Source organism: Flavobacterium solisilvae (genome assembly GCF_012911605.1).
Taxonomy (GTDB): Bacteria; Bacteroidota; Bacteroidia; order Flavobacteriales; family Flavobacteriaceae; genus Flavobacterium; species Flavobacterium solisilvae.
In genome coordinates, this window is sequence record NZ_JAAMPT010000198.1 from 1 (window position 1) to 57,671 (window position 57,671).

Genomic DNA, 57,671 nt, shown 5'->3' on the forward strand with positions numbered 1-57,671 from the left:
CGACTACGTGTCAATGGGATGTAACAGGTACGCAACCAGTTCAACCAACATTGGCTTGTTATGAAACAGCTACATTCAATACGACTACGTGTCAATGGGATGTTACAGGTACACAACCAGTACAACCAACATTGGCTTGTTATGAAACGGCTACATTCAATACAACTACTTGTCAATGGGATGTTACAGGTACGCAAATCATTTATACAGTAAATGATATCGAAAGATGTAATGAAGCTCAAGAAGATCAAGTTGATTTAGAAACATTAATTAGTGAATATCCTGCTGGAGGAACATGGGATATGAATCAAGTTCCTGGTATATCTGGTACAGTATTTAATCCTTTTAATGTTACTTCTGGAAACTATACTGTAAGCTATATTTATGGAGATGACTGTAAACGAGTAGATATTAACTTAAGTGTAATTTCTGACTGTGCGGTATTAGCATGTGAAACTGTTGTTGTTCATAACGCTTTCACACCAAATGGTGATGGTGTAAACGAACATTTCCAAATCGACAACATTGACCAAGAATGTCATTTACCAAACAGAGTTGAAATCTACAACCGATGGGGTGTATTAGTTTTCGAAACTAATGATTACGACAATAACACGAGAAAATTCACTGGTATATCAGAGGGACGAGTAACTGTAGATAAAAATGCTGAATTACCAACTGGAACATATTTTTACATTATTCAATATAATGATGGTAACGGAAAAGTAATTTCAGAATCAAAATACTTATATTTAACACGATAAACCTACTAACACCTGAGGATTTTTTAAAAAGTCCTCAGGTTAAAAAAAGCAAAATATGAGAACAAAAATAATACACTTCGTTTTGATGTTAGTTTGTTATACCGGCTTTGCCCAGCAAGATGCCCAGTATACCCAATACATGTATAACACCATCAATGTAAACCCTGCTTATGCTGGATCACGTGGCGTGATGAGCATCTTTGGCTTACACCGTACCCAATGGGTTGGACTAAACGGCGCACCAACAACCAATGCGTTTTCGTTAAACACACCCATCAACAACAGTAAATTAGGACTTGGACTATCGGTAGTAAACGACCGAATAGGACCAACTTCAGATAACACCGTTTCGGCAGATATATCGTATACGATTAATACCTCAGAAACCTATAAATTGTCCTTTGGAATAAAAGCTTCGGGTAATTTTTTCAACTTAGATGTTAATAAATTAAACCCAGCCGATCCAGCCGATGATAACTTGCAACCGTTCAACAACGAGTTTTCGCCTAATTTTGGTGCTGGAGTTTATTTACATTCCGATAAACTATACTTTGGAGTATCGGTTCCTAATTTTATGGAAGACAAGAAATACAACGACAACGATTATGTAATATTCCAAGAACGCATGAACTTTTATGTAATTGGAGGATACGTATTTGATTTATCGCCAACCTTGAAATTCAAACCAGCCTTTTTGACCAAAGCTGTTCAAGGTTCGCCACTACAAGTAGATTTGTCAGGTAACTTTTTACTATTTGACAAATTAACTCTTGGTGCTGCTTACCGTTGGGATGCTGCTTTCAGTGGAATGGCAGGATTTCAAGTAACCGATGGCTTATTCATTGGTTATGGATACGATAGAGAAACGACCAACTTGAGACGATTTAACTCAGGTTCACACGAGGTTTTCCTTCGATTTGAATTGTTCAGCAAAGTAAATAAAATGGTATCACCTCGATTCTTCTAATACACGACAGTCATGAAAAATAAAATTATATACTTAGCATTTTTAGTAATAACCCTAACAAGTTATTCGCAATCAGGCAAAGAATCAAGAGCCAACAAAGACTACGACAAGTATGCTTATATCGACGCCATCAAAACCTATGAGCGACTTTATGAGAAAGGATACAAGTCAGACGAAATGTTGTTAAATCTAGGAAATGCCTATTATTTCAATGCCGATTTAGAAAAAGCAGGAAAATACTATGGCGAGTTGTATGCTTCCAATCCAGAGCAAGAACCAGAATTCTATTACCGTTATTCACAATCGCTTAGAGCAGTAAAAGACTATGCCAAAGCCGATGAAATGATGAACAAATTCAATGCTAAAAGTGGTAATGATGCTAGAGCACAGCTTTTTGACAAAAATAGAAACTATCTAGCTGAAATCAAGAAAAATTCTGGAAGATATAAAATAGAAAATGCTGGAATAAACTCAAAATACTCTGATTATGGTCCGTCATTTATGGACAAAAAAGTAGTATTCAGTTCTGCCAGAGATACTGGAAATTTCTCAAAAAGAATCCATACATGGACTGGAGAATATTTCACTAATTTATACAGTGCTGATTTAGCTGAAGATGGTTCTCTTGGAGAGGTTCAAAAATTTGGTAATAAACTTAATTCCAAATACCATGAAGCAACTCCTGTTTTTAGCAAAGATGGAAAAACAGTTTACTTTACAAGAAACAATTATCTAGACAAAAGAGGTTATGATGCCTCAAAAGTAACTTTATTAAAAATTTACAAAGCTACAGTCGATGAAAAAGGAAAATGGATAAATGTAACTCCATTACCATTCAATGGTGATAGCTACCAAACCGCTCATCCTGCTTTAAGTCCTGATGGCAAAACAATGTATTTTGCATCCGATATGCCAGGAGGATTTGGAAAATCAGACCTTTACAAAGTAACCATCAACGACGACGGAAGCTTTGGAACACCAGTAAATTTAGGTAAAACCATCAATACACAAGGAAGAGAAACCTATCCATTTGTAACCAATCAAAACGAATTGTACTTTTCATCAGATGCACATCCAGGATTAGGTGGATTAGATATTTTTGCGACACAAATTCCAGAAGACGGAAACTTCAAGAAGATTGTCAACATTGGAGAAGAAGCCAATAGTCCAAAAGACGACTTTGCTTTCATCATCAACACCGATACCAAACGAGGCTTTTTAAGTTCCAACCGCGATGGTGGCGAAGGAAACGACGACATCTACAAATTCCTTGAAACCAGAGAACTATTTATTGAACAAGCAATTTTTGGTGTCGTAACAGATGCTACATCTAAAGAAGTTTTACCAAATACAAAAATGACATTGCTGGACGAAAAATTCAACAAACTAGCCGAAACTACTACTGATAGCAAAGGTTATTATGAATTCTTAAAACTAGAACCAAATACAAAATACTACGTAAGAGTTGAAAAACCAGAATACAACACCAAAGAAGTTCCAGCCATAACTGGAAAACAAGAAGGTAAAACAGAAGTCAACATCGAGCTAGAAAAAACAGTTAAACCAGTACAACCAGGCGATGATTTAGCCAAAGCCTTTGGTATCAAAATCATTTATTTTGACCTAGATAAGTCTAACATTCGTCCTGATGCAGCCTTGGAATTAGCCAAAATACTAGACGTAATGGAACAATACCCAACGATGAAAATCGACGTTCGTTCTCATACCGATTGTAGACAAACTGCAAAATACAATATGGCTTTATCAGACAGAAGAGCAAAATCAACCATGGCATGGTTAGTAAGCAAAGGCATTGCCAAAGACCGATTAACCGGAAAAGGATATGGCGAGTCAAGATTGGTAAACGATTGTGGCTGTGAACCAACAAACGAATCAAGCTGTACCGAAGAGCAACATCAAGCTAACAGAAGAAGTGAGTTTATAATTACAGCTCTGTAATTACATTATATTCAACAAAAAAGCACTCAAATTTGAGTGCTTTTTTCGTTATATAAATCATTGTTAAATCAATACCATTTTCTTTTTTTGAAATAAAAAATCATTCCTAATAACAATAAAAACATAAATCCAAGAATATAAAAATAACCATATTTCCAATGTAACTCAGGCATGTTGTCGAAATTCATTCCATAAACTCCAACAATGAAAGTTAGTGGCATAAAGAAAACCGAAACTACCGTTAATGTTTTCATTACCTCATTCAGCTTTTGATTTTGGGACGAAAAATAAAAATTGGAAGCACTGTCAAGCGAAATTAGATCATACTCAATTTGCTCCAATAACTCCAAACATTTTTGATGTAATCGAGAGAAAAAACTATAATTCTCGTGCTCAATAGCATTAAAAACATTATCATCTTTGATACTTTTTATGGAATACAATGAATCACGAAGCGGAATAATCGAACGTTTTAGAAAATTAAAATTGTCTCTGTGTTGTTCAATTTGTTCCAAAACTTGTGGCTTTGTACTCGATTTTGACAAATTAATCAACTCTTCTACTCTATCTTCTTCATTTTCGATTGTAAAATAAAAATTCTCAATTACAGCATCAAGCAATAAGTATAAAAGATAATCAGCTTTTTTATCTCTAACAATACCTGAATGAGTTCTAATTCGCTCACGAATATGCGTAAAAAAATCACTTCTCTTTTCTTGGAACGAAACCAAAATACCATCTTTTAGTAAAAAACTAATCTGTTCAACACTAATATTATCCGTATTTTCAATTGGCAATAACGACTTAATATTAAAAAACAAAACATCATGATATTCATCCAACTTGGTCCTTTTTGTTGTATTTAATATATCACCTAACATAAAATGATCAACTTTCAAAAAATGACCAATTGACTTGATTAATTCTATATCGTTTAATCCATGAATATTTAACCAATTAACTTTTGTTTCATCAATACAATTATGGATTTGTGAAACATCAAACTCCGCAAACTCAGTTAAATCATCGGTATCATAAACAAACAACTGCATTTCTGACTTTACTTGTTTATGAATTCCCGTATATTCCAAAATTGTTGGCTTAACTTTTCTGCCTTTTTTATATTTTATTTTTCTCACGAATTCTAAATTTGTCTAAAATTAAGAATATTTATTTTTTTCAAAGTAATTTTACCAAAAATCATTTTATGCAAACACTAATAATCAACATAAAAGAATTACTGCAAGTTAGAGAAAATCATATTGACAAAGTTTCGGGCGATGAAATGGCGATTTTACCAACACTGAAAAACGCTTTTCTTTTATTGGAAAATGATTTGATAAAAGATTTTGGACTAATGGAAAACTGTCCGAAAATTAATATTGACAAAACTATTGATGCTACAGGAAAAATTGTTTTACCAACGTGGTGCGACAGTCATACTCATATTGTTTATGCAGGAAATCGCGAACAAGAATTTGTGGACAGAATAAATGGATTGTCATACGAAGAAATTGCTAATCGTGGCGGAGGAATTTTAAATTCGGCAAAAAAACTCAACGAAACTTCCGAAGAAGAAATTTATAACCAATCCAAAAAACGTTTGGAAGAAGTTATCAGTCAAGGAACAGGAGCAGTTGAAATCAAATCGGGTTATGGATTAACCGTTGATGGCGAATTGAAAATGCTTCGCGTTATTAAAAAATTAGCAAAAAATTATCCGATTACAATCAAATCAACTTTTCTTGGTGCGCATGCTTTTCCGAAGGAATACAAAGAAAATCATTCGGGATATATCGACTTAATCATTGATGAAATGCTTCCGAAAATAGCCGAAGAAAAATTGGCTGATTTCATCGATGCGTTCTTAGAAACAGGATATTTTTCGGTAGAAGAAACCGAAAGAATTATGGAAGCCGGAAAAAAATATGGTTTAATTTCAAAAATTCATGTCAATCAATTTACTGCAATCAATGGAATTGAAGCATGTGTAAAACACGACGCACTTTCGGTTGATCATCTTGAAATTGTAACCGATGAAGATATTGAAGCATTGAAAAACAGCAAAACCATTGCAGTTGCTTTGCCAAGTTGTTCCTATTTCATTAGTATTCCATATACGCCAGCAAGAAAAATGTTAAATGCTGGATTACCATTGGCTTTAGCTTCCGATTTTAATCCAGGAACAACACCATCGGGAAACATGAATTTTGTAGTGGCAACGGCTTGCATCAAAATGAAAATGACACCCGAAGAAGCTATTAATGCCGCCACAATAAATGGAGCTTATGCCATGGATATTTCTAAAACACATGGAAGTATTACCAAAGGGAAAAAAGCAAATTTGATTATCACAAAACCACTGAATTCATTTTATGAAATACCTTATTGTTTTGGTAGTAACCTGATTGAAAGTGTGATTATCAATGGAAAAAACATGATTTAAACGAATAACTATGCCATTAATTGATTACAGTTTTTTACAAAAAATCTTGCCAAAAGCGAAAATCAAAAAAGGATACAAAAAAGCCAAGCTATCGTATCTTTTCAGAATTCGCTGGGCAACGGCATTATTTTTCTTCGGAATGGGTTTTAGCTTTGCTACTTGGGCAAGCCGAATTCCGGATATTAAATCGATGTTGCATTTAAGTGAAGCCGATTTAGGTGCGCTTTTATTTGCTTTGCCTGTTGGTCAATTAATTGCGATGCCATTTTCGGGAAAAATAGTCACAAAATATGGTAGCAAACAAATTACCATCTTTGGACTTCTACTCTATTCCGCTTGCATGCCACTTTTAGGATTGGCAACTAGTAAAATAGAACTTGCATTAGCATTGTTACTCTTTGGCTTTTTTGGAAACTTTTGCAACATCGCTGTCAATACACAAGGCGTTTATACGCAACAATTATTTGAAAAACCAATTATGGGTTCGTTTCATGGTTCGTGGAGTTTAGCCGGATTTTGTGGCGCTTTGGTAGGTTTGATTATGGTATCATTTGAACTTAGCGTTTTAAACCATTTTATCATTGCCTTTGTAATGGTTAGTTTAATAGTTTTTACTAGTTATTCCTTTCTAATTAAAGCCAAAACAAAACAATCGGAAGAACAAACTAGCTATTCTTTTTTCAAAAATCCAAATATGAATTTGATTTGGTTAGGTGTAATCTGTTTTTGCTGTATGGCAAGCGAAGGAATTATGTTTGACTGGAGTGGCGTTTATTTTAAAGAAATTGTGAAAGCTCCAGGCGGATTGGTCGTTTTGGGATATACAACTTTCATGGTTAGTATGGCTTCTGGACGATTTTTAAGTGATATTCTTGTACATAAATATGGTGCCAAAAAAGTTTTAATCATCAGCGGCATTGTCATTTCTAGCGGATTATATTTAGCAGTACTTCTTCCCTATTTAGTTCCGTGTACCATTGCTTTTATGATGGTTGGATTTGGCGTTTCTAATGTAGTTCCGATTATTTTTAACGCCGCCGGAAACATCAAAAATGTACCACCGGGAATTGCTTTAACGATAGTAACGAGTATCAGTTTCTTAGGTTTTTTAATTGGTCCACCAATAATTGGTTTCATTGCCGAAATGACAAGTCTTCAATATTCTTTTGCTTTTATTGGAATTTTTGGCGTGTTTATTTCAATATTGGTCAGTAGATTGAAGGTTTTTAATAATTAGAAAATAGTTCACAAAAAAATCCCAAAAACTATTTTTTGGGATTTTTGCTTTTATGTTCTATTATCACAAACTCATTCTAAATTCCTCAATTACAGGATGTGCTTTACCATAATCTCTTTCTTGAATGAATAGTTCTACAGCTAAATCAGCATTGCCAAAACCGCCTAATCGAGCTGATTGAATGTTATCTTTTACAACCACATTCAAATCGATTGCTTCTAATTTTTCTTTTAATCCTAAAGCTAAAATTTCGCTTCCTGAAAATATTTTTATTAATCCCATTTTATTTTTTGTATAATGTATTGTTGTATGTTGCATTGTTGTTATTGAGATTCCTCCGGAATGACAAACTATGCTCAAAACTTGAAACTTGAAACATGAAACCTGTAACTTGTAACCAGAAACCTCTAAACTAAATTATTCTCCCATTTCAAAGAAAAGCGGTTCAATCATTATTTTATCGGCTAGAACTTCTACTCTTTCAGTAATTTGCGAGCAAAAGAACAAACGTTGTGTTTTTTCGACACTCATCGATAATCGTTGTACAATAGCATCGTGACGCAAACGGAAAATCTCATCTGCATCGTCAGTAACAAACATTTTGATAGTGTTCATGTTAAATCCGGCGGAAGAAAACATTGCATTAATTCGAGTTGGTGTTCCAACGATAATATCCATTCCGGCTGAAATCACGTTTTTATCATAATCAATGTCGCCTTTATCATGACAACCAATTACTCGTAAATCAGTATATTGCCCAAATTTCTGGAAAATTTCTACCATTTCAAGAACTTTTTCTTTGTCTAAAACAATCACTAAAGCTCGTGTGCTTTCGCCAACGGCTTTTTCCAATCGCTGAATTACGTTTATCGCAATAGTTGTCGATTTTCCGCTTCCGCCGGGCGATTGAATAACGGCATCAGCTCCACTTTTTATAGTAGAAAATGTTTCTTGTTGCATTTCATTGGCTTCGGTTAATCCGTTTTCAATGAGTGCTTTTTGGAGGTTTGGGTTTATTTTTTTTAAATTCATTTAAGGGAAAAGTTTTAAGGGAAAAGGGATTAGACTTATTGCTTTTGACTTATCCCTTATCTCATTATTATTTTGATGCAAATAACTTCACATCGGTTTCAGAGATTTCGTTTCCGCCAAGAATGATTAATCGTTCTACTACATTACGCAATTCACGGATATTTCCTGTCCAATCATATTCTTGTAACAATTTAATAGCTTGTTTTGAGAATGATTTACAGGCGTTTCCTTGTTCTTCGGCGATTTTTGTTGTGAAATGTTCTATTAATAAAGGAATATCATCACGTCTATCGTTCAATGCCGGAACTTTGATTAATATTACTGCCAATCGATGGTATAAATCTTCACGGAAACGTCCTTCGGCGATTTCTTTTTTCAAATCTTTATTGGTTGCTGCAATAACGCGAACATCTACTTTGATGTCCTTGTCAGCACCAACGCGTTGGATTAAATTTTCTTGTAACGCACGTAAAACTTTAGCTTGTGCTGCCAAACTCATATCGCCAATTTCGTCCAAGAAAATTGTTCCGCCATCGGCAGCTTCAAATTTTCCAGCGCGATCTTTAACGGCTGATGTAAACGCACCTTTTACGTGACCAAATAATTCGCTTTCTATTAATTCAGATGGAATGGCGGCACAGTTTACCTCTACGATTGGCGAATTGGAACGCTCACTTTTTTGATGTAACTGATGGGCAACCAATTCTTTTCCGGTTCCGTTTGGTCCAGTAATTAAAACTCGGGCATCGGTTTGGGCTACTTTTTCAATCATTAATTTAATTTGATTGATAGGTTCGCTTTCGCCAATGATTTCGTAGTTTTTGGAAACTTTTTTCTTTAGAATTTTGTTTTCCACTACGAGTTGTTTTTTGTCTAACGCATTGCGAACCGTATTTAACAATCGGTTTAAATCGGGTGGTTTTGAAATGTAATCAAAAGCACCAAGTCGCATGGTTTGAATGGCGGTTTCCATATCACCGTGACCGGAAATCATCACCATTGGGATTTCGGGTTTTATTTTTTTGACTTCTTCTAGTAGTTCGACACCATCCATTTTTGGCATTTTGATGTCGCACAACACTAAATCGTAGTCGTTGTTTTTTATCTTTTCTAAAGCTTGAACGCCATCTTCGGCTTCTTCTACTTGATACGTGCTACTTTCTTCAGAAAGGATTTTGGTTAAAACTCTTCTGATTGCTGCTTCGTCTTCAATGATTAATATTTTTGGCATATTTTTTTTGTTGTCGGTTGTCAGCTGTCAGTTGACTTTTGACGTTTATTTTGTTATCGATGTTTACTTTTTAGCCCTGATTGAAGCAAGTATCCTTTTTTTCAAACTCTATAAGAGTTTGAGAAAAGATACTGCGGAAAGCAGGAAAATGGTTTATTCTTGCTCAAACGATTCGCTCCTAAATCAGTTTTGACAAAAGTAGTATAAATTCACATTATTGGGTTGTTTTTTGTTGCATCAAAAATAGATTTTATACTTTTACGGCTTATAAACGAAATGTTATGTCTACTGCAAAAAAAGATTATAAAAGGATTACGACTAAGTCATTGATTGACATGAAGGTGAATGGCGAGAAGATATCGATGCTTACGGCGTATGATTTTACGATGGCTAAGATTGTTGACACGGCTGGTGTTGATGTGATTTTGGTTGGTGATTCGGCGAGTAATGTTATGGCTGGACACGAAACGACATTGCCGATTACGCTGGATCAAATGATTTATCATGCTTCGAGTGTGGTTCGCGCAATTGAGCGAGCTTTGGTTGTGGTGGATTTGCCTTTTGGAAGTTATCAAAGCGATCCAAAAGAAGCATTGCGTTCGGCTATCAGAATTATGAAAGAAAGCGGCGGACATGCTGTAAAACTGGAAGGCGGAAGCGAAATTAAGGAAAGTATTAAGCGTATTTTGAATGCCGGAATTCCGGTAATGGGACATTTGGGTTTAACTCCACAATCGATTTATAAATTTGGAACATACACGGTTCGTGCTAAAGAAGAAGCCGAAGCGGAACAGTTGATTGAAGATGCAAAATTGCTTGAAAAATTGGGTTGTTTTGCATTGGTTTTAGAAAAAATTCCGGCGGCTTTAGCCGAAAAAGTAGCGAAAACTATTTCTATTCCTGTTATTGGAATTGGTGCTGGTGGTGGCGTTGACGGACAAGTTTTGGTTATTCACGATATGCTTGGAATGAATAATGAGTTCAGTCCGAGATTTTTGCGTCGTTATTTGGATTTGTATGAGCAAATGACGAAAGCGATTGGAAATTATGTTGCTGATGTGAAATCGAAAGATTTTCCGAATTCTAGTGAACAGTATTAATAATGAATTTGTTTTTGTCGCCACGAATTACACAAATTTCCACAAATTAATTCGTGCTAATTTGTGTAATTTGTGGCATAAGATTTTAAATGAAAATAATTTCCACCAAAGATAATCTCCAAATTCTTCACGAAGACAATCACATTATTGTGGTTAATAAACGTGTTGGTGATATTGTTCAAGGCGATAAAACAGGTGACAAACCGCTTTCGGAAGTTGTAAAAGAATATATTAAGGAGAAATATAACAAACCTGGAGAAGTTTTTCTTGGCGTTGTACACCGATTAGACAGACCAACCACTGGAATTGTGGTTTTTGCTAGAACAAGCAAAGCTTTAGAACGGCTAAACGCTATGTTTAGCAATAGAGAAACACAAAAAACGTATTGGGCAGTTGTAAAAAATAAACCGCCAAAAACTTCGGATAATCTTGTTCACTTTTTGAAAAGAAATCCAAAAAACAACACTTCAAAAGCACATCTAAAAGAAGTTCCTGAAAGCAAAAAAGCAAGCTTGGATTATACCATAATCAAAGAATTGAACAATTATTTTGCGCTTGAAATCAATCTACATACCGGAAGACATCATCAAATAAGGTCGCAACTTCAAGCGATTGGTTGTCCTATAAGAGGCGATTTAAAATATGGTTTTGACCGCAGTAATCCTGATGGTGGCATTCACCTTCATGCGCGAAAATTAGTTTTTGTTCATCCTGTTTCCAAAGAAAATATCGAAATCATTGCTCCAACTCCTAACGATGTGATTTGGAATTCATTGTAAAAAATTAACATAAAATTAGGGTTTTAAGTTACAAACTTGTTATATTAGCACAACAAATCCAAAAAATTATGAAAAATTTATTTTTAACTGCCTTCTTATTGCTAGGACTTCACTCCTATTCTCAAGAACACTTTTCAGGAATTAGTACGTCAAAGCGTGTTGGAATTTTGAATGTAAACTTAAATCCCGCAGAATTAACCAATCTTCATAAAAAATTTGAGGTTAATATTGCTGGAATTAGTCTTGGTGTAACCAACAATAAAATTGGTTTTAGTGACATCAACTCGGATACTGATTTTGAAGAATTAATTTTTACGGGTTCAAGTCCAGTAAATGCTAGGATAAGTTCTGAAATTAGTCTTCCAGGTTTTGCTATGCGATGGAAAAAATGGGGTTTAGCCGTAACAGGAAAAGTAAATGCAAAATTTGATATGATTGATATTGATCCATCTATAGGAAATGCAATAACAAACAACAACTTAATTCTTAATACAACATTGCTAAACAGTCCAAACAATCAACGTTTAAGTGGAACTTCTTATGGCGAAATAGGCTTTTCGCTTGCTCGAACATTAGTTGATAAAGAAAAACATAAATTTAGCGCAGGTGTTACGTTGAAGCTTTTATTTCCTGGTTCGTATGCCAACTTTGGTTTGAGCAAATTAGATGGAGAAATTAATCAAGTTGGTGGAAACGCATTTTTAACAACCAATTCGCCAGCAAGTTTGAATATTGCTTATTCTGGAAGTTTAGCCAATAGTTTTACTAATTTTGATGATTATCAAGAATCACTTTTTGGTGGTTTAAATGGTTTTTCTGGCGATATTGGTGTAAATTATCAGTGGAAAAATGCCGATGGTTATAAATTAAACGCAGGTTTAGCCATTAGAAATATGGGAAGTATGACATTCAAAGACGATAATAATTTGTCAACGAATTACGAACTAATAATAGAACCAACTGTTCAAAATCCTCTTGGACTTGATTTAAGCATTTTTGAAGATGTAGAAAGTTTAAGCGAAGTGGAAGATATTTTAACCGATGCAGGTTATTTGTCACAACCCGAAGGCACAAAAGACTTCAAGGTAAAACTACCAACAGTGCTATCTACTTATGTTGATTTAAAACTGGTTCCAAAATTATATGTTACGGCATTTTTACAACAGAAATTAAACGAAGATTCTGGAAACGACCAAATTACTGCTGCCAACATTTTCAGCATAACACCAAGAATAAATTTAGGTTTCTTTGAAAGTTATATTCCAGTCACTTTCCACGAAATCTCGGGAACCAATGTTGGAATTGGATTTAGACTTGGCGGATTTTATCTAGGTACAAGTTCTATGATTACTGCTTTAATTAACGATAGTAAACAAGCTGATGCCTATCTTGGTTTCCGTTGGGGATTTTTGTAGAAAAAAACTTGGAAAATTTATATTAAAATCATATTTTGGCTGATGCAATTAGCCCTACAATATGATTTATAAAAATGATATACACTATAGAAAGAAAAAACTGCTAGAATTCTTAGTCAGTATTCAAAATCATGAAGACGAAATTGTTACCGCTTTAAAGTTAGATTTTAAAAAATCGGAGTTTGAAACTTATCTTACCGAGATTAATTTTGTGCTTTCTGAATTAAAGCTTACAATAAAAAGTATCCATAAATGGGCAAAACCAAAACTGGTTTTGCCTTCTTTTTTAAATTTTCCCTCAACCGATTATATTTATAAAGAACCTTTTGGAAAAGTTTTAATAATTTCTCCTTGGAATTATCCTTTCCAATTAGCAATTTGTCCTGCTATAGCAGCCATTGCAGCAGGTAATCAAGTGACTATAAAACCTTCAGAACTCACTAGAAATACTTCCAAAATAATTTCAAAAATAATTTCTGAAACATTTGACGAAAATCATGTAAAAGTTGTTGAAGGCGGAATTTCAGAAACCGAAAAATTACTTGCACAAAGATGGGATTACATTTTCTTTACAGGAAGTGTTGCTGTTGGAAAAATTATTGCCAAAGCTGCAGCAGAAAATTTAACTCCAGTAACATTAGAACTTGGTGGAAAAAATCCATGTATTATTGATGAAACTGCTAATCTAAAATTAGCCGCAAAACGAATTGTTTGGGGAAAATTTCTCAACGCAGGACAAACTTGCATTGCGCCAGATTATCTGTTAGTTCATGAAAGTGTTAAGTCAAGATTTGCAGATTATCTAAAAGAAGAAATTGTTTTAGCCTATTCTGAAAACATCGAAAAATCAGAAGATTATCCGAGAATTATAAACCAAAAAAACTGGAAACGACAACTCGATTTACTCGATGGCGAGAAAATTATTTTTGGTGGAAAATCAAATCCTACCGATTTTTATATTGAACCAACTCTAGTTGATGAACCAAAATTGGATAGCAAAATAATGGAAGGCGAAATTTTTGGACCAATTCTTCCAATTATAAGCTATAATTCTGAAAATGATATCGAAAAAATCATTTCTCGATATGAAAAACCACTTGCTTTTTACATTTTTTCTGGAAATAAAAAATTCATAAAAAAACAATTAATAACAAATTCATTTGGTGGAAGTTGCGTTAACGACACGATTGTTCACTTCACCAATCATCGTTTACCCTTTGGTGGCGTTGGTCATAGCGGCATTGGAAGTTATCATGGCAAACGAAGTTTTGATACTTTTTCTCATCACAAAGCGGTTGTTAAAAAAGCAACTTGGCTCGACATTCCTATTCGATATGCACCATACAAAGGAAAACTGAAAATTTTAAAGCAAATAGTTAAATGGATAAGCTAATTTAATTATTTTTGAGAAGTTCGATTAAAGTTGTTAAATAATCGACTATTAACCAATAAACAAATTGATTTGAACGATTTTTTCTCTCTTTCTAGTACGAGCAGTATAATCATAGTTTCGATTTTACTGGTTTTATTATATGTTTTTTATTTTTCGGCAAATAAAGTTTTGAAAGACAAATTAAATCTAAAATTTCAAAGCGAACTTGAACCTAAAGAACAACAATACACTTTGTATTTACTCTTTTTTGGGATTGCTGTTCCTATTATAGAAATCATTCTTCAAATTTTTCAGGTAAGAGCAAAAAGCCTTTTGGTTGTTAACTTAACGATAGGTTTAGTACTTGTTCTTTTCTATTTTCTTTGTACTAGAAATCGGTTTTTTATAAAGCATGTCAACATTGTTTTCATGATTTGTTACTATTCCTATTTTTCATATATCAGTTATAATGTTTTCTTTCAAAAATTTGAATTAGTATCTTATATCAGTTTGATTATTGCTTTTTTTCTATCGTTTTTTGTGTTAAAAAACATTCTAAACTATACACTTTTTGTAACGACAATTATCCTGCTTTTAATTTGTGCCTACAACTTTGAAATCATAGAAAGAGACTACATAATTATCCTTATTTGTGCACTAATCTTAACCTCAACAATACACTTAGCTCGATATTTAGCTTTAATCGACACAAAAAATAAATTTATTTTTACCAATTTGGTTGTAAATAATGGAAACTCAATCATTCTAACTGCTAATAGAAAAGGTGAAATATCCTATTGCAGCGATTCTATAAAAGGCATTTTGGGTTATGATGCTGATGAAGTGCTAGGCTTAGGCTATTGGAAGTTAACCGAAGATCCAGAATTTATTGGTGAAGCATACCATGATAATTTTGTTGACGAACGACTTTATGTTAGAAAATTAAAATGCAAAAATGGCGATTATAAATTCGTTCAATGGAAAGATAAAAAATATTCCGAAGATATCATTATTGGTATTGGACAAGATGTAACGGAACAAGTTATAGTTCAAAATCAGTATAGAAGTTTGATTGAAAGTGCCAATGACTTAATTTATGAAATTGATTACAAAGGAAATATTGTTTTTGTCAATCCATTTACAATCAAAGTTTTAGGATACAGTAAAGAAGAAGTTTTAGGAACTAATTACACCAACTTTATTAGAAAAGATTACATCGACTCTGTAAAAGAATTCTATGAACTAATTCCCAACAACACGAGTGATTACAATGATTTGGTTTTTCCTATTACAAAGAAAGATGGCGACACAATTTGGGTTGCTCAAAAAGTAACCGTTAAAAAAAGCGATGACGACCAAAAAATTGGTTTTACAGCTATTGCCAGAGATATTACCTTGATAAAAAATCTCGAAACAGAACATTTTTATCGGGCCGCCAAAATCAAAACTCACAATCAAGTCATTAAACAATTAACTTCCAAAAGTTATTCTAACAAAGATGGTTTTCATATTATTCTAAAAAATATTATTCAAACAGTTGCTACAAATTGTAACATTAGCCGAATAAGTTATTGGAGTTATATTCCAGAAGGTTTGCGTTGCGAAAGCATTTATTATCTTGATTCCAATAGATTTGAAAAACATTTTTTTATCGACAAAACTTTATTTCCTAAATATCTTGAATCATTAAACACAGGAGTACAAATTGTAGCTTCAGATGTTTACAACAATAAAATAACCGAAGAACTTTGTTATGATTATTTTCCAAAATACAATATAAAATCGTTACTCGATACACCAATTTTAATCAATGATAAGATTATTGGAATCCTTTGTTTTGAATCCGTTGATACAAAACGTGATTGGGATAACGAAGACATTAATTTTTCGCGTTCCATTGCCGATTTAATTGCGATTGCCATTGAATCTCAAATGCGAAATGAAGCCGAGAAAAAATTGACCTACAAAAGCGACATACTTTTTGAAATCAATAAAAGTACAGAGAAGTTTTTGCTTTCAAAAAATCAAGACGAAATCATTCTCGGAATTTTAAGTACCATTGGCGATGTAATCAATGCTTCAAGAGTTTCTTATTTTGAATGCAATAACGACGAGCAAACCATTTCGCAACGTTTTAGATGGTTATCAGAAATTAATGGTATTGCCGAGCCTAATCCAAAATTACAAAAGGTTCCAATGATTTTAATCAAAGAAATCATCAGTACGCTTTCACATAATAAATCAATCGCAGTTAATGTTAGAAAAGAAAAAAATCAAGAAACTAAAAAGTTTTTAGAACAATTAAATTCAAAATCAATTCTTTTTGTACCCATATTCGTAAAATCTAAATTTTATGGAATTTTAATATTTGATGATACTGTAAACGAAAGAGAATGGAGTTTTGATGAAATCTCATCATTAGAAATATTGGCAAAAAACATTTCTTATGCATTAGAAAGAAATATTAACGAAACCATTATTCAAGAAAACGAGGAAAAATTTAGATTACTTGCGGATAATATTCCAGGAGTAGTTTATCTTTCAAAAAACGATGAGCATTTTTCTAAAATCTATCTAAACGATCAAGTCGAAAAATTAACTGGTTACCCAAAATCTGATTTTCTTGAAGGCAAAAAATCCTTCTTAGATTTAGTTCATCCCGATGAAATAAACGACATCATAACCAATCAAAAAGAATTTATAAAAGAAGGAAAACCGTTTCATTTTACATATAGAATTATCAAAAAAAATGGTGAAATTGCTTGGATTGAAGAATTTGGTGATGCCATCCATAAAGACGGAGAAATTACCTCAATAGAAGGAATTTTTATTGATGTAACTGAAAGAAAACTAGCCGAAAATGCCATAAAGGACAAAGAATATGCTGAGGCTGCAAACAAAGCAAAATCAGAATTTTTGGCAAATATGAGTCATGAAATCCGAACTCCTTTAAATGGTATCATTGGTTTTACAGAACTTTTAATGAATACAGAACTAGAAAGTATTCAAAAAAAATATATGGATACCGTTAACCAATCAGCAAATTCGTTAATGGAAGTTATTAATAATATATTGGATTTCTCAAAAATTGAATCTGGAAAAATTGATTTAGTAATCGAAAAACACAAACCAGAAGACATTGCTAATCAAGTTATCGAATTAATTCAACACGAAGCAAACCGAAAAAATTTGGACCTTAATTTAATCATTGACAAAAATGTTCCAAAATACATTTGGATAGACTACATTCGATTAAAGCAAATTCTAATCAACCTGTTGAGTAATGCTGTAAAATTTACTGAAAAAGGAAGTATTACACTTGAAATTTCTAGAGAAAAAAACGAAAATAAAAAAATTGCAAAACTAAAATTCTTAGTAAAAGATACTGGAATTGGTATTAAAGCAAAAAATCAAACCAAAATTTTTGAAGCTTTTTCCCAAGAAGATGCATCTACAACAAAACGTTTTGGAGGAACAGGATTAGGTTTATCCATTTCCAATCAGCTTTTAGCATTAATGAACAGTAAATTAATCCTAAACAGTAAACTTGGTTTCGGTAGCGAATTTTCATTTGACCTTAAAGTCAAATTCACTGATGAAGAAAAGAAAAACGAAAATAGAACACATAAAACCGAAAATTTAAAATCTAAATCTAAAATAATAACAAGCGAACCAAAAGAGATTATTATTGCGGAAGATAACAAAATAAATATGTTATTAGCAAAAACATTAATTACTCAAATACTTCCAAACGCCACAATAATTGAGTTTCAAAATGGAAAAGAACTCATCGATGAAATTTCTAAACACAATCCTGACATAATATTAATGGATATTCAAATGCCAGAAATAAATGGATATGAAGCAACAATTGAAATTAGAAAAAATAAAAAATTAATAAAAACACCTATAATTGCATTAACTGCAGGTACGGTTGTTGGTGAAAAAGAAAAATGCATTGAAATTGGAATGAATGATTATATACCTAAACCAATTGATCGGGAAAATCTGAAAAATATTATCTCAAATTGGATTACAAAATCATAAATTCATAACTTTACATAACGACTTAAATCAAATAAACTATGAAATGGGAAAGAAAAAAAAGCGACACCTTTGAAGATAGACGTGGAATGTCTGGCGGTGGAAAAGCATTACTTGGTGGTGGAGCAATTGGAATAGTAATTTTATTACTAAATATGTTTGGTGGCGAAACGGGACAAACCATTGGAAATATACTTCAACAAACTCAAGGTCAACAACAAACTGAACAAACGCAAAATCGTGAACTTACTGCCGAAGAAGTTGAATTAGGAGAATTTTCAAAAGCATGTTTTGCATATAATAATGAAACTTGGGAAAAAGTTTTTCAAGAAAACGGAATGCAATATGAAGTTCCTGGAATGGTTCTTTTCTATGATGGTGTAAATACGGCTTGTGGAAGTGCAACTTCAGCTTCTGGACCATTTTATTGCCCTGGCGATAAAAAAGTCTATATGGATTTACGTTTTTTTGAAGAATTAAAAACTCGCTTTGGTGCTCAAGGAGGAGATTTTGCTATTGCTTACGTAATTGCTCACGAAGTTGGACATCATTTGCAAACCATTCTGGGAACATCAGGAAAAGTACGTCAATTACAAGCCAATAAAAGCGAAGCCGAAGCCAATAAACTATCCGTTTGTTTAGAACTTCAAGCCGATTTTTATGCTGGAGTTTGGGCTCATTATAATAAAAATCTTTTGGAAGAAGGCGATATCGAAGAAGCTTTAAGTGCGGCACACGCTGTTGGCGACGATGCCATTCAAAGTAAAATGCAAGGTCATGTAAATCAAGAATCATTCACTCACGGAACATCTGAGCAACGTATGGAATGGTTTATGAAAGGTTATAAAACGGGCGATATTAAACAAGGTGATACTTTTTCAGCACTTTTAAATTAAAATTCTCAAAAATTTTAAGCAAAAATTGCAATTCAAAAAATAAAAAACTGATTTGTTGCATAAATCATAAATCGTGTCAAGCTTACTAATTTTAAAGGTAATTTCATGTAGAATTGAAGTTACCTTTTTTAATTTTGTCTTTCTCAAAAATCAATCAAATGAAAGTTGGTATCGACAGTATTGCCTTTGACATTCCTAAAATTTATCTTCCAATAACAACATTAGCCGAAAACAGAAACATTGAAGCTGATAAACTTACTAAAGGCTTAGGTTTGCACAAAATGAGTTTTCTAGATGTGCATCAAGATGTGGTAACTTTAGCTTCTAATGCAGCTTTGAAACTTATTCAACAAGAAAATTTAAATCCTATTGAAATCAGTCGAATTTACATTGGGACAGAAAGCGGTGTTGACAGTTCAAAACCAGTTGCATCGTATGTTTTATCGAACTTGGAACAAATTTTCGGAGCAAGAAGTTTTAAAAATTGCGATGTAGTCGATTTGACTTTTGCTTGTATTGGTGCGGTTGATGCATTGCAAAATTGTTTGGATTACATTCGACTAAATCCAACCAAAAAAGCGATTGTGATTGCTTCGGATAATGCGAAATATGATTTAAATTCTTCCGGCGAATACACGCAAGGCGCAGGTTCTATCGCTATGCTAATTACTGCTAATCCTAGAATTTTAAGTTTTTCCAAAGAAGTTGGCGTAGCGACCGAAGGTGTTTTTGATTTTTTCAAACCTAGAAGAAATTTTTCCAAAGAAAAAATTTTTCAAACTGAAAACAATCCAGAATGGAATGGTGTTTTAGAAAACGAAATCAATATCTATAAAGAACAACCAGTTTTTGACGGACAATATTCTAACCAATGTTACATCAGCAGAATAACAGAAGCTTATGAACATTACAAAGAAGAAAGTCATCAAAAAGGAAAACTCTATGAAAAATGGTCAGCCATTTTAATGCATTTACCTTATTGTTTTCAAGGACGACGAACTTTTATAGAAATTTTTGCCAATGAAAATCCAGAACTTTTAGAAAATCAATTAGGTGAAAATTCGAAAGAAAAATTAAAAGCCTTGGTTAAAAGTTCTGAATATCTGGATTTAGTAAACCAATATATTTTACCTTCGGAAATTGCTTCGGGACAAATTGGAAATATTTATACAGGTTCAATTTTCTTGGGCTTACTTTCCACTCTTTGTTATCATTTTAAAAATGAAACTAATCTTATCAATACAACCTTTGGATTTATAGCTTATGGAAGTGGTTCAAAATCAAAAGTATTTGAAGCAATTGTTGAAGAAAACTGGAAAACATCAATAGAAAAAGTTGCACTTTTTGAAACATTAGAACAAGCAACAGCCATTGATTTCTCTACTTATGAAAAATTACATAAAAAAGAATTAAAGCAATCAGTGATTGTCCCAAAAAATGAATTCTACTTGGATAAAATTGAAAAAGAAAATCCAGTTTTAGTTGGCGCGAGGTTTTATAAATTCAGTTAACCCAACCAACCATCACGATCCAAACTTCGATATTGAATAGCTTCAGCAATATGATTAGAATTTACACTTTCTGATTGCTCCAAATCAGCTATAGTTCTGGAAACTTTTAGAATTCGGTCATAGGCGCGAGCGGAAAGGTTCAATCGTTCCATTGCGGTTTTTAGTAACTGCAACGAAGTTTCGTCCAAAGCGCAAAATTCTCGAATTTGTTTTGTTCCCATTTGTGCATTGTAATGAATACCTTCAAAATTTTCAAATCGAATGGATTGAATTTCTCTTGCTTTTGTAACGCGTTCTCTAATCGAAACGCTACTTTCTGCCGGACGAGTTTCTGTTAATTTTTCAAATGGAACTGGCGTAACTTCAATGTGAATGTCAATTCTGTCCAATAATGGTCCAGAAATTTTACTCAAATAACGTTGCATTTCAGCTGGCGATGAACTCACTGGCGCATCTGGATCGTTAAAATATCCGCCTGGACTTGGGTTCATACTAGCAACTAACATAAAAGACGATGGATACGTAATTGTAAATTTTGCTCTAGAAATGGTAACTTCTCTATCTTCCAATGGCTGACGCATTACTTCGAGAACTTCTCGTTTGAATTCGGGTAATTCATCTAAAAACAAAACGCCATTATGAGCCAACGAAATTTCTCCGGGTTGTGGATAACTTCCACCACCAACTAATGAAACACTCGAAGCTGTATGATGTGGTGAACGAAACGGTCGTTGATTCATCAATCCTGCATCTTTAATCTTTCCAGCTACACTATGAATTTTTGTAGTTTCCAATGCTTCGTGCAATGTCATTGGCGGTAAAATACTTGGCAATCGTTTGGCTAGCATCGTTTTTCCTGAACCTGGCGGACCAATTAAAATAATGTTATGTCCACCAGCTGCGGCTATTTCCATACATCGTTTAATGCTTTCTTGACCTTTGACATCTGCAAAATCAAATTCAGGAAAATCTAATGTTTTGTAAAATTCATCACGAGTATTGATTACCGTTGGTTCAATTGTTCCTTTTCCATCAAAAAAATCAATAACCTGAAGCACATTTTCTACGCCATAAACATCCAATCCAGTAACAATTGCTGCTTCTTTTACATTTTGAATTGGGAGAAAAAATCCCTTAAAACCTTCTTCTTTAGCTTTTATTGCAATGGATAATGCACCTTTTATGGGTTGTAAACTTCCATCAAGTGATAATTCGCCCATGATTAAATACTTGTCAACCTCATCGGCTTTTATTTGTCCGGAAGCCGCGAGAATTCCGATGGCAAGTGTTAAATCATACGCCGAACCTTCTTTTCGTAAATCGGCTGGCGCCATATTTATGGTAATCTTTTTAACGGGAAGTGAATATCCGTTATTTTTTAATGCGGCGGCAATTCGATAGCTACTTTCTTTTATAGCATTATCAGGTAATCCAACTAAATGATAACCAACGCCTTTATCAATATTTACTTCAACGGTAATAGTTGTTGCTTCAACACCAAAAACTGCACTTCCAAAAACTTTTACTAACATGGCTTTTATATTTGAAAGCTAAAAATAGCAAAAGTTTTACAAATTACTGCACATTATCGCTCATTAATTCACTTTTATTTTTGGCATATTCATAACCTTTATGCCACCAATCTTTCATTTTTTCATGATTGAAAATCAAAGCATTGTCGGTTAATTGTGTTGGTGTGTAATATAAATTGAGTTTCACATTCTTATTTTTAGCTGCCAATTTTCCAATGGTAATATTATGTTTTTCAACTTGCGTGAGCAATGTTTGAAACAAATCTATCATCAACGAAAATGGATTTTTACCAATTTTTCTAGGCTTGGTTTGCACTTCGGTTTCAAGGATAATAACATCAACTTCGGTTGCGCCACGATTAATGGCTTCTCGAATAGGAACCAAACTCGAAAATCCGCCATCGCCATATTCAAAACCATTTTTAGTCGCTAAACTCATGAACGGAATATAATTACACGAAATCCAAATCCATTCGCAGAAATCATCGTAGTCAAAGTCTTTTATCGATTTATATTCTACGCTATTTGTGGTAAGATTAGTAACCGTAACGACAACTTCACAAGCCGTTGATTTGAGCAAAGTAAATTCGACTAAAGTGAAATTTTCTCTAATATATTCTAGTAATTTATGGCTTTCGCCAAAAGTTCGTTTGCCTTTTAAAAACTGTTTAAAAACATTCACATGATTGATTGTAACAGTTTCATTTGGTGTATTTTTATGTTTCACAACAAACGGACTAATGTCAAAAATACTTCGCATATTGACATTAGAATATATGTTGTAAATCTTGTTGACTTCGCCCAAAGCCAAATGAGGAATGAGTAAACTTCCGGTAGAACTTCCTATGAGAATATCATATTTACAGCCGTTTTCTTGCATCAAATATTGTGCAACTCCACCAGCAAATGCGCCTTTACTTCCGCCACCAGAAATTACCAAAGCTCTCATTATTTTTCGTTTAGAAGTTTTTGTAATTGGTTTTTATCATTTTCAGGTAAATCCGAAAGTAAGTTTTCAAATTTTTCTCTATACAAAGGCGTTTTCAATAAATTTCTAATGTAATCACGAGCAAATTTGGTCATTTGCCATTTATGATGTGAAGTGGAATTGACTAAATTTTTTAAAACTACATCATCAATAGGTTGTTTGGCTTGAAAAGCGGCGCTGAAAGCGTTTTGTCTTACTGAACTTTCATATTTTGACGAAGTGTAATCAACCAATTCCTTGAAGTAGTTTTGTTTCTGATTTTCATCAAAAGTAGATGACATTTGACTTAAAAGTAAAAAAGTTGTTCGCAATCCTAAATCATTATTTCCATACCAATCTTTAGCTTTTTCCAAATAAACTGCTTGACTTTCAGGAAAAGCATTGAATAATTTTATCAACGCAATTTCTCTAGTTTCATATGATTTATCATTTAAAAAAGTTTCGTAATTTGCTTTAAACTCCAACGGAATTTCATCCATAAATTCAGCTACTGCTTGACGAACTTTTACATCATTGGTCTGCATGGCTAATTCTAAAAGTTCTTTTTTATCTGCAAAATTGACATCTTTTAATTGATAGATAATTTCCGTTTTTATTGGATAAAACAAATCCGACTTGAGCAATTTGGCAAAGGTATTTTTGTTTTCGGCAAATGATTTTTTACGCAGTTGTTGTACATCAAACAAGGTTTGCATAAACGAACTTTTTCGCAAGATTTCATTGGCGACATCCGTTGGGAAATGATAGTCTTCAAGCCACATTTTTTGGAAAGCAACGGTATCAAAATTAGGCGCAACATTTTTTACTTCTGCCAAAAAATCACTGGTTTCAACATTCTTGAATTGGTATTTTTTCAAATAATTCTGAACTGCTTTTTGAAACAGCTTCGCTTCTATTTTTTCTCTCATGTAATGCAAAGCCCAAGCACCTTTTTGATAAAAAGACAACGAACTTGCTTTTTCATTCATCACCGGAATAGTGTCGGTTTTGGCAGCATTTCGCAATTGCAAAGAATTTCGATACAATTGATGATTGAAATAATCCTCGCCAAAAATTTCTTTTTCTGCCAATAACGCATAGTACGTTGCAAAACCTTCTTGCAACCAATGGTGTTTTCCAGATTTTGCTGTAACTAAATCGCCAAACCACTGATGTGCCAATTCATGTGCATTGACGTTAATGTAATTTCGGTCATTGAAACCAATTTCATCCACTACAAAATCCTGAGCAAAAATGGTACAAGTCGTGTTTTCCATTCCGGCATAGAGAAAATCTTCCACCGGAACTTGTTTATATAATTTCCACGGATAGTTAAAACCTATTTCTTTCTCTAGATAATCGAATATTTGTTTTGAATAACGATACGTTGGTTCAAACTTCGATGTATCTTTTGGTTGAATAAAAAACTGCAACGGAATTCCCGACTTGGAAGCAATTATTTTATTATAAAAATCTCCAATAACTAATGCCAAAAGATAAGAACTCATTGGTTTTTTCATTTCATAATACCATTTTTTCTGATGATCTTTTACGTAGCTATTTTTCAGAAAACCATTAGCAATGACATTATAATTTTCATCAAAAGTAACATTCATATTAAAAATTACTTTTTCATTTACATCATCAAAACTCGGAAACCAATGACTTGTATATTTTCCTTGACCTTGCGTCCAAACTTGCCTTTTATCAATGAAATACATCGTTTGTTTTGGAAAGGCTTCGTAGTAAAATGTCAAAGTATTTTTCCCTTTTTTAAAACCTTCAAACAAGTTTAAGGTTTTTCCTGAATTTGAAAATTTAACGACTTTTTTATTGATTTTAACATCCGAAAAAGTCATTTTCTGTGCATCAATTTTAATCGTATCGATGATTTCTTTAACTTCAAAAACATAACTGACTGTTCCAAAAACTTTTTTTTCATTAACATTAATTGAAATATTTCCTTTAGAAGTTTTAAAATCAACTTTGGTAGTTTGCTGAGCAAAAGAAATGAAGGAAAGGAAAAGGAAAAAAAGTATTCGCATGGGTTATTTTTTATAGATTACGAATATAATCATTTTAAAATTTTCAAATTAAAAACTTATCTTCGCTTTAACAATTTCTTACCATGTCTTATCAACTTCTTCAAACACCTATCGAATACCTAAAAGGCGTTGGTCCGCAACGTGGCGAACTTTTGCGTAAAGAATTAGGCATTCATCGTTATGAAGATTTGATTAATTTTTATCCCAATCGCTATATTGATCGAACGCGTTATTATAAAGTTAATGAACTCAATAATAATCCTGCGGAAGTTCAAATTATTGGTAAAATCATCAATATTAAAACCGTTGAATTTGGCAAAGCCAAAAAACGTTTGGTTGCCACTTTTGTGGATGAAACTGGCGAAATGGAACTCGTTTGGTTTCAAGGACATAAATGGATTAGAGAAAGTTTGAAAATCAATATTCCCTATGTTATTTTTGGAAAAGTAACGTCGTTCAACGGACAATATAATATGGCGCATCCTGAAATGGAATTACTCAATGAGCACGAACAAAGTTTACGTTCGGCATTGCAATCTGTTTATCCATCGACTGAAACCTTGACTAATCGGGGAATTTCTAATCGAGTGGTGAATAAAATGATGCAACAATTATTTCTTGAAACCCAAGCAAAATTCACGGAAACATTGCCTCAATATCTTTTGGATGAATTAAAATTAATTCCAAAAAATGCAGCTTTATTCAATATTCATTTTCCAAAAAGTCCCGAACTTTTAGCGAAAGCACAATTCCGATTGAAATTTGAAGAATTATTTTTCATTCAATTGCAATTGATAACTAAAAACTTAGTCCGAAAACATAAAATCAAAGGTCATCCTTTTACAATTGTTGGAGAAAATTTCAATAATTTCTATAAAAATCATTTGCCTTTTGAACTGACCAATGCGCAGAAAAAAGTACTGAAAGAAATCCGAAATGATTTAGGAAGTAATGCACAAATGAACCGATTACTTCAAGGCGATGTTGGTTCAGGAAAAACGATTGTGGCATTAATGGCAATGCTAATAGCTCTGGATAACGGATTTCAAAGCTGCTTAATGGCGCCAACCGAAATTTTAGCCAATCAACATTTTAACGGATTAACTGAATTAGCCAAAGATTTAAACATAAATATTAAAATTCTAACCGGTTCAACCAAAACTTCAGAACGGAAAATAATTCACGAAGAGTTAGAAAATGGCAGTTTACATATTCTTATCGGAACACATGCTTTATTGGAAGATAAAGTTCAGTTTCAAAATTTAGGATTAGCAATTATTGACGAACAACATCGTTTTGGTGTGGAACAAAGAAGTAAACTTTGGAAAAAGAATGAAATCCCGCCACATATTTTGGTAATGACCGCAACACCAATTCCGCGAACATTAGCCATGAGTTTATATGGCGATTTAGATGTTTCAGTTATTGATGAATTGCCACCAGGAAGAAAACCCATTCAAACCGTTCATCGCTATGACAGTAACCGATTAAAAGTTTGGAAATTTATAAAAGATGAAATTGCCAAAGGCAGACAAATTTATATAGTTTATCCGTTAATTCAGGAAAGTGAAACGATGGATTACAAAGATTTAATGGATGGATACGAAAGTATTTCCAGAGATTTTCCGCTACCAAATTATAGTATTTCCATAGTTCACGGGAAAATGAAACCCGCCGAAAAAGATTCTGAAATGAAACGCTTCGCCGAAGGAAAAACCAATATCATGGTTGCCACAACGGTAATTGAAGTTGGTGTAAATGTTCCCAATGCCAGCGTGATGATTATTGAAAGTGCGGAACGTTTTGGTTTGTCTCAATTACATCAATTGCGTGGTCGAGTTGGTCGTGGTGCTGAACAGAGTTATTGCATTTTAATGACTTCGCACAAACTTTCCAATGAAAGCAAAATCCGATTGGAAACCATGTGTAAAACCAATGACGGTTTCGAAATTGCTGAAGTCGATTTAAAACTACGCGGTCCAGGCGATATTATGGGAAAACAACAAAGTGGTGTACTTAATCTTCAAATTGCCGATTTGGTAAAAGACAAAGATATATTAGTCGTTGCTCGAAATGAAGCTATAAAATTATTAAAAAAAGACGCTTCGATGTCTTTGCCAGAACATCAAACGTTGAAACAGGTTTTTATTGAATTGACCAAGAAAAAAAATATTTGGAATTACATCAGTTAAAAATCAATTTAAATCTCAATAAACATTTTAAACAAATAAACTTTTAAACTCAAAAATGGTACAATACAACCCGAAAGACTGGATTACTTTTATCTTCAGATTTCACAAATCGGATACATTTCGTCAATTAATGCCAATGATGTTTGTTATTGGATTATATACGTATGGCATTTGTTTTCTGGAAATTGAACATTGGAAACTTTCTGAAAAAAGTCATGTAAAAAACATTTCCATCATGCACGGAATGTTAGGTTTTGTAATTTCATTATTGCTTGCTTATCGAACCAATACCGCTTATGATCGCTGGTGGGAAGGACGAAAAATTTGGGGAAGTTTAGTAAATAGCAGCCGAAATTTAGCGTTGAAACTTTCGGTTATGCTTACGGATGAAAAGGATAAAAATTTTTTACGTCAAGTTATTCCGGCTTATGCTTCTATCCTATCCAAACATTTGTCCAATAAAGAAGTAAGCAAAATGCTTTATGAGAACATCGATTTGGAAATTGACCACGAGAAACACAAACCTAATCAAGTTGCCAAAAGTATTTTTGAAAAAATAAATGAATTATACAAATCAGGCAAAATAACTGGCGACCAATTAATTACCATTAACAACGAATTACAAACCTTTACCGATGTTTGTGGCGCATGTGAACGAATAAAAAACACGCCAATTCCTTATTCTTATAGTGCTTTTATTAAAAAATTCATTTTCTTTTACATCATGACGTTGCCTTTTGGTTATGCTTTTAGTTTGGGTTATTACAGCATTCCTGTAGTAATTTTTACTTTTTATGTATTGGCAAGTTTAGAATTAATTGCCGAAGAAATTGAAGATCCTTTTGGTGATGATGCTAATGATTTGCCTACCGAAAAAATTTCAGAAAACATCAAAAAACACGTAGCAGAGATTTTGTAATGTGTGTGTTTTTTGGTAAATTTACAAGATTGTCAAAATTATACCAATGTACAAAAAAGCATTACTTGATACACCTGCACTAACTCACGAAAAGTCTTTGAAAACTTTGGTCGAAAATCGAACCATTTTTTCATTGGATCATTGTGAACTAAACATCTTTGAAACTTATGAAACTACTGAATTAGTTCCTCTAAAATTCAATGATTTAGTTGTTACCAGCATGTTAAGAGGTAAAAAAGTAATGCATTTATTTGATGATCCTAGTTTTGATTATCTTCCGGGAGAAACTGTAATTGTTCCTTCGAATGTAGAGATGAAAATTGATTTTCCTGAGGCAACCAATGAAAACCCTACACAATGTATTGCTTTAGCAATTGACAATCAAATTATTACTGACACATTAAATTTCCTAAATGAAAAGTATCCGAAAGAAGAAAATAACAGTTTATGGAAATTAGACCACGAAAATTACTTCTTTTATAACAATGTAGAATTAGCATCTACCATCAATAAGCTAATTAAAGAATGTACCGGAAGTTCGATTACAAAAGATGCAATTGCCGATTTAACGCTACAAGAACTTATTATCCGTATTATTCAAACACAAACTGTAAAACGTTTTGACTCTGATGTTAATTTAGACAATAACAGTCCTATTGCAACCAGTATTAGTTTCATTAGAAATAACATTAGAGAAAGTATCAACTTGAAGCAATTAAGTGAAAAAGCTTGCATGAGTACAACTTCATTCTATCGGTATTTTAAACGTGAATTAGGAATGAGTCCGATAGAATACATATTGAATGAGAAAATAAAATATGCCAAAAAATTGTTGAGTAATCCTAATATTCAAGTAAATGAAGTTTCCTATGCAACAGGATTTGAAGATTGTAATTACTTCATCCGATTATTCAAAAAGTATGAAGGCGTTACTCCAAAACAATATCAACTTATGAATTTTACCCATTAATATCCGTTTTCTCCAAAACGAGTAATAGGTTCAAGTTGCTCTATTTCTTCAGAAGTAAAAACAGTATAATTTATTTTAAAGGTTTTACCATAAGGCGTTTCCAACGAAAATCCGCCAGCACCAAATCCATTGACTACATCTAAAGTAAAATGAGCGTGTTTCCAATATTCAAATAAATCTTTGTCAACCCAAAACTCAAATCCTTTGATTTCTCCGATACAAACATCTCCAGTTCTTAAATAAAATCCGCCTTTTTCAAAACACTGAGGCTGAGTTCCTTCACAACATCCACCAGCTTGATAAAACATCAACGGTCCAAATTTTTCCTCCAACATTTCTATTACTTCCAATGCTTCGGGAGTTACATCTAATCTTTTAATGCTCATACCTATATAATTAAAAAAGACTACCAATACAACCAACTAATATCAGCAGTCTTTTAGTTTGAACCAAATCTAATTGTTGCTTCCGGCAATATCAAGAACGATACGACCGTCAATCTGACCTTTTTTCATTTTGTCAAAAACATCATTAATATCTTCTAGTTTAGCTGAAGTAACCGTTGCTTTAACTAATCCTTCGTTAGCAAAATCTAATGCTTCCTGTAAATCTTTTCTTGTTCCAACAATCGAACCTCTTACTGTAATTCTTTTCAAAACGGTTTCAAAAATCGGTAATTCAAATGAACCTGGAGGCAAACCATTTAAGGCAATTGTTCCTTTTCTACGCAATACATCAATACCTTGTTTGAAAGCAATTGGTGAAACTGCAGTGATTAAAGCACCGTGCATTCCGCCAACTTCTTTGTGTAAATAAGTTCCTGGATCTGTTGTTTTTGCATTTACTACCAAATCAGCTCCTAATTTTTTTGCCAATTCTAATTTATCATCAGCTACATCAATTGCTGCAACGTGCATTCCCATTGCTTTGGCATATTGAACTGCAACGTGTCCTAATCCGCCAATTCCTGAAATAGCAACCCATTCTCCTGGTTTGGTTTCTGTTTCTTTCAAACCTTTGTAAACCGTAACTCCTGCACAAAGAATTGGGGCAATTTCCAAGAAATTTACATTATCTTTCAAATGTCCTACATAGCGTGAATCAGCAATTACATATTCAGCAAAACCACCATCAACACTATAACCACCATTTTTTTGCGCTTCACATAATGTTTCCCATCCTGTAATACAATAATCACAGCAACCACAAGCAGAATATAACCATGGAACTCCAACAGCATCTCCTTCTTTCACTACTGCTTCAGGACCACAAGCTACTACAATCCCAACTCCTTCATGTCCTGGAATAAGTGGCATTTTTGGTTTAGCTGGCCAATCGCCATCAACTGCATGCAAGTCAGTATGACAAACACCACAAGCAATAACTTTAACTAATACTTCATACCTTCCTGGAGCTCTAACCGAAACTTCTTGAATTTTAAGAGGCTGACCATAGCCTTGAACCACAGCAGCTTTCATCGTTTTTGGCATCATAATTTACCCTTTAAAAAATTTCACAAAAAACGGGTTACTACTTTTGTAATAACCCGTTTATATTATTATTAAAAGAAACCTAATTTACTTTTGTTATACGAAATCAACATATTTTTGGCTTGACGATAATGATCAAGCATCATTTTGTGATTTTCACGACCAACACCTGATTGTTTATAACCTCCAAATGGCGCTCCTGCTGGATAAGAATGGTATTGATTTACCCAAACTCTTCCTGCTTGAATTGCTCTTGGCACCTGATATAGCTCATGAGCATCACGAGTCCAAACTCCTGCACCTAAACCATACATTGTATCATTAGCTATTTCAATGGCTTCTTCTGTAGTTTTAAATGTGGTAACCGCCAAAACTGGTCCAAAAATTTCTTCTTGGAAAATTCGCATTTTATTATGTCCTTTAAACAAAGTTGGCTGAATATAATAACCGCCTTCCAAATCATCTCCTAAATGATTGACTTCTCCACCACATAATAATTCGGCACCTTCTTCTTTTCCTAATTTAATATAAGACAGAATTTTATCTTTTTGAATTTGAGAAGCTTGCGCACCCATCATTACTGTTGGATCTAAAGGATTTCCAACTTTGATTGCTTTAACTCTTTCTATAACTCTTTCTATAAATTTGTCGTAAATATCCTCATGAATTAACAATCTTGACGGACAAGTACAAATTTCACCTTGATTTAAAGCAAATAAAACTGCACCTTCAATAGCTTTATCCAAAAACTCATCATCAGCATCCATTACTGAAGGGAAAAAAACGTTTGGCGACTTTCCTCCTAATTCCAATGTAACCGGAATAATATTTTCGGTAGCATATTGCATTACCATTCTTCCTGTAGCTGTTGAACCCGTAAAGGCAGCTTTAGCTACTTTTGGATTAGTTACTAATGTTCTTCCTAATTCTGCTCCAAATCCGTTAATAATATTTATAACTCCTGCAGGAAGTAAATCTTCTATTAGCTCCATCAAAACCATGATAGAAATTGGAGTACTTTCGGCTGGTTTAAGAACAACGCAATTTCCTGCTGCCAAAGCTGGAGCCAATTTCCAAACAGCCATTAAAATTGGAAAATTCCATGGAATAATTTGAGCTACAACACCAATTGGCTCATGAATTATAATAGAAACTGTATCTTTATCTAGCTCACTTATAGAACCTTCTTCCGCACGAATTACACTTGCAAAATATCTAAAATGATCTATAGCCAATGGGATATCGGCTGCCAAAGTTTCTCTAACAGCTTTTCCGTTATCTAATGTTTCAACAGAAGCTATATATTCTAAATTCGCTTCTATTCTATCTGCAATTTTGTTTAGAATAATACTTCTTTCTGTTTTTGACGTTTGGCTCCAAGTCTTAAAAGCTTCATGAGCTGCATTTACAGCTTGTTCAACATCTAATTTAGCAGAATGAGCTGCTTTTGCCATTGGTTTTCCATCGACAGGTGATACAACTTCAAAATACAATCCATTTGATGGCGCTGTCCACTTTCCATTAATATAATTATCGTACTTTTCTTTTAGCTGTGGTCTTTTAATTAAATTACTCATAAGTTTATTTTTTTTGTTTTATCCAAATTTAGTTGCATTATTCTCCTTCGAATAGCACATTTTTGCCATTTTTCAGCACGATTTTGACAATAACAAAATATTAACACATAAAAATTGAACATATATTAAAAAGTGGATTATTAAATAATGAATTTCACAAAACATCAGACTAAACAATATTCCAAAATATTTTTTAATCTAAAGTGTACAATATGTATATTTGCATCCTTAATTTTTACACATGAAAATTTCATACAATTGGCTTAAACAATTCATTAAAATAGATTTAAAATCAGAAGAAACAGCTGCTATTCTAACCGATTTAGGATTAGAAGTTGAAGTTGTTTCCAACTATCAATCCGTTCGTGGTGGATTAGAAGGTGTGGTCGTAGGTCACGTTTTAACTTGTGAAAAACATCCTGATGCCGATCGTTTAAAAATTACCACCGTTGATTTAGGTGAAGCAACACCTGTTCAAATTGTTTGTGGTGCAAGTAATGTTGGCGCAGGACAAAAAGTTCCTGTTGCTACCATTGGAACCAAACTTTTTGACAAAGATGGAAATGAATTTGAAATCAAAAAAGGAAAAATTCGTGGACAAGAAAGCCACGGAATGATTTGTGCCGAAGACGAACTTGGACTTGGAACAAGTCATGATGGCATCATGATTTTGGACGAAAAACTAAAACCAGGAACGCCTTGTGCCAAAGTTTTTAATATTGAAAACGACGAAGTTTTTGAAATTGGATTAACACCAAATCGTGCTGATGCTATGTCGCATTATGGTGTTGCACGTGATTTGCGCGCGAGTTTACTTCAAAAAAACAGTACTGTTGAATTGATTACACCATCGGTTAGTACTTTTAGAATTGACAAAAGAACGTTGAAAATTGATGTTGATGTAAAAGACAATAAATTAGCTCCAAGATATTGTGGTGTAACCATTTCTGGAATTACCGTAAAAGAATCACCTGAATGGTTAAAAAACCGCTTGAAAGCTATTGGGTTAACACCAAAAAATAATGTAGTTGACGTTACCAACTATATTTTACATGATTTAGGACAACCGCTTCATGCTTTTGATGCTTCAAAAATTAATGGAAAAATTATTGTAAAAACCGTTGAAGCTGGAACAAAATTCACAACTCTAGATGATGTTGAAAGAACATTGCATGAAGAAGATTTAATGATTTGTGACGAAAAAGGTCCAATGTGTATTGCTGGAGTTTTTGGCGGAAAAAGTTCTGGAGTTACTGATACTACCAATTCTATTTTCTTAGAAAGTGCTTATTTTAATCCAGTTTCTGTTAGAAAATCTGCAAAAAGACATGGCTTAAATACCGATGCTTCTTTCCGTTTTGAAAGAGGAATTGATCCAACAATTACTGAATTTGCTTTAAAACGTGCCGCACTTTTAATCAAAGAAGTTGCTGGTGGCGAAATCACTTCGGATATTATTGATATTTACCCAAAAAAGATTGAAGATTTCCCAGTTTTCTTGAGTTTTGAAAAAACTACCAAATTAATTGGGCAAGAATTACCAAAAGAAACCATCAAAAGAATTTTGGCATCGCTAGACATCAAAGTTACAACAGTTTCTGATGCTGGTTTGGGATTAATCATTCCATCCTATCGTGTTGATGTTCAAAGAGAAGTTGATGTTATCGAGGAAATCCTGAGAGTTTATGGATACAACAATATCAATTTTACCAAAAAATTGAATGCTACTGTTTCCAATTCAGCTAGAACGGAAGATTACAAAGTGCAAAATCTTGTAGCTTCGCTACTGAATGCTAATGGTTTCCACGAAATGATGGCAAATTCATTGACAACGCCAGAATATATTGGTTTATCTGAAATGTTGAAAGAAGAATACAATGTAACGATGTTAAATCCGTTGAGCAATGATTTATCAGCGATGCGTCAATCGTTGTTGTTTTCTGGTTTAGAAGCTGTTTCTTACAACATCAATCGTAGAAATGGTGATTTGAAATTATTTGAATTTGGAAAAACCTATCATAAATTGCCTTCTGGTTATGATGAACCAAAGCATTTAACACTATTTGTTTCGGGAAATAGAAGCGAAGAAAGTTGGACAAATGCACAAAAACCTTCTGATTTCTTTTTGTTCAAAGGTTATGTAAACACCATTTTGGAACGATTAGGAATTACCAAAATTCAATACAAACCTGTTAGCTCAGATGTTTTTGCAGAAGGAATTGCAATTGCTTGCGGAAATGATACTTTGGTTGAATTTGGAACCGTAAAAAAATCAATTCTGAAACATTTTGATATTAAACAAGAAGTTTTCTATGCTGATTTCAATTGGAATTTGGTTTTAAAATTAATTGGAACCAAAATTAAATTTACTGATATTCCAAAATATCCTGAAGTTCGTCGCGATTTAGCCTTGTTAGTTGATGAAAACGTTGCTTTTGACGCTATTTACACTATTGCACGTCAAACGGAGAAATCGTTATTGAAAGAAGTAAATCTATTTGATGTTTACCAAGGAAAAAATCTTCCAGAAGGAAAAAAATCATACGCAGTGAGTTTCATTTTACAAGACAATTCAAAAACTTTGACCGATGAACAAATTGACAAAATCTTAAACAAACTACAAAAGAATTTTGAAAACGAACTTGGTGCAAGTTTGAGATAATACTTGATTTCTCTATTCTAAACACAAATGCTCGAAGAAATTCGGGCATTTTTTTTATTCTTAAAGAATTTTTAACATCCATTTTTTTCATAACTTTATGACATTCAATTTTTAATTCTTTATAATTATGGATGAAAGCAATAAAAATTTCAAACTGATTAATGCTAAACCAAGATGCAAAAAATTAAAACCAAAAATTGATTTGGCTGCTATGGTAAGTGTTTCGTTTTTACTTATCATCTTTTTTATGGTTACAAAAGAATTGTCCAAACCACGAATGATTGATTTTGGATTGCCTGAATCTGGTGGTTGTTATACTGGTGGTTGTGGAGGAAATTTTGACAGAAGAATTACGCTACTTTTAGACGATGACAACAAAGTAATTAGTTATTGGGGATTATTAGAAATGCCTAATGAACAACCAAAAAAACTTGATTATGGTTCTAATGGAATTCGAAAAGAATTAATTCGAATTGATAAAATCATTCAAAATCGAACAGGTAGCAATGACAGAAGAGCAATAGTCATCATAAAACCAAGTAAAAAATCAAACTATGGAAATTTAGTTGATATTTTGGATGAAATGGCAATAACTAATATTCCAACTTATGCGGTTATAAATGATTTCACTCCAGATGAAATGAAACTATTAGCATCAAAATAACTTATTAAGTTTATAAAACAAAAAAACTCCTCGTTTTCACGAGGAGTTTCTATTTATAAAGAATTTCGAAAAATTATTTTTTCTCTTTCTTTTCCATTTCAGCTTTTAAGCCTGCAAGGATATCATTGTTATCTCCAAGAGCATTTGCTGGAGCGTTTGTAGAAGCTACAGTTTCAGCAGCAGCTTTTACAGCTTTCTCTTCTTCTTCTCTAAAGATAGCAGTGTGAGAAGCAACAACTCTTTTGAATTCTTTGTTGAACTCAATTACTTTGAATTCAGCTTCGTCACCTTTTTTCAATTTTTTACCGTCTTCTTTTTCTAAGTGACGTGTTGGAATAAACGCAACAACATCATCTCCAAAATCTACAGTTGCACCTTTGTCAACGATATCAGCAATAACTCCAGTGTGAACTGTTCCTACTGCAAAAGCATCTTCATGTTTATCCCATGGATTAGCTGTAGTTTGTTTATGACCTAAAGACAATTTACGAGCATCTACATCAAGTTCTAAAACAACAACTTCCAATTTGTCACCTACGTTAACAAATTCTGATGGATGTTTGATTTTTTTAGTCCAAGATAAATCAGAAATGTAAACTAAACCATCGATACCTTCTTCTAATTCAACGAAAATACCAAAGTTTGTAAAGTTTCTAACGATACCTGTGTGTTTAGAACCAACTGGATATTTAGCTGTAATATCAGTCCATGGATCTTGCGTCATTTGTTTGATACCTAATGACATTTTTCTTTCGTCTCTGTCAAGAGTTAAAACTACTGCTTCAACTTCATCACCAACTTTTACGAAATCTTGAGCAGAACGTAAATGAGTTGACCAAGACATTTCAGAAACGTGGATTAAACCTTCAACACCTTCAGCAACTTCGATGAAAGCACCATAGTCAGCAAGAACTACAACTTTACCCTTCACTTTGTCACCTACTTTAAGTTCAGCACCAAGTGCATCCCATGGATGAGCGTTTAATTGTTTTAAACCTAATTGGATTCTTGTTTTTTCGTCATCGAAATCAAGGATAACTACGTTCAATTTTTGGTCTAATTCAAGAACTTCACTTGGGTGATTGATTCTTGACCAAGAAAGGTCAGTAATATGGATTAATCCATCAACACCACCAAGGTCAATAAACACACCATAAGAAGTAATATTTTTAACAACACCTTCTAATACTTGTCCTTTTTCTAATTGACCAATAATTTCTTTTTTCTGAACTTCGATATCTGCCTCGATAAGCGCTTTGTGAGAAACAACAACGTTTTTGAATTCGTGGTTAATTTTTACCACTTTGAACTCCATCATTTTGTTTACATATACATCATAATCACGGATTGGTTTCACATCAATTTGTGAACCTGGTAAGAACGCTTCGATACCGAAAACGTCAACTATCATACCACCTTTAGTTCTACATTTAACAAAACCTTGAACAATTTCTCCAGTTTCGTTAGCAGCAATAACTCTATCCCAAGATTTGATAGTTCTAGCTTTTCTGTGAGATAATACTAATTGACCTGTTTTGTCCTCACGAACGTCGATTAATACCTCAACTTTGTCTCCTACTTTTAAGTTTGGATTGTAACGGAATTCGTTTAAAGAAATAACACCTTCCGATTTTGCATTAATGTCAACAATTGCATCTCTGTCAGTAATACGAACTACTACACCTTCTACAACTTCTTCATTGTCAGTAGAGATAAAAGTTTTAGTAACTAAATCTTCAAACTCTTGCAAGTTTTTTGCATCTACTGCATCAATTCCTTCTGCGTAATTGTGCCAGTTAAAATCGTTTAAAAACGCCTGTTGATCTTTGTTTAATTCAGCCATGCTGATAAAATAATTTGTATGCTGTGCTTCTTGAGTTTATTATCGAATAGAAAACAACAGCAGTGTTTTACATAAATAGTTGATACCTAAAGGAAACTCTACTTCGCCAAAAGGTTTGCAAAATTACGCATAATTTCTTAACTACAAAACATTTAACACAAGAAATGACCTTTTTTTCTTGGAGCGAATGGTTCGGGAATTTTTGGATGCCGTTTTCCCGCTTTTCGCTCTACTTCGTGCCGCTACAATCGGGGCTAATTTGGATTTGTATTGAATTCTTGAAAACAAAAAAGACCTAACAGTCCCGAAGTTTCGGGATGAAAATCTGTTAGGTCTAAAATTTTAAACGCTACTTTTAATGACTTACATTGGCTACATCATTAGGATTATGTTTGTGCTTAAACAAAACCGCAAAAGCAATAGCGATAATTAAAGAGTAAGCTGCAAACGCCAACCAGATGTTGTGCCAATCTCTTTCACCGTTGTGCGTAAAATATTTTTCAATTGCCCAACCTGACGTAAAACTTCCCAATACTGCTCCAAAACCTTTGGTCATCATCATAAACAATCCTTGAGCCGAAGAACGTATTTTTGCATTAGTCGAAGTTTCAACAAACAAAGAACCCGAAATATTAAAGAAGTCAAATGCCATTCCGTAAACAATACATGATAAAATAATCATCCAAAGTCCATCTGTCGGATTTCCGTAAGCAAATAATCCAAAACGTAAAACCCAAGCCAACATCGAAATTAACATTACTTGCTTAATTCCAAAACGCTTTAAGAAAAAAGGAATTGCCAAAATAAACAATGTTTCCGAAACCTGCGAAATCGACATAATGATAGTAGAATATTTCACTACAAATGAATCGGCATATTCAGGAACATTTTTAAATTCATCTAAAAAAACATCGCCATAAGCATTTGTTAACTGCAAAGCGCCACCAAGAAACATAGAGAAAATAAAAAACAAAGCCATTTTATAAGTTCCAAATAATTTGAAAGCTTCTAATCCTAAAGATTCTACAAAAGAAGACTTTTCCGCTTTAGTATGTTGTGGTTTACATTTTGGCAATGAAAACGCATACAATCCAAGTAAAATAGCAGCAATTCCTGCTATATAAAATTGATATGCTGTAGCTTTATTTCCTGTTAAGTTAGTCAACCACATCGCAGCAATAAAACCAACTGTTCCCCATACTCTAATGGGTGGAAAATCCTTCACCACATCGCCATCCGAACTATTTTTTAAAGCAGTATAAGATATCGAATTAGACAACGCAATTGTTGGCATGTAAAAACACATCGCCAAAAGCATTACATAAATAAAATTTCCTGGTGTTTCTACTTGAGGTAAATAAAACAAAACTAAAGCATACAAAATATGAAGAATTCCATATAATTTTTCAGCATTAATCCAGCGATCAGCTAATATTCCGGTTAGTGTTGGCATAAACAAGGAAGCGATTCCCATTGTTCCAAATACTAATCCAAATTGTGTTCCTTCCCATTGTTTTGTGCCAAACCAAAAATTGGCAATAGTAATCAACCATGCACCCCAAACAAAGAACTGAAAGAAGTTCATGGTAATTAATCTGTTCTTTATACTCATAAAAATAGTTTTAGATTTCGTTAGAAAATAGCTCGTAAATCTACTATTAAAAATGAGAATTGCAAAAATATAATAACGATTTTGTCATTTCGACGAAGGAGAAATCACACAAGATGGTTTTAAATCTTATAATGAGATTTCTCCTTCGTCGAAATGACAAGTTAACGGATAATAATTATTGATTAATAACTTCTTCAACTAATTCTAAAACAGTAGTAAATTGTTCTTCTTTTGAAAGATAAGAATTATCAATTTCAATAGCATCATCAGCAATAACCAATGGAGAATCGGCTCGATGCGTATCAATGTAATCGCGTTCTTGTACGTTTTTTAAAACATCTTCGTAGGTAACATTATCGCCTTTAGCTTGAAGTTCGTCAAATCTACGTTGCGCACGAGTTTCGGCACTTGCAGTCATGAAAATTTTAAGCTCAGCATTTGGAAAAACAACCGTTCCAATATCGCGACCATCCATCACAATGCCTTTGTCTTTTCCCATGGCTTTTTGTTGTTCAACCAATTTGGCTCGAACTTCTGAAACCTCAGCTATTTTACTCACAAACCCTGAAACTTCAAGCGTTCTGATTTGTTTTTCGACATTTACATCATTGAGATACATTTCAGCAAAACCTAATTCGGGGTTGAACTCAAAGTGTAATTTTATATTGGGTAAACTTACAATCAATTCGTTTTTATGAAAAAAATCATTAGAAATGAAACCATTTTGCATTGCAAAAAAAGTTACCGCACGATACATTGCGCCAGTATCAACATAAACATATCCTAATTCTTTAGCCAATTGTTTTGCTAAAGTACTTTTTCCTGTTGACGAATATCCGTCGATTGCAATGGTAATTTTTTTACTCACAATGTTTTCTATTATTTTTTTTGGTGTTCGTGAACCTTCGGTTTCAAAATTTATTTTTTTAATAACTGTTGTCTGCAAAATCTATTGTTAAACCAAATAGACTTGTGTTTGCCGCTAAAGTATATCGTGAATAGGAATAGTTAAATTTTAATTTTCTAATTTTCAAACCAATACCAACTGAAATTCCAGAAAAATTTCGTTGCTCTAAAATACGTAATTCTTCGGCACGACGAAAATTATATCCTAAACGAATGTTGAAACCTTTATCTGGAAATAATTCGGCACCAACAACTACATGTCGCAAAGCATTATTAAAAACCGAGACTTTTTCAGGAGTTGAACCGCCATCAAGTGAACCTTCGGCACGATTTGGATTGGAAAAAGCAATATTCCATTGTTGCATATTTTCCAACGTTAAATGCCAACGAATGGGAACATTTTCCATTAATTGTGAAACTCCAACTAAAACTTCCAGCGGTAATTTTTCTCTTGTTTCGGCATAAGGCGTAATCTGCATTCCAATATTTCTAATCACCAAAGCCCAATTGACATCGTTTCGTTCATCGATAAATAATCCTCCAATATCAACAGCTGCGCCAAATGAATTGTAACTTTCTAGTGTAGAAGAAATCAATTTGGCATTGGCACCGATATAAAAACTGGAAAACGGAATATTATAAGCATAGCCAAACGACAACGCCATATCACTACCTGTAAAACTGGAAGTTGGCTGACCATTTTCGTCATATCCGTCAAAACTTCCGTAGTTTACATAATTCACTCCAGCATGAAATGTTTGCAAATGTCTATCATAAGTATAAGCATAAGCAGCAGTTCCATATGTAACTTCGCCAAAATAACTTCCATAATTTAATGCTAATTTATTATCCATTTCAGCATTGATTGTTGCCGGATTAAAATGTGCCTGATTGACATCACTGTCATAAATAGTAATGGTTTTTCCACCCAAAGCAGCCTGTCTTGGCGACGTAACTAGGTTCAAAAATTGATATACTGATCTACCACCAATTTGTGCGAAACCAGCCAAATTAGTAAGCAATAAAACAGTACAAGCAATTTTTTTTACCATGGAAATAAATAGCAATCTATATACTATAACGGAAATGCGAAGATATTATTTTAAATTGGATAGAAAAAAATGGTTTTTAATCATTTTTAAACTCGCAAGAACATCTTTTAAACAAAAAACCTACAAGGTTTTAAAAACCTTGCAGGTTGAAATTATTTTGAGAACTGAAAATTACAGCTTTTTTGCGTTTTTAACCTTTTGGTTCGTAATCGCAACGTCTATAACTTCACTCATTTCCTTCACGTAATGGAAAGTCAATCCTTCAATATATTCAGGTTTGATTTCATCAATATCGCTTTTGTTTTCGTGACAAAGGATAATTTCTTTGATGTTTGCTCTCTTAGCTGCTAAGATTTTCTCTTTAATTCCACCAACTGGAAGCACTTTTCCTCGAAGCGTAATTTCGCCTGTCATAGCTAAGCCTTTCTTCACTTTCTTTTGGGTTAGTAACGAAACCAAAGAAGTCAACATTGCAATTCCGGCACTTGGTCCATCTTTTGGCGTTGCACCTTCGGGAACGTGAAGATGAATATTGTATTTAGAAAGCATCTCAGCTTCTAATCCAAAAAGTTCAGCATTGGCTTTGATATATTCTAAAGCAATGGTTGCTGATTCTTTCATCACGGTTCCAAGATTTCCTGTCAACGTTAAATTTCCTTTTCCAGCAGAAATCAATGATTCTATAAACAAAATATCTCCACCAACTGATGTCCAAGCTAAACCAGTTACAACTCCAGCAACATCGTTACTTTCAGATTTATCGCGTTCTAATTTTGGCGCACCAAGAATTTTAACGATATCTTCATCGGTTACTTTTTTATTGTATTCTTCTTCCATTGCTACTGATTTGGCAGCATTTCGGATAACTTGTGCAATTTTTTGTTCCAAACTTCTCACACCCGATTCACGAGTGTAACCTTCAACAATTTTTTCTAATTGTTTTTTACCAATAGTCAAATCTTTTGGTGTTAATCCGTGTTCTTTCAGTTGTTTTGGGAACAAATGCTGACGAGCAATTTCTACTTTTTCTTCAATAGTATAACCAGTCATTCTAATCACTTCCATTCTGTCTTTCAACGCTGGCTGAATGGTTGCCATATTATTTGACGTAGCAATGAACATTACTTTTGACAAATCGTAACCCATTTCTAGGAAATTATCATAAAACTCGCTGTTTTGTTCAGGATCAAGAACTTCTAGCAAAGCCGATGATGGATCGCCTTGATGCGAATTTGACAACTTATCGATTTCATCCAAAACAAAAACCGGATTAGAAGTTCCTGCTTTTTTCAAACTTTGAATAATTCTTCCTGGCATTGCACCGATATAGGTTTTTCTATGACCGCGAATTTCAGCTTCGTCACGCAAACCGCCAAGCGAAATTCGAACATATTCTCTTCCTAACGCTTCGGCAATAGATTTTCCAATCGATGTTTTTCCAACACCTGGTGGACCAGTTAAACAAATAATTGGCGATTTCATGTCATTTCGCAATTTCAAAACTGCCAAATGTTCGATAATTCTTTTTTTGACATCTTCTAAACCAAAATGGTCTTTGTCGATAATTTTTTGTGCTCGTTTTAAATCGAAATTGTCTTTTGAAAATTTATTCCATGGCAATTCAAGAAACAAATCAAGGTAATTTCTTTGGATACCAAAATCAGGCGATTGAGGATTAGTTCGCTGTAATTTTGAAATTTCTTTTTCAAAATGTTTAGCGGTTTTTTCGTCCCAAGATTTGGTTTTAGCCTTTTGACGCATTTCTTCAATTTCTTGTTCATAGGAAACACCACCCAATTCTTCTTGGATAGTTTTCATTTGCTGATGCAAGAAATATTCGCGTTGTTGTTGGTCTAAATCAAAACGAACTTTTGACTGAATGTCATTTTTAAGTTCCAATTTTTGCAACTCAACATTCATGTATCGAAGTGTTTCCAAAGCTCTATCTTTCAAAACATTAATCGACAATAAATCTTGTTTTTCCTTAACCGAAAGGTTCATATTAGAAGAAACAAAATTGATTAAAAACGATTGACTTTCGATATTTTTTATAGCAAAAGTAGCTTCGGTTGGAATATTTGGGCTTTCCTTAATAATTTCGATTGCCAATTCACGAATGGAATCAACAATAGCATTAAATTCGGTATCAGTTTTCTTTGGGCGTTTTTCTTCTACTTCTTTTACAGAGGCTTTTAAATAAGGAACTTCGGTCGTAACCGTATCGATTTCAAAACGCTTTTTTCCTTGAAGAATTACAGTAACATTTCCGTCGGGCATTTTTAAAACGCGAAGGATTTTAGCAACTGTTCCAACTGGATGAATATCATTTTTGGTTGGATCTTCATCGGCTTCATTTTTTTGTGCAACTACCCCAATAATTTTGTTTCCAGCATTGGCATCGTTAATCAATTTTATCGATTTATCTCTTCCGGCAGTAATTGGAATTACAACTCCGGGAAAAAGCACTGTATTTCGCAATGGTAGAATTGGCAACGAAAGAGGTAATTCTTCCTTGCTCATTTCTTCTTCATCTTCTGGAGTTAAAAGCGGAATTAACTCAGCTTCGTTATCAAATTCTTGAAGTGACAAACTATCGAGTGTTATAATATTGTGTTTTGACATGTATGGTATTTAAAATAGGTCAATATGGCATTAATTTTCAATAAATGAATAACAAATGTAAGATATCATTTTAAAAATTGACCTCTAATTTGCAAACATTTAAGTTTTGTTACTAATAAATATAATTGATTAGCGATTGGATATGACAAGTATTATGCCACAAAAAAAATCCGCCAAAATGACGGATTTTGATATTCTTAAATTCTTTTAATTAATATTCCACTTCAAAAGCTCCTTCAGTAACATTGAATGTTGACGTTACAAAACTAAATGTTCCTTTGATTTTTGTTGCTGTTTTTGAAATAATAGTTACCGTACCAGAAGTTGCAGTAAAATCTTCATCATCAAAAGTATAAGAAGCTTGAACAACATCAGTAGCACTATTTCCAGTAATTGGATATGTTCCAGCACCTAGATTAGCTCTAACTGAAACTGTCATCGAGTTAAGAGCTGCATCTTGGGCAGCAACACTGATAAAATCTTGACCTGCAATACCTATTTCGGCAGCAAGTATATCAACCTCATTAAATTCAATACCGTTTACTTGAGCAAAAAATGTATCACCTGTTTCTGCTTGAACAATATAAGGAACATTTTGAAAAACTCCGTTAGTAAATATCGTTGGAAGTATATTCGTAACAGTGTCATCAGACCAATATCCTTTAAAATTAAAAGTTCCAGAGATTGTTTTATTAGTTGTATTGATATTAGTAATAGTGATTGAACCTGTATTTTCAGTCGGATTATCTATATTCATTGACCAATAACCATATTCAGAACCTGCAGGATTAAAATTCAGAATATTTTGATTTGCTGGATATGTTCCTGTTGTGCTTCCATCAATTAAAATTCCAAACGATTCTCCGTTGTTTTTTAACGCACCCATTCGAATCATATTACCTGAAATTATTGCTTGCGCAGATGTGGCATTCCATGTACTTCCACTAAAATCAGCTCTAAATACCGCGTTTGCAGGATTTCCACCACCGTTTCCTAAATCAATAGCAGGATCAATTGGTTCGTTGTCACACGATGTAAAGGTAAAAGCTGTAAAAATTAAAAATAATCCAGCTAAAAATTTTATGTTTTTCATAACGTCTTTAATTATTCTTCAAATATAATTTTTTTTATTTATTTCTCAAGGCATTTTTTGGAACTCTCAATAAAAGTAATAATCCAATTATAAAAAATAATCCTAAAAAAACAATTGCATTTCGCATACTTCCAGTAATTTGATCGATTATACCATATATTGACATTCCTATAACTATTCCTATTTTTTCAGTTACGTCATAAAAACTAAAAAAGGAAGCTGTATCTTTTGTTTCTGGTAACAATTTAGAATAGGTAGAACGAGCTAAAGATTGAATTCCTCCCATCACAAGTCCAACAAAAGCAGCAGTAGTATAAAAATGAATTGGTGTTTCAATAAAATAGGCAAAACCACATAAGATTGCCCAAAAAGTATTTAGAAAAATAAGTGTATTAATATTTCCATATTTTGCTGATGTTTTTGAGGTAAGATAAGCACCCAAAACAGCAACCAATTGTATCAATAAAATACTAATTATCAAACCAGTAGTTTTTTGACTTGGTGTTTCCCATGCCACTTCTGTTGCTCCAAAATAGGTAGCAACTAACATTACCGTTTGAACTGCCATGATGAAAACAAAATAACTATATAAGTATCTTTTTAATGCTAAATTTACCTGTAATTGTCTCCAAACCAATCTTAACTCATTGAAACCTTTAAAAATAAAATCCTTTGTAATGGTTACATTTTTTTTATTTCCTTTTGGTAAATAATAGTAAGTTATGTGACTAAATCCAATCCACCAAACTCCAACTGAAATGAACGAAATTCTCATCGCTTTCATACTTGCTTCGATTTCGGTTCCAGAAATTCCAAAGCTATGAGGAAACATTACCATTGCTAAATTTAAAATTAACAATAATGTACTTCCAAAATATCCCATTGAAAATCCTCGCGCACTCACTTTGTCTTGTTGTTCTGGAAAAGCGATATCAGGCAAATAGGAATTATAAAAAACCAAACTTGACCAAAAACCTATTAATCCTAGAAAATAAAAAGCATAACTTAAGAATAATTGATTTAAATCAAACCAATATAAGCATATACAAGAAATTGCACCGAGATAACAAAAAAATCGGAGAAAAGCTTTTTTGTTCCCTATATAATCGGCTATTCCTGATAAAATAGGCGAAAATAGTGCCACAATCAAAAAAGCGAATGCCGTTACAAAACTAATCATAGCAGTATCTTTACACTGCATTCCAAAGACAGTTACATAATTTCTTCCGCTTTCCTTGAATATCATTTCATAAAAAATTGGAAATACCGCTGATGCTATAACTAAACTATAAACTGAATTTGCCCAATCATAGAAAGCCCATGCATTGAGCAATTTTGGATGACCTTTTGGTAAATCTGCCATAAAACTATTTTTAAATAAAAAATCCCGAATTAATCGGGATTAAATATACTCTTTTTTTGGAATTATACTATTATTTGAAAACTACTCCAAATTTAGCCGCTTCTGCTTTTGCTTTTGGTATTAATCGTTTCAAATTGGCAATTCTTGTTTCGTCTGATGGATGCGTACTCATAATTTCTGCTGGTTTTGCACCGTCTGAATTAGCCGACATTCTTTCCCAAAAAGCAACTGAAGTTTCTGGATTATAACCTGCAATTGCCATTAATGTCAATCCAATTTCATCAGCTTCTGTTTCATGACTTCTGCTAAATGGAAGCATTCCACCAACTTGAGTTCCAATACCATAAGCTTGCATAACCAATGCTTGTGTTTCTGCACTTTTTCCGCCAACAGCAGCTTGAGCAACTCCTGCACCTAATTGCTGGACTAATCCAGCACTCATACGTTGTTGACCATGATTGGCTAAAGCGTGAGCAACTTCATGTCCCATTACGGTTGCCATTCCAGCATCGTCTTTACATATTGGTAAGATACCTGAATAGAAAACTATTTTTCCACCTGGCATACACCAAGCGTTTACTTCTTTACTATCAACCAATTTATATTCCCAGGCATAACCTTCAAGCTGACCATCAGTTCCACGAGATTTTAACAATTTCTCGGCAGCAGCTCTAATTTTCATTCCAACGTTTTCAACTCTTTTAGCATCAGCTGTACCAGTAATCACTTTATTGGTTTTTAAAAACTCTCCATACTGATTAAAAGAAGAAGCAAAAATTTCAGAATTTGGTACTAATGCCCAAGTTTTCTTTCCTGTTACTGGATTTGTTGCACACGAAAATGCTAAAAAAACAAGTAAACCAGCACTAAATAAAATTCCTTTTTTCATGATTAATAAAATTTATTCGTACAAAATTACACAAATTATATACCAATTATATGTAACTCTGAAAAATCTTTATCAATTATTAAGAAATTATCTCCGTTTAATTGAACCTGCTCTAATGTTACTTTTTCGTTATCAATTTCTATCTTTTTTACTTTAAAAGGTAAACCTTTCAAATTGATTTTAAATTTAGAATATGAAGTTTCAAAAGTTCCTTCTTTATGTTGCTGGATGATAATTTCTTTTTCTTTTCCGTTAAAAGTAAATGTACGCAATGAAAATCGTCCTTTATTGTAATCATAACCGTCTTGAGCATCTTCATAAACAGTTGATTTTTCTTTACCTAATTTATAATAAACATCCAAAGTCAATTCGTCAAACTGCATTTCGCCAACATATTGTTGTACTGGATATTTTGGAATAATCGAACCTTCTTTTACAAAAACTGGAATTTCATCAAATTTTGTACTAACCCAAAGTTCTCTTTTTCCTTCAACAAATTCATTTGTCCAATAGTTGTACCAATTTCCTTTTGGCAAATACATTCGTCGTCCTTGAGCATTTGGCTCAAGAATAGGACAAACTAATATTTGATTTCCAAAAATAAATTCGTCCGTTCTGTAATGGGTATGCATATCTTCTTGGTCAAAGTATACCAAAGGTTTCAACATTGGCGTTCCGTCGTTTACATAATTCCAAAACATCGTATATAAATAAGGTAACAATTGGTATCGCAATTCCACAAATTTTCTTGTGATATCAATTACTTCTGTTCCAAATGACCACGGTTCTTGTTCGCCATGATCACCAGATGAATGCGTTCTGCAAAACGGATGAAAAACACCTAATTGTATCCATCTTGCATATAATTCACCCGAAGGTTGTTCTGCAAAACCACCAATATCTGAACCGGTGAAACCCATTCCCGACATCGACATTCGTTGCATTTGAATATTCGCAATCCATAAATGTTCCCAACTTGCCACATTATCGCCTGTCCAAGACGAAGTATAACGTTGTGCACCAGAATAAGCCGAACGCGTAATGATAAATGGACGTTTTGGATAAGCAAATCGCTTCACGCCTTCATAAGTGGCGCGCGCCATTTGTGTTCCATAAATATTGTGTGCTTTTCTATGACTGCAAGGATTTCCATCATAATCATGACGAACATCTGGCGGAAATGTTTTCCCTGGAACTTCCATAACAGCAGGTTCGTTCATATCGTTCCAAACGCCTTTTACTCCTATTTCTGAAATTAATTCTTTGAATAATCCAGCCCACCATTCGCGAACTGCTGGATTGGTATAATCGGGAAAATTACATTCGCCAGGCCAAACTTTTCCTTTCATATATGGACCATCGGCACGTTTACAGAAATAATCATTTTCTAATGCTTCTTTGTAAACCCAATAATCTTTGTCGATTTTTATTCCTGGATCGATAATTACGACAGTTTTAAATCCGTCTTTTGCCAATTCGGCAACCATACGTTTTGGATCGGGAAAATACTCTTTGTTCCAAGTGAAACAGCGAAAACCATCCATATAATCAATATCCAAATAAATTCCGTCGCAAGGAATTTTTAATTCTCTAAATTTACTGGTAATTTCTTTAACCTTACTTTCAGGATAATAACTCCATTTACATTGATGATAACCTAATGTCCACATTGGCGGTAATTCTGGTTTTCCTGTCAAATGTGTATACGTTGTCACCACGTCACTCATTTTTGGTCCATAGAAAAAGTAGTAATTCATTTCGCCACCTTCAGCCCAAAAACTGGTTACATTTCTTCTTTCGTGACAAAAGTCAAAAAAAGTTTTAAACGTATTGTCAAAGAAAACTCCATAGGATTTGTTGTGATGTAAACCTATATAAAACGGAACAACTTTGTATAACGGTTCTTGGTCTTTGTGAAAAGCATATTGATCCATTGCCCAATTTTCTACTCTTCGACCTTTTAAATTCAAATGAGAAGCTTTGTCGCCCAATCCATAGAAACTTTCGCCGTCTTTTGACTGCTTACTCATTTTTACAATGTTTCCACCATGTTCATAATATTCTTCCCAATGAAAACCTAATTCATCTTCAAGAATTGGAAAACCATCGATGTCAAAAATTCCGACTTTAGCATCATTTTTATTGATTTTACAAAACACTTTGCTGGTTTTAATCATGTAAAAAGTGCTTTCTTCAATTACATCCAATTGGTTATAACCATGCGATTGTGTTTTATCGATTGCATAAGAGAAATCTTTGCTAAAATAACCTTTTGTTGTATATCTAAAACGGATAAGACTATCGCGGAGAATGGTAATTTTTAAGATTACGTTGTTTTCGGTATAAAAAAAGATACTATCAACATCTTGCTCAAATGATATAATTCTTGATGGATATTGATCGCCTTTATGTTCTAGTTCTGTATTGGTAATCATAATTGATTTTTTGTGTAAGTGCCAAATTTACAAAGTTGATAATGAAATTTTTAAATCAAAACAAAGTAGTTTTTAACTACAACGTTTGCGATTGAGTATAAAGTAAAAACCATTAAGAAGTTAAGGTTCATTAAGCATCAAACGCCTAATTTTCTATATTTCTTAATGGTTATTTTTTATAAAAATTACGATATTTTGAAAACCGTAACTCCTAATGGTGGAAGAACAATTTCTGCCGAATAGTCTTTCCAGTTCCAAGGCGTTTTGTCAATGTTTATGGCTTTAGAATTAGTAACTCCGCTTCCGCCATATTCCACTTTATCCGAGTTGAAAATTTCGGTTAGTTTACCTTTGGTAGTCAGACCAATTCGGTAATTTGTTCTTACCACTGGCGTGAAATTACAAACCACAATTATATTTTCTTTTTCATCGTTTCCTTTTCTGATGTAACTCAAAACCGCATTTTCAGCATCCGAATAATTAATCCATTCAAAACCATCAACATGGAACTGTTTTTCATACATCGCAGGATTGTTTTTGTATAACGCATTCAAATCAGTGATGCATTTTTTAATGCCGTCGTGATAACCAAATTGTAACAAATGCCAATCTAAACTTCCTTCAAAATTCCACTCGGCACTTTGACCAAATTCAGCACCTTGAAACAATAATTTTCCCCCAGGATGCGTAAACATATAACCATACAACAATCTAAGATTAGCAAATCGCTGCCATTCATCGCCTGGCATTCTGCCAAGAATAGAATGCTTTCCATAAACAACTTCGTCATGCGACAACGGCAACATAAAGTTCTCCGTAAACGCATACGTCATCGAAAACGTCAAATCATTTTGATGAAAACGTCTGTAAATGGGTTCTTTCTTAAAATATTGCAACGTGTCGTGCATCCAACCCATCATCCATTTCATTCCAAAGCCCAAACCACCCAAAAATGTTGGTCGGGAAACCATTGGAAAGCTCGTACTTTCTTCCGCTATGGTTTGCACATCTGGGAAATTAGTATAAACCGCTTCATTAAAATCTTTCAAGAAACTGATTGTGTCTAGGTTTTCTCTTCCGCCATAAATGTTCGGCTCCCATTCGCCGTCTTTTCTCGAATAATCCAAATACAACATACTTGCCACAGCATCCACTCGAAGTCCATCAACATGGTATTGCTGCAACCAAAATATCGCATTACTTATCAAAAACGAACGCACTTCATTGCGTCCATAGTTAAACACTAAACTCTTCCAATCGGGATGAAAACCTTTTCGTCTGTCTGGATGTTCGTAGAGATTTGAACCATCAAAAAAGCCCAAACCATGCGCATCTTCTGGAAAATGCGACGGAACCCAATCCAAAATCACTCCAATTCCTGCTTGGTGCAATTTATCCACCAAAACCATAAAATCCTGTGGCTTTCCAAATCGAGACGTTGGCGCAAAATAACCCACCAACTGATAACCCCAAGACGGATCATACGGATATTCCATCACAGGCATAAATTCCACATGCGTAAAACCCGTTTCTTTAACATAAGCAACCAATTGGTCAGCCAGTTCCAAATACGTCAAAAACTTGCCTTCAGCATTGCGTCGCCACGAACCTAAATGCACTTCATACACCGAAAAAGGTTTATCCAAACCGTTTTTATCCTTTCGGCTGTCCATCCATTTTTTGTCTTTCCACTTATAGTCCAAATCCCAAATAACAGAAGCCGTTTGTGGCGGATGTTCACAATACAGTGCAAAAGGATCGGCTTTTTCAGTGATAATTCCGTTGTTGTTGGACTGGATTTTATATTTATACGTTGTGCCTTTGTCCACGCCAGGAATAAAACCTTCCCAAATGCCCGAACCATCCCAACGAACGTTCAACTGATGTTCGCCTTGTATCCAATAATTAAAATCGCCCACCACCGAAACCGATCGTGCCGCTGGTGCCCAAACCGCAAAATAAACACCTTTCACGCCATTCACCTCCATCAAATGCGCGCCTAGTTTTTCATATAATTTAAAATGCTTTCCCGCTTTGAATAAATCAATATCAAAATCAGTGAAAAGCGAATGTGGTTGTACTTGGTTCATGTTTTATGTCATTGCGAGGAACGAAAAATTTCATTCACTCATTACTATTTTATTTTTACCGCGAATTCGCGAATTTTATTTCCCTTTATTTGTTTGCCCTTCGACTGCGCTCAGGGTGACAAACCCTAATAAAAAAGAACAAATGTTCCATTGACTACATTCTGTCACCCTGAGCGCAGTCGAAGGGCTATTCCATTTTTTACTCATTCATACTTACAGTAATGAAAGAGCAAAACAACTATGGTTTATATTTATGATGCGTTGCATTCCTACACTCCGCCAAAGTCTCAATCATATCAAAATCTCCTTTTATCAAAGCTTCTTTCTTAGCTTTCGACCATTTCTTTAATTTCTTCTCAAAATAAATCGCCTGATTAGGTTCTGTAAAATCCTGATACCATTCCAATACAACTGGTCTTCTTTTAAAAGTATAAGCATCAGGCAGTTTTCCATCATTATGTTCATTTACTCTTCGTTCCAAATCATTTGTAATTCCTGTATAAAGAGAATTATCGCTGCATCGCAAAATGTAAACATAATAAAATTTCATAACTTTTTTTTTTATGTTCTTCGTTTGCTTCCCTTCGACTGCGCTCAGGGTGACAAATAGTGCTAAAAAGGACAAATATTGTACAATTCTACATTCTGTCACACCGAGCGCAGTCGAGGTGCCACAAAATACAACTCCCAATTCTCTAATACTTCATTATACTTTGAATACCTCGCAACGGAATAACCGCCCAACGTGGTCGAGAGTTCAACTCATAGCCCAACTCATAGACCGCTTTTTCCAGCAAACAATATTTGAGTAAAAACTCAATTTCGTGGCTATAACCAATATTCAAATTCCCCGATTGTGCTTTCTCAATATAGGTTTCCAAAAATGCGCCAACGAAATAATTGAACAATATTTCGGCAGTTTTAAAAAGTTGCTCTTGCTCAAACGGATATTTGTCTTTGTTGTTGAAAATCGTAGCATAAATGGCGTAATGAAACGAGCGAAACAATCCTGCAACATCTTTCAACGGCGGTTGTTTTACCTTTCTATCGCGAATGGTACTTTCGGGTTCACCTTCAAAATCAAGCAGATAGAAATCATCGCCATTGACCAAAATTTGTCCCAAATGATAATCGCCATGAATTCGAATGCGTTCCGATTTCATTTTTGTCCAATCGAAATCGACAAAATGTTTACGAACGATTTTTTTATTTTCCATAAACTGATGCGCCAATTCGAGTGCCAATCCGTCGAGTTTGTGCAAACTATTCTCAATAATATTCAGTCTATTTTGAAATTGATAAAGCATTCGGTTTTTCAACCAAACGGTATAATCGCCATTGTAAGTTGTTGGTGTAAAAGCCGTATCGTGAATGTCGCCACCAAGTGCAATGTGCATTTCGGCAGTTCGTTTGGCTAAGGTTTGCAGTCGAAGAAACAAACTCAATCCAACCCAATCAATAATTTCAGGCGGAATTTCGTTGATTTTCATTCGCTTGAACAATGGAATATCGGGTAATTTGTCAATTTTTATCTTCTTTGTCTTCAAATTCATGAAAACACCATCGATTTCTTCGAGCATAAATTTCCACGCATCGCCTTGATTTGGAACTAATTCTTGCATTAATCCCAGTGTAATATTTCCTTCGGGCAAAGCCAAATTGATACTTCCAGTATAAGCAGGCGAACTTTTGAAATGCATTCGTTCGGTTAAAAATCGACTGATTTCATAATCAGGATTGGTGCTGACATAAATTCGTCGGAAAATCTTCAGCACAAAAGCATCATTATAAATTATAGACGTATTGCTTTGTTCCAAGCCCATGAATTTGGATGACTTATATTCTTTGTCGTCAAATTTGGAACCTTTATGAAAGACTAATTTCAATTCAGGATTTTCTTTTGCCTGAACAATATTATCAAACAACAATTTCCTAAAATCTTCCTGATGTAAAGCATCAACCAAATATCCTTTTTGATTTCCTAACTGAATAGGAGCAATAATAGTATTAGTATCCAATTCTTCTTCCGCCATAAATGCCAACGGCATGAAATAATGCTGATAAAAAGCTTCTTTGAAATTGACTTCCAAAAGTACGCCGTAATAGGTGTTTTTCTTCGAAGTAATTTTAAAATGGTCAACAACTTCGATGTATTTTAACGTACTCGCTTTTCCGCCATACCAACGTTTATTGATGATATAATTCTCTAAAATATCAGAAGAAAAGACTTTAATAAACTCTTCATCTTCTAAGGCATTTTTCCAATCTGTTTTGAAAACAAAAGGTGTGGCAAAAGTTTCCTGATTTAAATTTTCCATGTTAATTATGGATTTATGCTATTTAAAAATTTTAAATAAATGGAACGGCAACGCCGGATGTAACTCTACAAAATTCCATTCTTTGTCCCAATAATAACTGTTTCCTGTGATTAAATCGACCACTTTTATCGTTTGTCCTGGTTGAATTCCTAAGGATTGCAACGGTAATTGAACCCAAGTTTGCTTTGGATAATACGGATCGATGTTACAAATCATCAAGGTTTCATCGGTTTTATCATCGTCAAATTTGTAGTAAGCAATAACTTGATCGTTATCGGTATTACAAAACTGAATGTTATTCGTTTGCTGCAGTGACGGTTGTTCGTGACGGATTTTGTTCAGTCGAGTGATTAATGTAATCAATTTGTTTTGAACCGTCCAATCCCAATGATAGACTTCATATTTTTCGGAATTGAAATATTCTTCTTTGCCTGGCATTGCAGCCGAAACCATGTATTCATAGGCTGGACCATAAATTCCAACACTTGAACTCAACGTTGCTGCCAAGAAATATTTGTGAAGGTAAACACTTTCCATTCCGCTTTGTAATGCATACGGAAGAATGTCTGGCGTATTTGGCCAAAAGTTTGGTCGGAAGAATTCTTTTTGCTCCGTTTTGGATAATTCAGTAAGATATTCAATTAGTTCAGCTTTGGAATTTCGCCACGTAAAATAAGTATAGGATTGTGTAAATCCTTGTTTTGCCAATTCATGCATAATTTTTGGTCGCGTAAATGCTTCGGCTAAAAACAAAACATCAGGATGTTTTTTCTTTACTTCGGCAATCAACCAACCCCAAAAATAGAATGGTTTAGTATGTGGATTATCTACTCTGAAAACTCGGATATCACATTCTTCTACCCAAAATAGCGCAACGTCTAACAATTCTTTCCAAAGATTTTTCCAATCACCACTTTCAAAATATATCGGCTGAATATCTTGGTATTTTTTTGGTGGATTTTCAGCATATTGAACCGTTCCATCAGGTCGCCATTTGAACCATTGCGGAAAATCTTTTACATACGGATGATCGGGCGCAGCTTGCAAAGCATAATCCATTGCAACTTCAATTCCGAGTTTTTTTGCTTCTTTTACCAATGATTTGAAATCATCAATTGTTCCCAATTCAGGATGTGTTGCTTTGTGTCCGCCGTGTTTTGAACCAATTCCCCAAGGCGAACCAACATCTCCTTTTTGCGCATTGGTAGCATTGTTTTTCCCTTTACGATTAACTTCTCCAATGGGATGAATTGGTGGAAAATATAAAGTGTCAAATCCCATAGCAGCAACTCTTGGTAAGAGTTTCTCACAATCTTTAAATGTTCCGTGCTTGCCTTCTTGCGAAGCCGAACGTGGAAAAAATTCATACCAAGTGCTAAACAATGCTTTTTTTCTATCAACGTAAACTTTCAGTTCAGCCGATGTATTAGCCAATGTTCGTGTTGGATGATTATAAAAAATATGATGCAATTCAGCCGACAAAGCAATCTGAATGGCATCATCATATAATTTTTCGTCTTGAAAAGCTTTAATCGCTTTCGTCAAATAGGCTTTCTCTTCCTTAGAAACTTCTTTTAAAATCGCCTGACAATACTCAGCTCCTTCCAAAAGTTCTGATTTTACGTGTTGATTATCCTGAATTTTGCGCTCGGTTCCATGTTGCCAATTCAAAGCATAATCAACCCAAGCTTCAACAAAATAGGAATAATGACCTTGTTTTTCGACTTTAAAAGTAGCTGTCCATTCATCATTACCCATTTCCGTCATTCTCACTTCTTGCCATTTTTTGTCTTTTTCGTGTTTGAATTTCACGCAAGTTGCCACAACATCATGTCCATCGGCAAAAACATTTGCAGTAACTACCACTTTTTCTCCAACAATTCTTTTGATAAAAAATGCACCACCGTCTAATTGAGGTTGCACATTTTCGATTATAATTCGGGTTTGGTTTTGCATTTTATATTAATTTTAGGAAGTTGTAATTTAGAAAAAAATACAATACATTATAAATTGCATTAAAATTTATTGAAATGACAAAAAAAACCAAAATAGGCAATCAATCATTGAAAATTCCTAAGATAATCCTTGTAACAGCTAAATTTTTAGAAGCAATTTCACCAAAATTAGCGATGCTCTTTGCAGCAAAATTATTTGTAACACCAATAAAATATAAAATTCCAAAGCGAGAATTGCACATGGAGCAAAAAAGTATTCAAAGTAAACTTTTTGTTCCTTCGCTCAAAAAGAATATTGTGGTTTATAATTATGGTAAAAGTGATAAGAAAATATTATTAGTTCACGGTTGGTCAGGTCGTGGCACACAATTAGTAAAAATTGCTGATGAAATGCTGGATTTAGGATATTCAACCATTAGTTTTGATGCGCCAGCTCATGGAAAATCGGAAGGAAAAACTACTATAATGACAGAGTTTATTGCTTCAATTTTAGAAATCGAAAAACAATTTGGTCCATTCGAATTTGCGATTGGTCATTCACTTGGCGGAATGTCAATTCTAAACGCTATAAAACAAAATCTAAGTATAAAAAAAGCAGTAATCATTGGAAGTGGTGATATTATTCAAGACATTATTGATGATTTTATTCAAAAACTGCAATTGAAACCGAAGATTGGCTTATTACTGAAAAATCATTTTGAAAGAAATTTTGGCGAACCAATGGAAAATTATGCGGCAAGTTTTTCGGCAAAATCAATAACTGTTCCAGTTTTAATCATTCATGATAAAAATGATGATGATGTAAATGTAAAAGCAGCTTACAACATTCATAAAAACTTAAAAAACAGCTCACTGATGATTACTGAAGGTTTAGGTCATCGAAAAATTCTGGGTGACAGCAAAGTAATTGAAACTGTAAAAGAGTTTATTTGTAACTAATTTTTAGTAATTTAGTTACAAATATAAATCATGTCGTACATCCAATTAGCACCAAATATTTACGATTGTAGCAGTTGCCAAAAACGATGCGACGGAAAATCTATTGGAGTTTATGATTTTGAAAAAGACGTAAATTTCTCTGAAGCTATCGAAGAACAAGTTATAAGACGAATTAACAAATCAAATGCTGAGCTATTCGCTTTTAAAACTAAAAAAAGTGGTTATCCTGATATTGAAATAATTTCTAAAACTTCAATAGATATTCCCGTTTGTTATATTGAAATCAAGGTACAATCTCGGACATTTATGTCAGTTGAAAAGATATTACCAAATAGCAATTTAAAACCCTCCGAAACTATCGCTCTAAATTTGAGCGATTTAGAAAGATACTTTGAAATTCATGAAAGAGAAAAAATAGACTTATATATCGTTTGGTGCATAAAAAATAGAAATTGCATAAACAATCAAAATACAGATTTATATTTTTATCAGAATATTAAAGAATTAGAAAAAATCAGATTTAATGATAAAAACAATTCACGAAAATTCAGAAGAGCTTCTGGGATTGGAGATGTTGTTAATGGTCAACACAAAGGTGTTTTAGTTAATTATCACTTCAGTTTAAACGAATTAATCGAAGGACTTCCAACTATTATAAATACTTATTAAAATAATGAACTTATTTAAAACAGACGACAATTGGTCAGAAAAATTAAAGCCTTTAATCGAAAAATACAAAGGAAGAAAGCATCCGTTAGAATATAAAAACAACTACCAACTATT

At 33.6% G+C, this 57,671-nt stretch carries 43 protein-coding genes (1 of these 43 running past the window's edge); 20 read left to right on the forward strand and 23 right to left on the reverse strand.

What is annotated here, in order from left to right; translation table 11 throughout:
* The 3 genes from G6042_RS03250 to G6042_RS03260 all read left to right on the forward strand — a co-directional run.
* A partial coding sequence (locus G6042_RS03250) for a gliding motility-associated C-terminal domain-containing protein (RefSeq protein ID WP_169522879.1) occupies positions 1-764 on the forward strand: 764 nt, incomplete at its 5' end.
* A gap of 55 nt (positions 765-819) precedes the next feature.
* Positions 820-1,731: a PorP/SprF family type IX secretion system membrane protein gene (locus tag G6042_RS03255; protein WP_169522880.1), complete on the forward strand. Its 912-nt coding sequence runs from the start codon at positions 820-822 to the stop codon at positions 1,729-1,731.
* 12 nt (positions 1,732-1,743) lie between these two features.
* Positions 1,744-3,690, forward strand: coding sequence for an OmpA family protein (locus tag G6042_RS03260; protein WP_169522881.1), 1,947 nt, complete (start codon positions 1,744-1,746; stop codon positions 3,688-3,690).
* A 68-nt stretch (positions 3,691-3,758) separates the two neighbouring features.
* On the opposite strand, the gene corA is transcribed toward G6042_RS03260, so the two are convergent.
* Positions 3,759-4,829 (reverse strand): magnesium/cobalt transporter CorA, encoded by a 1,071-nt coding sequence (corA, locus tag G6042_RS03265; protein ID WP_169522882.1) that lies wholly within the window; start codon positions 4,827-4,829, stop codon positions 3,759-3,761.
* A 68-nt stretch (positions 4,830-4,897) separates the two neighbouring features.
* Here corA and hutI point away from each other — a divergent pair, with 68 nt between their 5' ends.
* Together hutI and G6042_RS03275 are read left to right on the forward strand one after the other, a co-directional pair.
* Complete coding sequence (gene hutI / locus G6042_RS03270; RefSeq protein ID WP_169522883.1) at positions 4,898-6,136, forward strand: imidazolonepropionase; 1,239 nt, start codon at positions 4,898-4,900, stop codon at positions 6,134-6,136.
* Positions 6,137-6,146: 10 nt separating this feature from the next.
* Positions 6,147-7,373 (forward strand): MFS transporter, encoded by a 1,227-nt coding sequence (locus tag G6042_RS03275; protein ID WP_169522884.1) that lies wholly within the window; start codon positions 6,147-6,149, stop codon positions 7,371-7,373.
* Between the two features lie 63 nt (positions 7,374-7,436).
* Here the strand turns inward: G6042_RS03275 and G6042_RS03280 are convergent, their stop codons facing one another.
* From G6042_RS03280 to G6042_RS03290, 3 genes are all read right to left on the reverse strand, one after another.
* Positions 7,437-7,655 carry a putative signal transducing protein gene (locus G6042_RS03280; RefSeq protein ID WP_169522885.1) on the reverse strand — a complete coding sequence of 73 codons (219 nt, stop codon included), beginning with the start codon at positions 7,653-7,655 and terminating at the stop codon, positions 7,437-7,439.
* A gap of 135 nt (positions 7,656-7,790) precedes the next feature.
* The gene (locus G6042_RS03285; RefSeq protein WP_169522886.1) at positions 7,791-8,405 is read right to left on the reverse strand and encodes a DEAD/DEAH box helicase; all 615 of its coding nucleotides are present in this window, start codon (positions 8,403-8,405) and stop codon (positions 7,791-7,793) included.
* 67 nt (positions 8,406-8,472) lie between these two features.
* Positions 8,473-9,636 carry a sigma-54-dependent transcriptional regulator gene (locus G6042_RS03290; RefSeq protein WP_169522887.1) on the reverse strand — a complete coding sequence of 388 codons (1,164 nt, stop codon included), beginning with the start codon at positions 9,634-9,636 and terminating at the stop codon, positions 8,473-8,475.
* Positions 9,637-9,917: 281 nt separating this feature from the next.
* On the opposite strand from G6042_RS03290, the gene panB reads away from it, so the two are divergent.
* From panB to G6042_RS03325, 7 genes are all read left to right on the forward strand, one after another.
* On the forward strand, positions 9,918-10,736 hold the full coding sequence (gene panB / locus G6042_RS03295; protein ID WP_169522888.1) for a 3-methyl-2-oxobutanoate hydroxymethyltransferase: 819 nt from the start codon (positions 9,918-9,920) through the stop codon (positions 10,734-10,736).
* 89 nt (positions 10,737-10,825) lie between these two features.
* Positions 10,826-11,515, forward strand: a complete 690-nt coding sequence (locus G6042_RS03300; protein WP_169522889.1) for an RluA family pseudouridine synthase — start codon at positions 10,826-10,828, stop codon at positions 11,513-11,515.
* A 68-nt stretch (positions 11,516-11,583) separates the two neighbouring features.
* The gene (locus G6042_RS03305) at positions 11,584-12,930 is read left to right on the forward strand and encodes a hypothetical protein (protein ID WP_169522890.1); all 1,347 of its coding nucleotides are present in this window, start codon (positions 11,584-11,586) and stop codon (positions 12,928-12,930) included.
* 61 nt (positions 12,931-12,991) lie between these two features.
* On the forward strand, positions 12,992-14,323 hold the full coding sequence (locus tag G6042_RS03310) for an aldehyde dehydrogenase (protein ID WP_169522891.1): 1,332 nt from the start codon (positions 12,992-12,994) through the stop codon (positions 14,321-14,323).
* 168 nt (positions 14,324-14,491) lie between these two features.
* The gene (locus G6042_RS03315) at positions 14,492-18,349 is read left to right on the forward strand and encodes a PAS domain S-box protein (protein ID WP_169522892.1); all 3,858 of its coding nucleotides are present in this window, start codon (positions 14,492-14,494) and stop codon (positions 18,347-18,349) included.
* Positions 18,350-18,387: 38 nt separating this feature from the next.
* Entirely contained in the window at positions 18,388-19,242 is an 855-nt protein-coding gene (gene ypfJ / locus G6042_RS03320; protein WP_169522893.1) for a KPN_02809 family neutral zinc metallopeptidase, read from the forward strand.
* A 158-nt stretch (positions 19,243-19,400) separates the two neighbouring features.
* A complete protein-coding gene (locus G6042_RS03325; RefSeq protein WP_169522894.1) occupies positions 19,401-20,753 on the forward strand; it encodes a hydroxymethylglutaryl-CoA synthase family protein in 1,353 nt (450 codons plus the stop codon).
* Here G6042_RS03325 and G6042_RS03330 read toward each other — a convergent pair.
* The 3 genes from G6042_RS03330 to G6042_RS03340 are packed head-to-tail and all read right to left on the reverse strand — an operon-like array spanning position 20,750 to position 25,297.
* Positions 20,750-22,285: a YifB family Mg chelatase-like AAA ATPase gene (locus G6042_RS03330; protein ID WP_169522895.1), complete on the reverse strand. Its 1,536-nt coding sequence runs from the start codon at positions 22,283-22,285 to the stop codon at positions 20,750-20,752. The two genes, G6042_RS03325 and G6042_RS03330, sit on opposite strands and share 4 nt — an antisense overlap.
* 43 nt (positions 22,286-22,328) lie before the next feature.
* On the reverse strand, positions 22,329-23,234 hold the full coding sequence (locus tag G6042_RS03335; RefSeq protein ID WP_169522896.1) for a patatin-like phospholipase family protein: 906 nt from the start codon (positions 23,232-23,234) through the stop codon (positions 22,329-22,331).
* Positions 23,234-25,297: a M1 family metallopeptidase gene (locus G6042_RS03340; RefSeq protein WP_169522897.1), complete on the reverse strand. Its 2,064-nt coding sequence runs from the start codon at positions 25,295-25,297 to the stop codon at positions 23,234-23,236. Before G6042_RS03340 ends, G6042_RS03335 begins: the two co-directional genes overlap by 1 nt.
* A gap of 83 nt (positions 25,298-25,380) precedes the next feature.
* On the opposite strand from G6042_RS03340, the gene recG reads away from it, so the two are divergent.
* Genes recG through G6042_RS03355 form a run of 3 tightly spaced genes read left to right on the forward strand, consistent with a single transcriptional unit; the run spans position 25,381 to position 29,378 of the window.
* On the forward strand, positions 25,381-27,489 hold the full coding sequence (recG, locus tag G6042_RS03345) for an ATP-dependent DNA helicase RecG (protein ID WP_169522898.1): 2,109 nt from the start codon (positions 25,381-25,383) through the stop codon (positions 27,487-27,489).
* Between the two features lie 55 nt (positions 27,490-27,544).
* The gene (locus tag G6042_RS03350; protein WP_169522899.1) at positions 27,545-28,408 is read left to right on the forward strand and encodes a bestrophin family protein; all 864 of its coding nucleotides are present in this window, start codon (positions 27,545-27,547) and stop codon (positions 28,406-28,408) included.
* Positions 28,409-28,454: 46 nt separating this feature from the next.
* Positions 28,455-29,378: an AraC family transcriptional regulator gene (locus G6042_RS03355; protein WP_169522900.1), complete on the forward strand. Its 924-nt coding sequence runs from the start codon at positions 28,455-28,457 to the stop codon at positions 29,376-29,378.
* Here the strand turns inward: G6042_RS03355 and G6042_RS03360 are convergent.
* The 3 genes from G6042_RS03360 to G6042_RS03370 all read right to left on the reverse strand — a co-directional run bounded on the left by G6042_RS03360 (position 29,375) and on the right by G6042_RS03370 (position 32,445).
* Entirely contained in the window at positions 29,375-29,764 is a 390-nt protein-coding gene (locus G6042_RS03360) for a DUF779 domain-containing protein (RefSeq protein WP_169522901.1), read from the reverse strand. The two genes, G6042_RS03355 and G6042_RS03360, sit on opposite strands and share 4 nt — an antisense overlap.
* A 69-nt stretch (positions 29,765-29,833) precedes the next feature.
* Positions 29,834-30,871, reverse strand: coding sequence for an alcohol dehydrogenase AdhP (gene adhP, locus G6042_RS03365; protein ID WP_169522902.1), 1,038 nt, complete (start codon positions 30,869-30,871; stop codon positions 29,834-29,836).
* Between the two features lie 68 nt (positions 30,872-30,939).
* Complete coding sequence (locus G6042_RS03370) at positions 30,940-32,445, reverse strand: aldehyde dehydrogenase family protein (RefSeq protein WP_169522903.1); 1,506 nt, start codon at positions 32,443-32,445, stop codon at positions 30,940-30,942.
* Positions 32,446-32,686: 241 nt separating this feature from the next.
* Between G6042_RS03370 and pheT the strand changes: the two genes are divergently transcribed.
* Together pheT and G6042_RS03380 are read left to right on the forward strand one after the other, a co-directional pair.
* A complete protein-coding gene (pheT, locus tag G6042_RS03375; protein WP_169522904.1) occupies positions 32,687-35,107 on the forward strand; it encodes a phenylalanine--tRNA ligase subunit beta in 2,421 nt (806 codons plus the stop codon).
* Between the two features lie 127 nt (positions 35,108-35,234).
* A complete protein-coding gene (locus G6042_RS03380; protein ID WP_169522905.1) occupies positions 35,235-35,771 on the forward strand; it encodes an ExbD/TolR family protein in 537 nt (178 codons plus the stop codon).
* 73 nt (positions 35,772-35,844) lie between these two features.
* On the opposite strand, the gene rpsA is transcribed toward G6042_RS03380, so the two are convergent.
* From rpsA to G6042_RS03445, 13 genes are all read right to left on the reverse strand, one after another.
* Positions 35,845-37,614 (reverse strand): 30S ribosomal protein S1, encoded by a 1,770-nt coding sequence (gene rpsA, locus G6042_RS03385; protein WP_169522906.1) that lies wholly within the window; start codon positions 37,612-37,614, stop codon positions 35,845-35,847.
* Between the two features lie 355 nt (positions 37,615-37,969).
* Positions 37,970-39,226, reverse strand: a complete 1,257-nt coding sequence (locus G6042_RS03390) for a nucleoside permease (protein WP_169522907.1) — start codon at positions 39,224-39,226, stop codon at positions 37,970-37,972.
* A 175-nt stretch (positions 39,227-39,401) separates the two neighbouring features.
* Positions 39,402-40,094, reverse strand: a complete 693-nt coding sequence (cmk, locus tag G6042_RS03395; RefSeq protein WP_169522921.1) for a (d)CMP kinase — start codon at positions 40,092-40,094, stop codon at positions 39,402-39,404.
* Positions 40,095-40,152: 58 nt separating this feature from the next.
* Complete coding sequence (porQ, locus tag G6042_RS03400) at positions 40,153-41,184, reverse strand: type IX secretion system protein PorQ (protein WP_169522908.1); 1,032 nt, start codon at positions 41,182-41,184, stop codon at positions 40,153-40,155.
* A 171-nt stretch (positions 41,185-41,355) separates the two neighbouring features.
* Positions 41,356-43,806: an endopeptidase La gene (lon, locus tag G6042_RS03405; protein WP_169522909.1), complete on the reverse strand. Its 2,451-nt coding sequence runs from the start codon at positions 43,804-43,806 to the stop codon at positions 41,356-41,358.
* A gap of 211 nt (positions 43,807-44,017) precedes the next feature.
* Positions 44,018-44,899 (reverse strand): DUF6252 family protein, encoded by an 882-nt coding sequence (locus tag G6042_RS03410; protein ID WP_169522910.1) that lies wholly within the window; start codon positions 44,897-44,899, stop codon positions 44,018-44,020.
* 34 nt (positions 44,900-44,933) lie between these two features.
* Positions 44,934-46,262 carry an MFS transporter gene (locus G6042_RS03415; RefSeq protein WP_169522911.1) on the reverse strand — a complete coding sequence of 443 codons (1,329 nt, stop codon included), beginning with the start codon at positions 46,260-46,262 and terminating at the stop codon, positions 44,934-44,936.
* A 70-nt stretch (positions 46,263-46,332) separates the two neighbouring features.
* The gene (locus G6042_RS03420; RefSeq protein ID WP_169522912.1) at positions 46,333-47,151 is read right to left on the reverse strand and encodes a M48 family metallopeptidase; all 819 of its coding nucleotides are present in this window, start codon (positions 47,149-47,151) and stop codon (positions 46,333-46,335) included.
* 35 nt (positions 47,152-47,186) lie between these two features.
* The gene (locus G6042_RS03425) at positions 47,187-49,586 is read right to left on the reverse strand and encodes a glycoside hydrolase family 31 protein (RefSeq protein WP_169522913.1); all 2,400 of its coding nucleotides are present in this window, start codon (positions 49,584-49,586) and stop codon (positions 47,187-47,189) included.
* Positions 49,587-49,771: 185 nt separating this feature from the next.
* The gene (glgB, locus tag G6042_RS03430) at positions 49,772-51,676 is read right to left on the reverse strand and encodes a 1,4-alpha-glucan branching protein GlgB (RefSeq protein WP_169522914.1); all 1,905 of its coding nucleotides are present in this window, start codon (positions 51,674-51,676) and stop codon (positions 49,772-49,774) included.
* Positions 51,677-51,914: 238 nt separating this feature from the next.
* Positions 51,915-52,226, reverse strand: coding sequence for a GIY-YIG nuclease family protein (locus G6042_RS03435; RefSeq protein WP_169522915.1), 312 nt, complete (start codon positions 52,224-52,226; stop codon positions 51,915-51,917).
* Positions 52,227-52,371: 145 nt separating this feature from the next.
* Positions 52,372-53,994, reverse strand: coding sequence for a maltokinase N-terminal cap-like domain-containing protein (locus tag G6042_RS03440; protein WP_169522916.1), 1,623 nt, complete (start codon positions 53,992-53,994; stop codon positions 52,372-52,374).
* Positions 53,995-54,012: 18 nt separating this feature from the next.
* Positions 54,013-55,950, reverse strand: coding sequence for an alpha-1,4-glucan--maltose-1-phosphate maltosyltransferase (locus tag G6042_RS03445; protein WP_169522917.1), 1,938 nt, complete (start codon positions 55,948-55,950; stop codon positions 54,013-54,015).
* A 74-nt stretch (positions 55,951-56,024) separates the two neighbouring features.
* Between G6042_RS03445 and G6042_RS03450 the strand changes: the two genes are divergently transcribed.
* The 3 genes in view from G6042_RS03450 to G6042_RS03460 are tightly spaced (at most 30 nt apart) and all read left to right on the forward strand, a layout consistent with a single transcriptional unit that may run on beyond the window.
* On the forward strand, positions 56,025-56,888 hold the full coding sequence (locus tag G6042_RS03450; RefSeq protein WP_169522918.1) for an alpha/beta hydrolase: 864 nt from the start codon (positions 56,025-56,027) through the stop codon (positions 56,886-56,888).
* A 30-nt stretch (positions 56,889-56,918) separates the two neighbouring features.
* Entirely contained in the window at positions 56,919-57,557 is a 639-nt protein-coding gene (locus G6042_RS03455; protein WP_169522919.1) for a hypothetical protein, read from the forward strand.
* 4 nt (positions 57,558-57,561) lie between these two features.
* Positions 57,562-57,671 carry the beginning of an endonuclease III domain-containing protein gene (locus tag G6042_RS03460; RefSeq protein ID WP_169522920.1) on the forward strand. The gene runs 535 nt beyond the window's last position, so only the first 110 of its 645 coding nucleotides appear in the window; its start codon is at positions 57,562-57,564; the stop codon falls past the right edge of the window.

Bases quoted from the DNA above. Each gene is read 5' to 3' on its own strand.
- G6042_RS03360 (WP_169522901.1), bottom strand. From the start codon at position 29,764: ATGAGCATTAAAAGATTAGATGTAACTCCCGAAGCATTGGAAGTAATA.
- rpsA (WP_169522906.1), bottom strand. From the start codon at position 37,614: ATGGCTGAATTAAACAAAGATCAACAGGCGTTTTTAAACGATTTTAAC.
- hutI (WP_169522883.1), top strand. From the start codon at position 4,898: ATGCAAACACTAATAATCAACATAAAAGAATTACTGCAAGTTAGAGAA.
- G6042_RS03445 (WP_169522917.1), bottom strand. From the start codon at position 55,950: ATGCAAAACCAAACCCGAATTATAATCGAAAATGTGCAACCTCAATTA.
- G6042_RS03380 (WP_169522905.1), top strand. From the start codon at position 35,235: ATGGATGAAAGCAATAAAAATTTCAAACTGATTAATGCTAAACCAAGA.
- panB (WP_169522888.1), top strand. From the start codon at position 9,918: ATGTCTACTGCAAAAAAAGATTATAAAAGGATTACGACTAAGTCATTG.
- G6042_RS03330 (WP_169522895.1), bottom strand. From the start codon at position 22,285: ATGTTAGTAAAAGTTTTTGGAAGTGCAGTTTTTGGTGTTGAAGCAACA.
- ypfJ (WP_169522893.1), top strand. From the start codon at position 18,388: ATGAAATGGGAAAGAAAAAAAAGCGACACCTTTGAAGATAGACGTGGA.
- G6042_RS03455 (WP_169522919.1), top strand. From the start codon at position 56,919: ATGTCGTACATCCAATTAGCACCAAATATTTACGATTGTAGCAGTTGC.
- G6042_RS03275 (WP_169522884.1), top strand. From the start codon at position 6,147: ATGCCATTAATTGATTACAGTTTTTTACAAAAAATCTTGCCAAAAGCG.
- G6042_RS03335 (WP_169522896.1), bottom strand. From the start codon at position 23,234: ATGAGAGCTTTGGTAATTTCTGGTGGCGGAAGTAAAGGCGCATTTGCT.
- glgB (WP_169522914.1), bottom strand. From the start codon at position 51,676: ATGAACCAAGTACAACCACATTCGCTTTTCACTGATTTTGATATTGAT.
- G6042_RS03260 (WP_169522881.1), top strand. From the start codon at position 1,744: ATGAAAAATAAAATTATATACTTAGCATTTTTAGTAATAACCCTAACA.
- porQ (WP_169522908.1), bottom strand. From the start codon at position 41,184: ATGGTAAAAAAAATTGCTTGTACTGTTTTATTGCTTACTAATTTGGCT.
- G6042_RS03340 (WP_169522897.1), bottom strand. From the start codon at position 25,297: ATGCGAATACTTTTTTTCCTTTTCCTTTCCTTCATTTCTTTTGCTCAG.
- G6042_RS03390 (WP_169522907.1), bottom strand. From the start codon at position 39,226: ATGAGTATAAAGAACAGATTAATTACCATGAACTTCTTTCAGTTCTTT.
- G6042_RS03450 (WP_169522918.1), top strand. From the start codon at position 56,025: ATGACAAAAAAAACCAAAATAGGCAATCAATCATTGAAAATTCCTAAG.
- G6042_RS03415 (WP_169522911.1), bottom strand. From the start codon at position 46,262: ATGGCAGATTTACCAAAAGGTCATCCAAAATTGCTCAATGCATGGGCT.
- G6042_RS03310 (WP_169522891.1), top strand. From the start codon at position 12,992: ATGATTTATAAAAATGATATACACTATAGAAAGAAAAAACTGCTAGAA.
- G6042_RS03280 (WP_169522885.1), bottom strand. From the start codon at position 7,655: ATGGGATTAATAAAAATATTTTCAGGAAGCGAAATTTTAGCTTTAGGA.
- G6042_RS03300 (WP_169522889.1), top strand. From the start codon at position 10,826: ATGAAAATAATTTCCACCAAAGATAATCTCCAAATTCTTCACGAAGAC.
- G6042_RS03305 (WP_169522890.1), top strand. From the start codon at position 11,584: ATGAAAAATTTATTTTTAACTGCCTTCTTATTGCTAGGACTTCACTCC.
- recG (WP_169522898.1), top strand. From the start codon at position 25,381: ATGTCTTATCAACTTCTTCAAACACCTATCGAATACCTAAAAGGCGTT.
- G6042_RS03290 (WP_169522887.1), bottom strand. From the start codon at position 9,636: ATGCCAAAAATATTAATCATTGAAGACGAAGCAGCAATCAGAAGAGTT.
- G6042_RS03370 (WP_169522903.1), bottom strand. From the start codon at position 32,445: ATGAGTAATTTAATTAAAAGACCACAGCTAAAAGAAAAGTACGATAAT.
- adhP (WP_169522902.1), bottom strand. From the start codon at position 30,871: ATGATGCCAAAAACGATGAAAGCTGCTGTGGTTCAAGGCTATGGTCAG.
- G6042_RS03410 (WP_169522910.1), bottom strand. From the start codon at position 44,899: ATGAAAAACATAAAATTTTTAGCTGGATTATTTTTAATTTTTACAGCT.
- G6042_RS03355 (WP_169522900.1), top strand. From the start codon at position 28,455: ATGTACAAAAAAGCATTACTTGATACACCTGCACTAACTCACGAAAAG.
- G6042_RS03420 (WP_169522912.1), bottom strand. From the start codon at position 47,151: ATGAAAAAAGGAATTTTATTTAGTGCTGGTTTACTTGTTTTTTTAGCA.
- G6042_RS03255 (WP_169522880.1), top strand. From the start codon at position 820: ATGAGAACAAAAATAATACACTTCGTTTTGATGTTAGTTTGTTATACC.
- G6042_RS03285 (WP_169522886.1), bottom strand. From the start codon at position 8,405: ATGAATTTAAAAAAAATAAACCCAAACCTCCAAAAAGCACTCATTGAA.
- lon (WP_169522909.1), bottom strand. From the start codon at position 43,806: ATGTCAAAACACAATATTATAACACTCGATAGTTTGTCACTTCAAGAA.
- G6042_RS03325 (WP_169522894.1), top strand. From the start codon at position 19,401: ATGAAAGTTGGTATCGACAGTATTGCCTTTGACATTCCTAAAATTTAT.
- G6042_RS03440 (WP_169522916.1), bottom strand. From the start codon at position 53,994: ATGGAAAATTTAAATCAGGAAACTTTTGCCACACCTTTTGTTTTCAAA.
- G6042_RS03350 (WP_169522899.1), top strand. From the start codon at position 27,545: ATGGTACAATACAACCCGAAAGACTGGATTACTTTTATCTTCAGATTT.
- G6042_RS03435 (WP_169522915.1), bottom strand. From the start codon at position 52,226: ATGAAATTTTATTATGTTTACATTTTGCGATGCAGCGATAATTCTCTT.
- pheT (WP_169522904.1), top strand. From the start codon at position 32,687: ATGAAAATTTCATACAATTGGCTTAAACAATTCATTAAAATAGATTTA.
- G6042_RS03425 (WP_169522913.1), bottom strand. From the start codon at position 49,586: ATGATTACCAATACAGAACTAGAACATAAAGGCGATCAATATCCATCA.